The following is a 55661-nucleotide window of genomic DNA, read 5'->3' on the forward strand; positions in this document are numbered from 1 at the left end:
TGTCGGCGATCTTGTTGGACGAGCTGTCGATCGCTTCCATGGTGCGTATCACGTCGTCCATGACTGCTCCGCCCCGCTGCGCCTTGTCCGAGGCGCTGACGGCCATTTGCTTGGCCTGGCGGGCGTTGTCCGCGTTTTGCCGCACGGTGGCCGTCAGTTCTTCCATGGCCGAGGCGGTTTCTTCCAGCGAGCCGGCCTGCTGCTCCGTGCGCGCCGACAGGTCCAGGTTGCCGGCCGCGATCTGGCCCGATGCCGTGCTGATGCTGTCCGTGCCGGAACGCACTTCGGCCACGATGCGTACCAGGCTCGCGCTCATGTCCGCCATGGCCTTCATCAGCTGGCCCACCTCGTCGTTTGACGCGGTGTTCACTTGCACGCTGAGGTCGCCGCCCGCGATGGTGCGGGCCACGTCGATGGCGCCGGCCAGCGAAGCGGCGATGCGCCGCGCCAGCAGCAGACCCATGCCGGCCACCAGCGCCGTCACGGCCAGGGCCAGGCCGATGGAAATCCAGCGCGCGTTGGCGGCGGCGGCGGCGCCATCGGCCGCGCCCTTGGCGGACACGTTTTCGTTGTAGCGGTGGTGGGCGGCGAGGGCGTCGACCAGTTCCTTGATGATGGGCTGGTTTTCCATCAGCAAGTCGCGTGCCGCGTCCACTTCGCCCGCCTTCGACAGCGCCAGCACCTTGTCGCGCACCGTGTCGTAGCGCGCCAGCACGGCACGGTCGGCGGCCAGCAGCGCGCGGTCCTGCTCGTCGGTGACATCGTCTTTTTCATACTGGTCGAGCGCCTTGCCCACCGCCGCGCGCGCTTCCCTGATGCCCGCTTCGAGCTTGTCGCGCCCGGCCGCATCCTTGCTGGCCATGTGCTGCCAGACGGCCGTGCGCATCTGTGCGAACGGCACGAAAGCCTGGTTCAAGGTCAGCAGGCTGGGCACCGTGTTGACGGTGGCATAGCTGGCCGCCGTGTACACGCGGTCCATCTGGTAGATGCCAAAACCCGCCAGGGCGGCCAGTCCGAGGACGACGGAAAGAATCAATGCGTACAGCCGTTTAGCGATGGTCATGATGGGCGCCGCTCCAGTGAAGTGAAATGCAAGAAAAGTGGTTGGTTTCAGTGTTTTTTTCATTCTACGATAAAAATTCGTTTTATTCGAGAAATTTGTTGTTAATTTATTTTATTCAATGATTTTCATCAAAATCGTACTGCTGTGGCTGGCTCGACGGTCAGCTCGTGTATAAAAAGCCACACGGCACGCGGCGCCCGTTCTCGCGTGTGGCACGCTTTGCCGATTGGTGAAAAAATGCAATTTGCTTGATTGCAATCAAATACGGTGCGCAGGCGCGTGCCGCCGACTGACTCTTGTAAAGGAGCATCATGACTGCCTCTGCCCGGCCTGGACCCTTGCTTGTCATCACCGCAGTCATCTTCATCTTGCTGGGCCTGGCGCTTGCCGGCGGCGGCGCCTGGCTCGTCAGCCTCGGCGGTTCCTTGTATTACGTGGTGGCCGGCATCGGCATGCTGATCTCGGGCGCGCTCGTGTGGAAGGGGCGGCGCAGCGCCCAGCTGTTTCTCGCGCTGCTGCTGTTCGCCACCCTGATCTGGTCCGTCGTCGAAGTGAAGTTCGACTGGTGGCAATTGTTGCCGCGTCTCGATATCTGGTTCGCCGCCGCCGTCTGGCTGCTGCTGCCGTTCGTCGACCGCCGCCTCGATCCGCCCTTGACGGCCGGGGCCAAACCGCGCGATGCGGGCAAGAGCGCCCTGACGGCGGCCGTGGTGCTGACGGCCGCCGTGGGTATCTTTTCCCTGTTCCAGGACTATTACACTTTGTATGGCGAAGTGCCGGCCGAGAACATGGCGGCCGCGCCGCAAGGCGATTTCGCGCCGGGCGTGGCGCCCAACGACTGGGCCGCGTATGGCCGTTCCGGCTATGGCGACCGCTATGCGCCGGCCGCGCAGATCACGCCGGCCAACGCTGCTCAGCTGAAACAGGCGTGGGTGTACCACACGGGCGACTTCAAGGGGCCGAACGACCCGGGCGAGATCGCCAACGAAGTCACGCCCCTGAAAGTGAATGGCATGCTATACCTGTGCACGCCGCATAACATCGTCATCGCGCTCGATCCGGACACGGGCAAGGAACTGTGGCGCCACGATCCGAAGATCAACCGCGACGCGTCGAGCTACCAGCACATGATCTGCCGCGGCGTGGCGTATTGGGACGTCAACGCGGGCCGCGCCAAGGGCGACCCTGCACCCGAGGCGGCCGGCATGGAGTGCCCGCGCCGCATCTTCGCGCCCACCATGGATGCGACCCTGATCGCCGTCAATGCCGATACGGGCGCAGCGTGCAAAAGCTTTGGCGAAAACGGCGTGATCGGCCTGTATCACGGCATGGGTATGAAGAAGCGGGGCTTTTTGATGCCGACCTCGCCGCCGGCCGTGGCGCAAAACGTGGTGGTGATGGCCGCCAGCGTGACCGACAATTTTTCCACGGAAGAGCCGTCGGGCGTGATTCGCGGCTACGACCCCGTCACCGGCAAGCTGATGTGGAACTGGGATGCCTCGAACCCCGACGACACGGCGCCGATTGCCGATGGCAAGACCTACACCAACAATTCACCGAATTCCTGGGGCGTCTCCAGCGTCGATGAAAAGCTGGGCATGGTGTATATCCCGATGGGCAATGAAACGCCCGACACGTGGGGCGGCAACCGCAATCCGAACGGCGAGAAATACAATAGCGCCATCGTCGCGCTGGACCTGGCGACAGGCAAGGTGCGCTGGGTCTACCAGACCGTACACCACGATATCTGGGACATGGATATCGGCGGCCAGCCCACCCTGGTCGACATCGATACGCCGAAAGGCAAGGTGCCGTCCGTGGTCGCCACGACGAAGCGGGGCGACATCTATGTGATCGACCGGCGCGACGGCAGCCTGGTCGTGCCGGCGCCGGAAAAACCCGTGCCGACCGCCAACGCGGCCCCTGGCGACAAGCTGTCGCCCACGCAGCCGTTCTCGGCGCTCACGTTCCTGCCCGAGAAGCACATCAGCGAAACGGACATGTGGGGCACGACGCCGTTCGACCAGCTGGCGTGCCGCATCATCTTCCGCCAGCACCGCTACGAAGGGCCGTTCACGCCGCAGACGGTGGCCGAAGGCAAGATCAAGGGTGCCATCATTTCGCCCGGCCCGTTGGGCATCTTCGAGTGGGGCGGGGCGGCCGTCGATCCCGTGCGCCAGTTGCTGCTGGTAAACCCTGACTACATGGGCTTTTTGGAGCGCCTGGTGCCGCGCGCACAAGCCAATGCGCCGGGCGGCACGGGCACGGAAATGGGCTTGCAGCCGCAGACGGGCGTGCCGTTTGCCGTGGAAATCAAGCCCTTCCTGTCGCCGCTGGGCTTCCCATGCCAGGCGCCGCCGTGGGGCTATATCGCCGCCGTCGACCTGCGCACCATGAAAAAAGTGTGGATGCACAAAAACGGCACCACGCGCGACAGCGCCCCCGTGCCCATCGCCTTGCCGCTGGGCGTGCCCAGCCTGGGCGGCATCAGCACGACGGGCGGCGGCGTGGCTTTCCTCAGCAGCACGCTCGACTATTACATCCGCGGCTACGACGTGCGCAACGGCAAAACCGTATGGAAAGCCCGCTTGCCGGCCGGCGGCCAGGCCACGCCGATGAGTTATGTCTCCGACAAGACGGGCAAGCAATATGTGGTGGTGATGGCCGGCGGCCACGGTTCGCTGGGCACGAAGATGGGCGACAGCCTGGTGGCGTTTGCCTTGCCGGATGAGGCGGTGAAGGAGGCGGGGAAAGCAAAATAGCGCATGGGCGCTGCGGCGCCATCCTGTGGATGGTGCCGCATGGGATTGCGCATGGCGGCACGCGGCCACCTATGTTGGTTTTATTGGAAAGGCACCCATGAGTACAGCCAGGACGGGATTGATCGGAGCGCTCAGTGCCGTCCTGAGCTTTCTTGCGGTATTTCTCGTCTACACGAGCTTTGAGAATTTCCCGGGCATCGTGCATGTATTGGCCATCGCTGCATGCGGATTAGTCATCGGCGTATGCCAGGGTTTTTTTATCCAGCGTCCACAACATCGCACCATCGGCATGGCGACCTTCGCCGGCCTGTTGATCTTATGGCTCCCGGTGGTGTTGGTTACTTACGGCTTTGCCTTGCTGGCACTGCCCCTGCTGGCTGCGTTTGGGCTGCTGGTGTTCTTCGGTGCCAGACTGGGCAGCCATCTACGCGCGTCGGCTTGCCGGCCCGCATAGCGAGCCGCCGGCACTGCTGACGCTTGTACGGCGTTGCCGCAAACTTGTTGCGGCAACGTCCATCGATTACTGCGCCGCCAATCCCAGCTTCAAGCCCACCAGCTTGCCCGGCGCCGCCTCCGTTTTTTCCGGCGCGCCCGCGCTGACCCTGGCCGCCGGCGTGCCGTCCTGCTGCAGGGCGGCCACAATCGCCGCGCTGCGCTGGGCACCCAGTTTATTCAAGGCATCGGCAGGCAGGGGCTGCTTGGCTTCCAGCTGTTCGCGCAAGCCGTTGTAGAACGCGCCCGTGTCGGCCACTTGCGGCTCGCCCTCGATCAGCTTGCCCAGGCGTTGGAAGACGGGGATCTTGGCCGCCGCCGGCGCGGAAGCGCTGGCGGAGGCCGCCGCTGGGGCAGGTGCGGCAGACTCCGCCGCCTTTTTCTGCCTGTCCAGCTCGGCCTTGCCGAAACGTTCGCCATACAGGTCGCGCAGGGCGCCCCGTACCTTGCGTTCGCCCAGGTTCAACGGCCCCGGTTCTTCGCCCGCTTCCAGCTTGATGCCGGCCTTGGCGGCGACGGCGCGGCGCACGGCCTGGGCGCGCAGGGCGGCCCCGTCCGTGTCGCTGTACTGGCCCGGCACGGCCAGCTTCAGCTGTTCGCGCTTGGCGAGGATCTGCGCCACCTGCTTGAGTTTTTCCCGCTCGGGCGGCAGCAGCACGGCGCTGCCCGCATCGAAGTCGATGGCTTCCAGCTTGTCGGCGCTGATGCCCAGTAAGTTGCCCAGCGCGCGGAACGGCGCCGTGACGATCTTGGTCAGCACATTGCCCACGGCTTTCCAGATCAGCGCGCCATAGCTGAATTGCGGGTCGTTCATGTCGCCCGACACGGGCAGGCCCAGGTCGATGCGCCCGTCGCTATCCTTGAGGATGGCCAACGCCAATTCCAGCGGCAGCTTCAGGGCGTCCGGGCTGTCGATGCGCTCGCCCAGGGTCAGCTTGTCGAGCACGACCTGGTTGGTGCCGTCGAGCTGGCGGTTGCGCACCTTGTATTGCAAGTCCAGCGAAATCTTGCCTTCCGCCACTTTATAGCCGGCGAATTTCATCGTGTACGGCGAGGCGGATACCATGTCGACGTTCTTGAAGACCACGTTCAAGTCCGTGTTGTCGGTCGGGGCGAAGGGATTTAATTGTCCGCGCACGCGCGCCAGGCCGAATTCGTCGATGCGGCCGTCCAGCTCGATCTGGCTGCGCGCATCGCGCTTGGTCGACAGGCCCGTGACGACGCCGTTGAGCTCATAGATCTTGGCGGCGAACTGCGGGCGCAGGCTCAGGTCGGCAAAGTCCAGCTTGGCATTCTGCAGGCGCACGCGGCGTACGCGTACGGGGAAGGCGGCGTCGGCGGGCGCGCTGGCGGTAGCAGGAGCGGGTGCCGTGGCCGGCTCGGGCGCCTTCACCAGCAGGCGCTGGGCATTGAGGCTGCGGTCGTTTTCGATGATCAGCTGCGCATTCGGTTCGACCACGCGCAGCTCGGGTATGTCGACAAAATCGGGACCCACGCTGGCAGTCAGCTTGTCGGCACGCACGCTTTTCCATGACGCAAAACGCTTGCCATCCGTTTCATTGAGCACGAGGCCGGCGATATCCACGCCGCCCTCATAGCGTACTTTCGGCGCTTTCGGCGCGCCGCCGCCCGTCGTCAGGCGGCCGCTGCCGGAGAGGGTGCCGCCCGCCAGCTTCAGCTTTACATGCTGCGCCAGCAGCGGTTGCACGGGCGCCAGGGTCAGCTGTTTCAAATTCAGTTGCGCATCGACGGCGCCCGTGCCCGGCACGAACTTGCCGTTGGCCGTGAGCAAGCCGCCTTCGCGCAGGCCCACGCCCAGCTCGAACGGCAGCGCCTGCTTCATGTCGTTGCTGACCTTGTGCAGCGACAGGCTGGCATCCTGCAGCGTGCCCTTGATGCCCGTGCCCGCGTCTTCGAAACGGGCGCCGAATTTGCTCAGTTCCACCTTGTCTACCGTCGTGGACCACGGCGCGGAAGGGATTTCCTTGCCTGCGTCGGCCTTGCCGGAGGAAAACACGGGCAGTTTTTGCGCAATCGCAAACTCTCCCTGGCGGTTGCGCGCCAGGTCAATCTGCGCACCGCTGGCCGTCACGGCGCCCAGGTGCACGCTATGCGCCGCCAGGTCGGTCTTGCCTTCCGTAAAGCCCAGCTGGGCCAGCTTGAACGGGGTTTGCGTGCCCCGTTGCATGGCCAGGTCGGCCAGGCTGAAATTGGCGCCGTCGATCACGGTGGCCATGCCCGCTGGCCCTTGTTGCAAGCCCAGCTTCAGTTGCAGTTGCAACTGTCTGGCGCTCAATTGCAGGGCTGGCGAGACGGTTTCATCGATGGTGGAGACGTCCACATTGGCCAGCGCCAGCTGTTTTAAATCCACCTTCCACTTGCCAGGTTTGGCTGGCGCGGCGGCCGGTGCTGCAGGTGCGGGATTGCCCGGCAGCATCAGGTTCGCCACGTCGATCTCGCCCTTGCTGTCGCGGCGCACGGCCACCTTGCCGCCGTACAAGTTGATTTTATCCACCGTGACGTTCTGGCGCGCCAGATCCACGTTCACGCCGGCGATGCCCAGGGTGTCCAGCGATGTAAATGGCGCGCCCTTGCCATCTTGCACCAGCGCCAGGTCGCGCAAGGCCAGGCCCGCGCCCTTGACCGTCGCTTGCAGCGTGCCGTCGGCATAGGAAAAGGCGTAGGGCAGGCGGGCCGACAGCTTGCCGCTGGTGACCGTCGCCCGCGTGTACGCCTTCAAATACGCGGCCAGGCCGGGCAGGGAAGCGTCGTTCAGTATCAACTCGCCTTCGCCGCGAATCGGGCTGAGCGAGGCCGTGCCGCGCCAGTGCAGCTTGCCGCCGCGCGCCGCGTCGGCGCTGAGGCTGTAGCTGCCGTTGGCATCGGGCAGGGTGGAGATATTGTCGAGTGTAAAGTTGATCGGCGTGAAGTTATCCGCATAACCCGCCTTCTGGTCTTGCCAGTCCACTTTGCCTTGTTCCAGCGCAAAGCGGGCGATGACGAGGCGCGGCATGCCGCCGTCGCTCTTTTCCGGATGATTGCGTTGCCAGGTGGCCAGCACTTCGGCCAGGTTGAACTTGCCGTCCGGCGTGACCGTCAGCTGCGCCTGTGGCGCCGTGATGCGGATTTCCGCCAGGCTCCAGGCGCGGCGCACGATGGATTTCCATTCGAGCTGCACGGCCAGGGCGTCGATGGACAGCAGCGGCGCGCCGCTCTGGCCATCCGCGCCGGCCGCTTCCTTGAAGGCGATCTGCTCCGCTTCCAGGCGCAAGGTGAACGGGTTGAAGCGTACGGAGCTTATGCTGGCCTGGCGCGCGAGTTCTTTCTCGGCAAACTTGGGCAACTGATTCTTGATGACGTAGGGCACCAGCCAGAAGCCGGCCGCGCTGTAGGCGGCCAGGACGCAGCCTGTGCCGACGGCCCAGCGCTGCCAGCGTTTCCAGCGAAATGTTTTCGTCTGCACGCTTTTGTTGTCGATTGTGTTCACGAACTTACCTTTTGATCTTGTTGGGCGGCACATCCTGCGCGCCGTGACTGTCAGTATGCCTCTTTGCGGCCTCGTCTGCAAAATCCAAACGTGTTCAAGTGATAACAGGCGCCACGGTGGCCTTGTTTCTTGTGTAAAACTCACACAAACTCACTCTTACTTGATAATGATTCTCATTATCGGTATCATGCCCGCTAACCGTAAGTTTCCATCCGTACATATTTTCTCATTGAAAGCCCGATGTCATGCCTGTCGTCTCTCCCCGCACCCGCTTACTTCCTGTCGCCGCCGCCCTGTCGCTGGCCTTCGCTTCCCACGCAGCCTTCGCCGCGAATGGGGCTGGCGGCCAGGACGACCTGACGGCTGGCGATGAGAAAGTCATGCAAGCCGTGCAGGTGACGGGCACCCGCGCGCAAGGCCTGGTGCCTGTCACGACGGAGGCGGGCAGCTTTCGTGGCGCCAACATCATGGACGTGCCGTCGACAGTCAACGTGATCACGCGCGCATTGCTGGAGCAGCAAGCCGTGTCCGGCCTGTACGACGCCGTGCGCAATACGGCGGGCGTGACGCGCCAGCAAAATGGCGGCGAAACCTGGGATCAGCTGGTGATACGCGGCATCGCCGTGGAAAACCGCACGAATTACCGCCTCAACGGTTCCATGCCCATCATGAACTTCTCGCAAGTGCCCATGGAAAACAAGGAACGGGTGGAAGTGCTGAAGGGCGCCTCGGCCCTGTACTACGGTTTTACGTCGCCGGCCGGCGTCGTCAACTTCGTTACCAAGCGGGCTGGCAGCCAGCCCGTCACCAGCATGGGCCTGAGCCTCGATGACCGGGGCAGTGCCGTGGCGAATGTCGACGTGGGCCGCCGTTTCGGCGCGCAGCAGGAATTCGGCGTGCGCATCAATGCGGCCGGCGGCACCCTGGGTTCCTATCTGGACAAGGTCGGCAATGGCAACCGCAGCTTTCTCTCCACCGCGCTGGACTGGCGGGTGACTAATAAACTGCTGCTCAAGGCGGACCTGGAATACGACCGCCGCAAGGTGACGGAGCAGGCGGGCGTGGCCTTGCCCACCGCCGTGAAGGGCGTGATCAGCTTGCCGCGCGCCGTCGATCCGCGCAACTTGATCGGCCCCGACTGGTCGAATTTCGAGGCGCAGACGAAAAACGCGCAATTGCGCGCCGACTACGCCATTACGGACGGCTGGGCCTTGACGGTGGAGGCGGGCCACTCGGAAACGGCGCGCGACCGCCGCCTGGCCATCTTCCGCCTGAATAACGCGGCGGCCCTGGCCACGGGCGCGGGCCGCATCACGGGCAATATCCAGCACAGCGTGACGGCGTCGGACTTGCTGCGCGCGGAACTGGCCGGCAACTTTAATACGGGTTTGATTGCCCACGAACTGACCCTGGGCGCCTCGCGCACGGACAAGTCGCAAGATGCTATCTACCAGAGCAACTACACGATCGCGTCGCAAAACCTGTACCAGCCCGTGCCCGTGACGAATGTCGTGTTCGGTCCCAAGCCGACGGCGCCCACGACGGCTGCGCTCGAGACGCGCGACACGGGCTTGTACGCGCTCGACCGCATGGTCTTCAGCCCGCAGTGGCAAAGCGTCATCGGCGTGCGCCGCAGCAGTTATCAGAGCGACCAGGGCGCCAGCCACTACGACGTCAGCAAGACGACGCCGATGGCCTCATTGATCTACAAGGCCACGCCCGAACTGTCGTTTTACGCGTCTACGGCGCGGGGTCTGGAAGAGGGTGAAACGGGCCCGACGGGCACAGCCAATCAGGGCGTCAAGATGGCGCCTGGCGTCAGCAAGCAGAAAGAGCTCGGTGCGCGCTGGCTGACGCCGGGCGGCACCTTGCTGTCCGCCGCGCTGTTCGACATCACGCGGCCCGGCTATTACACGAATAGCAGCAACGTCTTCACGTCGGATGGCGAACAGCGCTACCGCGGCCTGGAAATCTCGACGCAAGGCAAGCTGACGCGTCAGCTGTCGTGGCAAACGTCGGCCCAGCTGCTCGACCCAAGCTTTGCCAACATCAACGCCGATTACAACGGCAAGGCGCCGGAAAACGCGTCGAAACGCACGGCCAGCGCCTTCCTCGCTTACGCGTTTGACGCCGTGCCCGGCTTGTCCGTCAACGGCGGCGCGTATTACTACAGCGCCCGTCCCGTCAACGACCTGAACCAGGCCTTCCTCGGCGGCGTGAGCCTGTTCAGCGCGGGCGCCCGCTATGCGAGCCGCGTGATGGACAAGGCCGTCGTGTGGCAGCTGAACGTGGAAAATCTTGCCGACAAGCGCTACTGGGCCGGCGCGGGCACGCGGCTGGCGTCGGGCGCGCCGCGTGCCATCAAGCTGTCGATGAAGGTGGATTTGTAAGAACGCCTATCAAAACCTACTGCGCGTCGTGATCTGCGGCCTGCGATGCTCACTGTGCTCAAGCACAGTTCCGCTTCTCAGCCACAGCTCCCTTCCGCTCGCTACGGTTTTGTTAGGCGTTGTAAGCAAGGTTTGACTTGCACCCTGTGCGCAGGGGCCTTGCCCTGATACACTGTTGCCATGTTCATCAGCAAAGGCAAGGCCGGCATCGTCCTGTGGATCGCGTGTATCGCCATCTTCCTGGCCACGCTCGCCCCTACGGTGTCGCGCGCGCTGACGGTCGCCAGCGGCCTGGCCGTGCCCAGCCTGGAAATCTGCTCGGTGGCGGGCGGCATGAACATGTTGCCCGCAACATTGTCCACTGAGGCGCCTGATACTTCCAAGGGCAGCATGCGCATGGGCGACTGCCCCTGCTGCAGCATGCATGCGGACACCTTGTCGATACCGCCCACCACCCTCGTGCTCGCTTCCGGCGAGCTCCTCACGGGCTTGCTGCCCGAGCTGTTCTACCAGTCCGCCACGCCATTGTTCGCCTGGACGCCCGTCCAGCCCCGTGGGCCTCCCGCCGCTTTCTGATCTGTCCCTTTCCCTGAACTGCCTTGCGCCGCGCGTGCCGTGCGCTTGCGCCTGTTCATCTTACCTATACAGAATCTGAAAGCAGCACCATGAAACATTTACCGTTCTTGATTTCCCTCGCCATCGCCATGCCCGCCGTGGCGCAAACCCACAATGAAGCAGGCACCACCGTTTTGCCGGAAATGAAAGTCATCGTCACGGCCATAGGCGACGGCTACCGTCCTGCCGCCGACTCGGCGCTCATGCTCTCCAGCACGCCCGGCTACAGCGTGGCGGCCGGCGGCGGCGTGTCCGGCTTGCCTGTCGTCAATGGTTTTGCCGATGACCGCCTCAAGATTCGCATCGACGGCATGGAACTGACGTCGGCCTGTGGCAATCACATGAATGCGCCGTTGTCGTACATTGATCCGCAACAAGTGCAGCGCATCCGCCTGATCGCGGGTGTGACCCCCGTCAGCGCGGGCGGCGACAGCATCGGCGGCACCATCGAGGTGCAATCGAACGCGCCCGTTTTCGCCCGGCCGGGCACGGGCCTGCTCACGCAAGGCAGCTTTGCCGTGTCCGGGCGCAGCGTCAACAACAGCGTGGCGACCAGCGTGCACGCCACGGCCGCCAGCGACGTGCTCAGCGTCGGCTACAGCGGCGCATACACGCGCGGCCACAGCTATGAAGACGGCCACGGCAATACCGTGCTGGCCAGCATGTTTGAAAGCATCAACCAGGCCATCGTGCTGGCGGCGAAGGGCGATGGTCAGCAGCTGACCTTGCGCGCCGGCGTGCAGCACATCCCGTACCAGGGTTTCCCGAACCAGTACATGGACATGACGGACAACCATGGCCAGTTCGCCAATCTCGCTTACCAGGGCACATTTGCCTGGGGCGTGCTGGACGCGCGCGCCTACTGGCAGCAGACGGACCACGAGATGGGCTTTTTCTCGCCCGAGCGCAAGGGTTCGATGCCGATGATTACGCATGGCCGCAACACCGGTTATGCGCTGATGGCCAGCCTGCCGATGGCGGCGGGCGAGTTGCGCCTGGGTCAGGAGTGGCACGGCTTCCGCCTCGACGACTACTGGCCGGCCGTGCCCGGTTCCATGATGATGGGACCGCGCACCTACCTGAACATCAATGACGGCAAGCGCGACCGCGCCGTGCTGTTCGGCGAGCTGGAAACGCGCCACGATGCGCGCTGGACGAGCGTGCTGGGCGTGCGCGGCGAATCCGTGCGCATGGAGTCGGGCGACGTGCAATCGTACGGCACCAATATGATGAACATGCCGGACCTGATGGCCGCCAAGGCCTTCAATGCGCGCAGCCGCAGCCAGCGCGACACGAATATCGATGCCTCCGCGCAAGCGACATTCACGCCCGATGCGGCCAGCAGCTATGCATTCGCGCTGGCGCGCAAGGTGCGCTCGCCCAACCTGTACGAGCGCTACTCGTGGGGCCGCGGCTCGATGGCCATGACCATGACCAACTGGTTTGGCGACGGCAACGGCTATGTGGGCGATATCGACCTGAAACCCGAGACGGCGTACACGGCGGCGTTCACGGCCGACTGGCATGGCGGCGGCGAGGAGGGCTGGTTCCTGCGCGTCAATCCCTATTACAGCAAGGTCGACAATTACATCGACGTCGACGTGCTGGCGTCTTTCCACCCGTATATGAAAATGGGCGCGAACGGTAACTTGCTGCGCTTTGCCAACCACGACGCCAAATTGTACGGCGCGAATGTGGCCTGGCAGCTGCCGCTGGCCAGCAGCGCCCGCTGGGGCCGCTTCATGGCGACGGGCAATGCGGCTTACACGCGGGGCAAGCGCAGCGATGGCGGCGACCTGTACCGCATGATGCCGTTCAACGCCTTGCTGGCCGTCGAGCACAAGCTGGGCGCCTGGAGCAACCGCATCGAAACGAAGATCGTGGCCCGCAAGGACAGGGTCGATGCCCGGCGCTTCGAACCGGAAACGGGCGGCTATGCGCTCGTCAACCTGCGCAGCAGCGTGGCATTGAACAAGATGGCCAGCCTGAGCGCCGGCGTGAGCAACCTGTTCAACCGCGCGTATGCGGACCCGCTCGGCGGCGTGTATCTGTCTGGGCTGAAAGCGAACGGCGGGGCGCTGCAAGCCTTGCCGGCCGAGGGAAGATCGATTGACCTGGGGCTGCAGCTGAAGTTCTAAGCCTGCTATCAGCGTGCGTCTTCCTGCCGCCGATGCGGGGGGGAAGGCGCACGCTGGCAACGCCGCATCGGCGAGCGCCATGTGGTCGTGACAATGTGCGCATGTTTCTCGACGGTAATTTGTTATGCTCTCTGGCGCCTGCTTCAGGCGTTTGGCGCACATGGGTGCGATAGCGGAGGCTGAAGGCTTTATCTGCTGAAATGAAGCTGACTTAATATAAAGGTGTCCATGATCGCATTTAAAGATTTTCGTTCGACCACTGCGGGCAGTCCGCTTTCCGATGGCATGGACCGGTCGCTGGTATTGGCCAATGAATGGCTGTTAAAAACCGGCGTTCGTCCGGTCAACATCGAAACCATCACGGAAACGCGAGGCTGGACGGCGTTAGCCAAGGTTGAGCGAGGGATACGGGTTTGGTATGAAGTGGCGCCTCCTCCCTTGAAGTCCTGAGCTGTTCAGGCAGACCATTCCCCGCTCACCGGCCGCAGAGCCATCAACTTCCGCCTCCGCTCTTTTTTCGCCGTGAGCCCGTCAGCACGCGCAGCGCGGTGGCGATCGGCACCTTGTTCTTGGCCAGGTAGGCGGCGGCCGTGGCGGTATCGAGCATTTCCTGGAAAATAATGCCGACCTCGACCTTTTGGGCCGTCAAATCGTCCTGCCTTGCGCAGTCGAGGATATCCATATTCGTAGCAGTAACTTTGTCATTCTTGGAGCGCATTTTTGCCTCGGTAGAAAAGAGAAAAAATGTCTCCTTTATTTGCCTTTAAGATAACTTATTTTTGTGACTTTGTGGAAATTTTTCTTTAATCGATAGTGCCTTCAAGAATTAAATTTAGCTATGGGCCAAGGTTAGTGCCTGGGGATGAATGCGGGATAGATGACATTCCCTCATGCATTGCCTGATCAACCATCGTTTGCCAGCGGCGCCCGGATGCGCTCTAATCATGGCTTGTTCCTACACGAGGTTGCCATGCTGCCCACTCCCGCCATCGCCGCGCTGCGCGAAAAATTTCCCCTGATTACAGAACTGATGGCCTTGCAGCCCTTGAGCTGGTTCAATCCCCGCATCGCCCCGGCGGCCGAGGGTTTGAAGGACGTGGGCTTGACGGCGGACGACGTGGCCGATGCCAGCGCGCGCCTGGCGCGCTTCGCGCCGTACCTGGCCAAGGCGTTTCCGGAAACGCAGGCCAGCGGCGGCGTCATCGAGTCGCCCGTCGTGCCGCTGCCCGCCATGCAGGCGGCCTTAGACATGACGAGCGGTCAGCTGTGGCTCAAGCAGGACAGTCATTTGCCCATTTCCGGCTCGATCAAGGCGCGTGGCGGCATCTATGAAGTGTTGAAACATGCGGAAATGCTGGCGCTGGACGCGGGCTTGCTGAAGGAGGGCGATGACTACAGCCTGCTGGCCAGCGACGCCGTGCGCGCCTTCTTTGGCCAGTATGCGATCGCCGTCGGCTCCACGGGCAACCTGGGTTTGTCGATCGGCATCATGAGCGCGCGTCTGGGCTTTCGCGCCACCGTGCACATGTCAGCCGATGCGCGGCAATGGAAGAAGGATAAATTGCGCAGCCACGGCGTCACCGTCGTCGAGTACGCGACCGACTACAGCGTGGCCGTGGAAGCGGGGCGCCAGCAGGCGGAGAACGACCCCACCTGCCACTTCGTCGACGATGAAAATTCGCACGATCTGTTCCTCGGCTATGCGGTGGCGGGCCAGCGCCTGCAAGCCCAGTTCCAAGCGGCCGGCGTCGTGGTCGATGCGCATCACCCGCTGTTCGTCTACCTGCCGTGCGGCGTGGGCGGCGGTCCCGGCGGCGTGGCCTTCGGCTTGAAGCTGGCCTTTGGCGATTTTGTTCACTGCGTCTTCGTCGAGCCGACCCACTCGCCGTGCATGCTGCTGGGCGTGCACACGGGCTTGCACGAGGGAATCAGTGTGCAGGAGATCGGCATCGACAACCTGACGGCCGCCGATGGACTGGCCGTGGGACGCCCGTCCGGCTTCGTCGGGCGCGCCATGCAGCGGCTGATCGACGGCTACGCCACCGTCACCGACGAAGAACTGTACCGCTTGCTGGCGACGCTGGAACAAACGCAAGGCTTGCGCCTGGAGCCGTCCGCCGTGGCCGGTTTCGCGGGCATCAATCCCGTGCTGGCGGCGCCGCAATACCGGCAGCACCTGGACAAGGCCACGCACCTCGTATGGGGCACGGGCGGCAGCATGGTGCCGGAGCAGGAAATGGCGGCTTACGTGGCACGTGGCCGCGCGCTGCTGGCGGCCGGAGCCGCTTGATGCCGCCCGGCATGCCGCGCATGTCCACGCTGACGGCCAGCCAGTTCGCCAACCTGCACACCTTTCTCGTGGCGGCGCGCCATGCCAGCTTCGCGCTGGCCGCGCAGGAACTGGCGCTCACGCCCAGCGCCGTCAGCCACCGCATCGCGCGGCTGGAAAGCAGCCTCGGCTTGCGGCTGTTCCAGCGCCTGACGCGGCAAGTCAAACTGACGGCCGACGGCGAGCGCATCTTTGCCGCCCTGCAAATCGGCTGGGACGGCTTGCAGGCGGCGCTGGCCGGCGGCGATGCGCTGGCGGGCAGCATCACCGTGCATGCGCGCCCGTCCATCGCCCAGTGCTGGCTGGTGCCGCGCCTGGCAGGCTTCGCTGCGCAGTATCCGGACGTGTCGGTCGACTTGCGCGTGGGCAATGAAAGCGTGGACTTTCGCGCCGGCCAGGTCGACGTGGCCTTGCACTATGGCGACGGCCACTTTCCCGGCCTGGCATCGCGCAAGCTGATGGAGGAATGGCTGGCGCCCGCGTGCAGCCCGCACTATGCGCGCGAACACGGCTTGTTTGACGCGCCGCATCAGCTGTCCAGTGCGACGCTGCTGCACGACACCCTGGCGTGGCCCGCCTGCGCGCCCGACGCCGAGTGGCGGTTGTGGCTGGACGGGCAGGCGCCGGAGGTGACCTTGCCGGCGCGCAGCCTGCGCTTCGACCGCGCCGACCTGTGCGCGCAGGCGGCCATCCACCATGCGGGCCTGGCCATGGGCCGGCGCCAGCTGGTGCAGCCGTGGCTGGCCAGCGGCCAGCTGGTTTTGCCGTTCGGCCCTTTTAACTTGCCCAGCCCGCAGGCGTATTACCTCGTGCACAGCGCACACGCCGCGCTGCCGGCGCGCGTGCAGGCCTTGTTCGATTGGCTGCTGGGGCAGGCAATTTGATACACTGCGCCCCTTGTTGAAGCACACGCCAGAAAGAACACCCATGCAGCCCTCCCCATCGCCCCCCACCGCGCCGGCGCAATTGCGCGAGTTACGCAGCACTGCGCTGGCCTGCCTGCTGGAACCGGACCCGGCGACCAAGGTGGCGATGGTGGCGGCCATGGCCGAGGCGCCGCTGGCACTCGACGCGCAGGCGGACTTGGCGCCCACGGGCGCCGTGCCGGGCCGGCCCGAGCGTCCGGAACTGGTGCCGCCGCGCCTGGTGGGGCGGCGTTCGATGATCACGCCGGAAGGGCGCGCCATGCTGGTGCACGCGCTCGCGCATATCGAATTCAACGCGATGAATTTGGCGCTCGATGCCCTGTGGCGCTTCCCGGACCTGCCGGCTGAATACTACACGGACTGGCTGCGCGTGGCGAAGGAGGAAGCGACGCACTTTGCCATGCTGCAGGCGCACCTGCAGGTCTTGGGCCACACGTATGGCGACTTCCCCGGCCACGACAGCCTGTGGGAAATGGTCGACAAGACGCGCGGCGACGTGCTGGCGCGCATGGCGCTGGTGCCGCGCACCCTGGAAGCGCGGGGCCTCGATGCGATTCCGCCGCTGCGCGCCAAGCTGGCGCAGGCGGGAGATCTGGCCGCCGCCGCCATCCTCGACATCATCCTGCGCGACGAGGTGGGGCACGTCGAGATCGGCAACCGCTGGTACGGCTATCTGTGCGAGCAAAGGGGCCTGGAATTGCGCGCCACCTATGCCGAGCTGGCGCTGCGCTACGAGGCGCCCACCTTGCGCGGCCCGTTCAATCTGGAAGCGCGGCGGCGGGCGGGGTTTTCGGAGCTGGAATTGTCCGATCTGCCCGCCTGACCTTGCCTACGGATGGGCCGTGAGGCTGATGTGCCAGTGGCTCAGGTGTCCCGTCTCGATGTGCACTTTTGCCGGCTTGGTCCAGGCGCCCGCGCCGGGGATCTTGTCGGCCGGCGCGGCGGAAAAGCGCCCGTCGACGAGGGCCAGCTTGATGAAGCTGGGGCCGATGTAGATGATGCGCGTGCTGGCCGGCGCCGCTTCCTGGGCCAGCATGGCCCGGTTCGCCGCGATCCACGCCTGCAGCGCCGCCAGTTTCGGCTTTTGCGCGGGGTTGGCCACCACTTCCGCTTTTGCGTCGTTGATCAGCTGGTGAATGGCGGCGCCGTCGTTCTGGCCGCCCAGCGCGTCCGTATAGCCGCCGGCGCCGTCCGCGTAGCGCAGGTCGATCTGCTGGCCGTCGCTGTGGCCGCTGTGGCCGAGGATGGACCGGCCCGTTGCCGTCTGCGTCACGTGCTGGCCGCTGATGTCGTCGAAACGGTAAGCCTTGCCCGCCAGCCAGGCGATGGCCAGGCGCGTGGCCCACGAATCGCCGCCAGGATCGCGCGTGCCGTAGCGCCGCGCCGCCAGCGCCGCCTCGTCGTTGGCCAGGTACAGGGGGATATAGGCCGTGTCGCCCTTGAACGCCACTTGTCCCCCTTCGGCCGGGTCGGAGCTGGCATCGGTATTGTCGATGCGGCCCTTCAGGCGCACCGTGACGACGGCCTTCTTGTCGAGCTTGGCGCCGGCAAAGGCGGGCAGCACCAGGCTGGGAAATTTCACGGTGCCGGCAGTCTTGGTATTGGTCTGGGACAATAAATTCTGCGTGCTGAAGGCGGGGTCGCCGCCGCCGGACGCAATGCCGATGTTCACTTCCGTAATCGTCGCCGCCGCCGGCGTGTAGTGCAATTCCAGCGGCAAGGTGTGCGTGGCCGTGGCGTTTCCTTGCGACACGGATACATACGGTCCCGCCAGATTGCCCGTCAACTTGATCGGCTGCAACACGGGGTGGGCATCCTTGTTGGGCGAAAGGAATTTTGCCAGCGTCACCTTCAAGCCCTTGCACGCGAGGCTCAGTTCCACCGTCGTCACGGTGGCCAGAGCGCTGTCGCCGATATTCGTGGCGCTGACATTGCCGCCCAGGGTCAATGCCCCATCCTTGGTTTGCTTGCTGACATCGACGCACTCGGTCCTGACGATGGTGCCCTGCGTAAAGTGGCTCTGGTTGACGGCGCCCGCGGCGGCCAGGTTGACCCCGGGCAGCCCCGTCACGGAATAGGACCAGGTATCGTTGTACTGGCTTTGCGCCGTCGTGTAGACGGGATACTCGGCCGTGCTGACGGTGATTTTCACGCCCACGTTTTTCGTGTCCTTGGGCACCGTGAAGGCGATGGGCGAGCTGATGGTCTGGTTTTGCGCGGCCGCCGTGGCCGTGAAGGTCTTGCTGTCCGCGTCATCCTGCGGCGTGACGTCGCCCGCGGCGCGATGGCTGGCGGGCACCTCGCGCGCGGGCGGCGCGGCGCCATCCTGCGTGACGCTGCCGGCGGTATAGGTCTTCGCCTCGGCGCGCAAGGCCGGGCTCGCCGCATACGGGTAGACGATGTCGACATTGACGTTGCTGCTGCTGTTGAAGACGACGGCGCTGACGCTGACCACGTTTGGATGGACGAGGTCGTTCAAGGTCAGCTGGTAGGTGTCGGGCAGCACGCCATCGAAGTGGAAGGCGCCCGTGGCGTCGACCACGGCCACCTGGCGCTGGCGGTTGTTGTAGCCGGCCAATAACATCTTCTTGCCGGCCAGTCCCGTGGCATTGCCGCCTGCGGGCGTGCGCAGCTGTCCTTGCAGCACGATGCCGGACTTGATGACGATCAAGGCATAGCTGGCCGTGAACTCGCCATCCTGCGAGACGAAATTGAGGTTCAGGTCGTAGCTGCCGTTGGGCAAGGATGCCAGCAGCTGCTGCATGGCCGTGGCGCCGATGCTGAAGGTGCCGCTGGCCGCATCGAACGTCCAGTAGCTCTTGAGGCTGATGGCCGCGCCGTCCGGCATCGACAGCAGGCCGTCGCTGTCGTCCTGCAGGGCCAGCGGCGGCGCGCCCACGAGGCGGAACGCCATGCCGCCCGGCTGCAGGCGGTTGTTCGGCCCCAGCCCAGTGATGGCCAGCACGGGCGCCGCAGCGGGCACGCTGCCGTCGTCGTTCGGCTCCACATAGGTTTCCACGGCCGTCGGCAGTTCGGTCTGGATCAGCAGGTCCAGGATGGTGACCTTGCCGCCCTTGCTGAGGGAAAACTGCGCGTGCTGGTCGACGCCCGTGTCGCCCGGCGTGGAAAAGCGCAGGCTGCCTTCCTGCAGCAGCACGTCCGTGACGGCGCCGCTGGCCTTGACGCTGTCGGCGCCGTCGGGAAAGCCCAGCCCGGACAGCGGCAGCACGACCACTTGCGCGGGCCGCACGGGGTCGAGGGCGATGCCGGTGCTGGCGCTGAAAGTCCAGGTCAGGCCGGCGCTCTGGAAGGCGATGCTGCGCTCGATGCGCAGGGTGATGGTGTCAGCGGGCGTGACGGTGGCGCCCGCGCCGATGCTGCCGGCCTGCACGTCGCCATCGATGATGGTGCTGCCTTCTGGCGCGCTGGCCAGCACGGCTTGCACATTGCCGGCCGCCTCGCTGCCATTGTTGCGGATGTGCACGCGGTAAGTGTAGTCCCAGACCGTGCGGCTGACGCGCTGTTCAGCCACTTTATCGAGCATCGTCACTTCAAAGTCGCCGGCGGCCTGGACGGTGGCTGCCGCTGCCGCCAGCATGACCTTCGGCGCGGGCGACTGCGTGGGATCGTTGGGGCCGCCGCAGGCGCACAGGCCGAGCGCCAGGCCTGTGGCCAGCGCGGCGCCGGCCAGCTGCCGGCGCCGCAGGCACGCCAAGCCCAGCACGCCGGCCAGCAGCAGCCATGGTGTAGAGGGCAGGGGCACGGCGGCCGGCTGCGTGATGCCCGTGTCGAGTTCGATGAAGGAGACGGGGTCGAGGATGCTAAACGGCTGGGCGCCGGGGCTGCCCGCGCCCAGGTAATCGAAGGTGACGGAAAAGCCCGTGGCCGTGGCGCCGGGGACGATGCCGCCGGCCAGCGCCAGCGCGTCGAGGTAGCCGCTGGCGGGAATGGCGGGATCGGGCTGCACCAGCAGCACGTCCCAGCCCGGCGCCGTGGAGACGCTCTGCAGGTTGGCGTAGGTGCCCACGCTGAAGAACAAGGTGAATTCCTCGATGGGCACGGCCAAGGTGGTATTGCTGACCGTGTAGTCGTAGCGCCACTGCGTGCCGCCCAGCGACGTTGCCGTGTAGCCGATGCTGGTGGCGTGCGCGGCCGACATTGCGCATAGCAGCAGCGCCAGCAGCACTTGTTTGATAAAGCTCATGATCGTTCCCCCGTTGACTGGCGCCAAGCGTGCCCAGGCGAGAGGTCAAGCAGGAAACGTTCCTGTCTGGATTATGCTGCAAAAACAAGGGCTAGTCTGGGACGGGCCGGAGCAGGTGTCAAATCTGCCGACATCGGCATTTATGGCTGAGTCTGTCAGCGCTGTCCTACCCATCTTGTCGAAACCGTCTGATTGTATGCCTTGTGGAAACACGCGATGATCGTGTCCATGCTGCAACAGCCAACCAGTCCGACGGAGTATGCGATGCAAAAGCCAGGCCAGTCCCTTCACGTGAACAAGCCATTCCTGCTGATCTGCCTGTTCACCTTTTCGACCCTGGCGGCCACCTGGATGAATGCGGGCGAGGCGCAGAACGGCGATGCCGCGCCGGCCCCCGTGGCGCGCGAAGCGGGGCATGGCACCTTGCCCGTGTGCCGCAGCGATGCCCTCACGCTGTCGGCCCAGTGCCAGCGCCAGCCCGCGCGCCAGGCTTGACCGCACTCTGCAGGCGCTGCTGCAGCAAGGCCAGCACGGCCGCTTCCTCCGGCGCCAGCGCCGGCAGTTCTTCCCGTAATTGCTCCTGCGCCCGCGCGCGCATGCCTTCCAATAAACTGCCCTCCAGATACGATTCCAGCACGGCCGGATGTACATAGCATTTGCGGCAGATCGTCGGCGTATTGCCCAGTTTTTTCGCCACGGACTCGATCGCCTGCACGATGTTTTTCTTCGCTTGCGCATCGGAATCGACCTGCTCGAACGCCTGCAGGGCCAGCGCGGCCAGCAGGGTGCCGGACCAGGTGCGGAAATCCTTGGCCGTGTAGTCTTCGCCCGTCACCTCGCGCAGATAATCGTTGACGTCGCCCGAATCGACGCCGTGGCGAGCGCCATCGTCATCGATGTATTGAAACAGTTCCTGGCCCGGCAACTCGCGCATGCGCCGCAGCACCGTGGCCAGCTTGCGGTCGCTCAGGCGGATATCGTGGCGCACGCCGCTCTTGCCCTTGAAGTGAAAGGCCACGGCGCTGCCGTCGACCTGCACGTGGCGCGTGCGCAGGGTGGTCAGGCCGAACGATTTGTTCGCGCGCGCATATTCTTCGTTGCCGATGCGCATCATCGTCAATTCCAGCAGGTGCACGATGGTGGCCAGCACTTTTTCACGTGGCAAGCCCGGCAGCTGCATGCCGCGCGCGACGGCCACGCGGATGGCGGGCAGGGCGCGGCCAAAGCTGAGCATGCGCTAATATTTCACTTCATCTCGCACCTGGCGCCAGCGCGCATGGTAGCGGTACTGCTTGCGGCCCCGCGCGTCGCGGCCCGTCGCCTGCAGGTGGCCATTCGCGTGCGGGCAGATCCACACGTCCGTCCAGGCGGGCGGAATGGCCAGCGCCTTGATGCGCGTCAAGGCGGCGCTATCGCGCACGATCTGGCCGTCCTCGTCGCGGTAGCGGAACTTGCCGGGCTTGCCCGATCGGGCGATGCCGTTCTGATGGTCGCCCGTGTAGCGCAGGCCGGCGGTGCGGGCCGTGGTGGTGGCAGATATTTCCATGACGATAGCTTACCTTGCAGGCCGCCCACCCGGCGCGCCATTATGCTAAGGTGCGCATTCGTAACGCCGTGCGCGGCAGACAGGAGCAGCAGATGTTTGGCAGAAAAAAGAATCTGGAAGAAGACCACGCCCCCCAGGCCGACAAGCAGTATGAAAAGAAATACACGGATGACAGCTTCTGGGACAAGGTCGTCAAGTTCGCCAAGACGGCGGGGCGCGAAGTCATCGAAAAAGCCCTGTGGCTGTACTACGCGGCCCAGCAGCCGAACACCCCGCTGTGGGCCAAGACGGCCATTTACGGCGCGCTCGGCTATTTCATTTCACCCATCGATGCGATTCCCGACATCACGCCCGTGGTCGGCTATGCGGATGACCTGGCCGTGCTGGCGGCGGCCGTCGCCACCGTCGCCACCTACATCACGGCCGAGGTCAAGGAACGGGCCGCCGAGAAACTGCGCGGCTGGTTCGGCGCCTAACCGCCGGCAGCGGGCAGCCCCGGCTGGCCTTTGACGGCGTTGCGGTACCTGGCCCTGGCTTCAGCCTTCTTCACCGCCTCGGCGGCGATGTTCTGCGCCTTGATGCGGGCTTTTTCACTCTTGCTGCGCTGCTGCGCCACGTCCTTGTTGCCGATGCGGTTCGTCATGCTGGTCTCCTCGTTGATGGTCAAGTTTGACCAGCACAGCATACGTTCTTGCCCAGGCGCTACTGTGCGCCCGTTCACACAAGCGCCATACCTACCTCGCTGGCGCGCCGCCGGCCCCGTGCGCCAGCAGGCGCAGCACGACTTCTTTCTGGAATGAACGAAACTCCTTGTCGGCGCTGACGTTCGCGAAGGCCAGCACGGCCGTCTTGCTGGCCCGGTCGACGCAGACGACGGACGCGGCCCCCGGGTCGCCGCCGCTGTGCGTGGCCAGCGCCCGGCCGTCGACGTCGCGCAGCAGCCACACCAGCGCTTGCTGCACGGATGAATCGGCGGGCACGACGGGGGCCGCTTGCGGGGCGAAAAACAGTTGCAGCGTCGCGTCTTGCAGGTAGCGGTGGCCATCGACCCGGCCGCCATTGCTGAAAATGGCCAGGAAACGGGCAAAGTCCTGCGCCGAGCTGCGCAGCAGGCCGGCCGGCCAGTCCGGATAGCCGACGGGCAGCAGCGCTTGCAGGCCCGGCTCCTTGTGCGCGTACGGCTGGGCGACGACGGCGCGCCGCGGCAAGCCGGCCAGGTTCCAGGCCGTGCTGTCCATGCCCAGCGGTTCGAACAGGTGCTCGCGCGTGTAGGCGTCGAGGCCATCGGGGTTCAAACGGCCGACCAGATAGCCGAGCAGGGCGATGCCGACATTGCTGTAGCGCCATTCCGTACCGGGCCGGGCGGCAAACGACACATCCGCGTCATACCAGGCGCCGCCGCGCGACAGATAGCCCTTGACGAAGTCGCGCAGGGGCAAGCGCGGGTCGCCCTGGACGGCAAACGCCGTCGTCTTGTCGTACACGGCGTCGGAAATGCCCGAGGTGTGGCTGAGCAAATGACGAAAGGTGATGGGCACGTCGGGAAACTTCGGATGCATGAGCGGAAAGTCCAGGTAGGCCGCCACCTTGTCGTCGAGCTGGAAGGCGCCCTGTTCCAGCAGCATCATGACGGCCGTGGCCGTGACGAGTTTGCTGACGGAGGCGACATGGAACACCGTGTTCGCATCGGCCTTCTTGCCGGCCTGGATGTCGGCCCAGCCATAGCCGCGCGCGAAGACGGTTTGTTCGCCGCGCACCACGGCCACGCTCATGCCCGGCGTTTCCGTGCGTGCCAGGCCATCGCGCATGAAGCCGTCAAATTCCGTTTCCCACGCCAGCCTGGCCGGATCGGTGGCGCAGCCCGTTTGCAGCAGGGCCAGTGAGACGCCCAGTCCCAGCATGCTTCGTCGTTTCATTGATTCTCTCTTTTGCCATTTTTAATTATCTTAACAATATTTCCGCCCGCCATAGGGGCAATTGACAAATCATTGCTTTGCAGCAATGACAAAGGAAGCGGCGGATGCTTGTTTGGCCAGTCATTTGCGCCAGTAGCGTTCCAGCAAAGGCTTGACCGTCAGACCGTGCACGACGATGGAGACGATGACGACGACGACGGTGATGTCGGCCAGTTCGCGCGCCAGGCCGCGCGGCAAGCCATGCGCGATGGCATAGCTGAGGTAGTACAGCGAGCCGATGCCGCGCACGCCGAACCAGGCGGCCAGCCCCCGCAGCCGTACGCTGGTGCCGGAAGCCAGCAAGCCGAGCATCACGCTGGCCGGACGCGCCACCAGCAGCAGGAACAGCGCCACGCTCCACGCCCGCCAGCTCCAGGCGGCGGCCGTGACGGCACCGCCCAGCAACAGCACCAGGGTCAGTTCGGACAGGCGTTCCAGATGTTCCTTGAAGACGAGGGCTTCGCCGCTGACGGTCAGCGTCACTTCGCTGTCGTGCGGTTTGGCGGCGGACACGGTATGGGTTTCTTGCGCCTGCAGCAAGCCTTGCCGGTCTTTCGGCGCGCCGGCCAGCCGTAGTTCCGTCTGGCGCAAGGCCACGCCGGCAAAGAAGACGGCCAGAAAGCCCCACGCGTGCAGCCAGGTGGAGACGCCATAGACGAGGGCGATCAGGCCCAGGGCTGCCAGGTCGTCCAGCATCGCGTGTTTCGGCTCCTTGGCGCGCACTTGCCAGCCCAGCCAGGCCAGCAGCGCGCCGCCGGCCACGCCCAGGACGATGGCGCCCGCGCTGGCCCAGCATAAATCGCGCCACAGCCAGGTGGCGCCATGCGGCCCCAGTTCATGCAAGCCCAGCAAGCCCAGGCCCAGCATGACGAAAGGAAAACCGCTGCCATCGTTCATGCCCGCCTCGCTGGTCAATATGAAGCGCAATTGCTCGCTGTCGCCCGCATGGCGCAGCTGCACGTCGGTGGCCAGCACGGGGTCGGTGGGCGCGAGGATGGCGCCCAGCAGGATGCCCGCGCCCAAGGGCAGGCCCAGCACCAGGCAGGCAAAGGCCGCCACCAGCGCCACGGAAATGGCCATCGACAGCCACGCGAGGCGCAGCGAAGGCAGCCAGCGCGCCAGACTGAAGGGCACGGGCATCTTGACGCCGGCGGAAAACAGGGAGATGAGGACGGCGATTTCCGTCAGGGTTTCCAGCAGGGGCGCCTGTTGCACCAGGTCGAACGAGAACAGGCCGAGGAACATGGGGCCCAGCAGCAGGCCCACGCCCAAATAAGCGATGGCCGAGGTCAATGGCAGGCGCGCGATGCCGTCGGCGCCCAGGCCACGCGCCAGCATCAGACAACCGATCAGGATAAACCAGGCGGTGGTGCTCATGCTCCTATTCTAGCGGCGCGCGGGCCGGGGCAGCGCGCCGCAGGTTTTGTTACGCCTTGTACAACTGTACCGTATCGTTCTGCGCCTGCATGGCGTGCAGCTCGATGGGGTCGAGCGTGGAGCGCAGGCGCGGCAGGCCGTGCGGATAATTGGTGGTGATAAAGGCGAGCATCTGCTCGCGCACGAGGCAGCGCAATTCAAACGCCGTGCCTGAATCCACCGCGCTGATCAGGAAACGCACGCGCACGGCCCGCTCGTTCGAATCCGTCGCCTGCACGGTGCAGACGCGGCCGTCCCATTGCTTGGCGGATGCGCAGATGCGCGTCAGTTCCGCCCGCAGGGGCTCGATCGGGATGCTGAAATCGAGCCACAGGAACACCGTGCCGAGGATGTCGGAGGAGGTATGCGTCCAGTTCTCGAACGGATTTTCGATGAACCATTGCAGCGGCACGATCAGCCGGCGTTCATCCCACACGCGCACGACCACGTAGGTCCCCTTGATTTCCTCCACCGTGCCCCATTCGCCATTGACGATCAGCACATCGTCGATGCGGATGGGTTGAGAGAACGCAATTTGCAGCCCTGCAATGAAATTACCGAGTACGGGCCGGGCGGCGATACCGGCTACCAGGCCCGCCACGCCGGCCGAGGCCAGCAGGCTGGCGCCGATCTGCCTTGCGCCGGGCAAGGTCAGCAGCACGAAGGACACGCCCAGGAGGACGACGATGGCATGCGCGCTGCGCGTGAGCACGCGGGCCTGGGTGATCCGGCGCCGCGCGCGCAGGTTGTCGGCCGCGTCGACGGGATTGATCTGGGAAATCGTGATGCTGAGCGACTCGATGCATTGCATGGCCAGCCAGGTCAGCGCGATGATCAGCGCCACGCTGGCCAGGTGCGACATGGCGACGAGGCCCGGCGTGTCGTCGGGCGCGCTGGCCAGCACCATACGCAGGCCGAAGACGATCAGGCACAGCTGACTGGCGCGGAAGGCCACGCGCGCCACGTTGCTGGCCAGCGCGTGGCCATGGGCCAGTCTTTTCAGCAAGCCGATGCCGGCCCGGTGCACGCCGATGGCGACGAGGGTGACGAGCAGGGCGGAAACGAGCACGGTCAGCGCCGAGCGCAGCGGGCCTCCCATCAGCGAGTGAAACGTGCTGAGATCCATAGGCGAAAACTCCTTATTGATAAGTGAAATGGATGTCGGAAGCGGCTATTTTACGGGCAGATGACGTCGCGGGGGCGTGCGTTGCCGTACGGATAAGACTTCGGTCAAGGCGGATACTGGAAGAAATTGCTGCGCTGCGCCATGCCTCGTTGACGTTTCAATACGGAAAGCAAGCGGGCGTCGCTGCATTGGAAACATAGTCATACTTGCCATGCTTTTTGTTTTTGCAAAGGAAACCGATGATAGTACGATCACTCCGCATGTCCTTGCGCTTCATCCTGCCGCTTGCCCTCGTGCTGGGACTGTTTGCTTATATCGTGGTACCCCTGCTCGATAACATTACCCTGCGCTGGTATGTGCGCGACCTCGACAGCCGGGCTGAATTGCTCGCTGGAACCCTCCGCCCCTCGCTCACCGAATACCTGCCCGCGCAGGATGCCACCCGCATCAGCGAACTGTTCCAAGGCGCCACGCGCGACGAACGCCTGATCGCCATCGGCTTTTGCGACAACGGGGGCCACTTGCTGTACCAGTCCGCGCAATACCCAACTTCCATCGGCTGCTGGAGCACGCCCTCTACGGGCGGCCTGTACAAATCCCTGGCGCAATTGCCGCAAGGGCAAGTCCACCTGAGCGAAACCCCCGTCATGCAGGACGCTTCCCAGCTGGGCCGCCTGGTACTGGTGCAGGACATGAGCTTTGTCGAACGCCGCAATACCGATACCAAGCGTTTTATTTTTGCCTTCCTGGCCGTGCTGGCCGTGCTCATTTCCCTGATGACCGTGTTCGTCGCCCACCTGAGCTGGCGCGGCTGGCTGTCGGCCGTGAAGGATATCTTGCGGGGCGAGTTGCTGCCGAAAAGCAATGGCGCAGTGGCCGCCGCCACGGCGCCCGCCGCCGCACCCGCGCCGCCGCCGGAAATGCAGCCGCTGATCGGCGACTTGCGCGAATTGCTGCAGGAATACCACCTGGAACGCCAGGGCGATAACGGCTGGTCGTCCGACTGGACGCCGGACAAGCTGCGCGCCTTGCTGGAAGCGGACTTGCAGGGCGACCAGGTGCTCGTCGTGTCGAACCGCGAACCGTATATCCACACGAAAGCCGATGACGGCAGCGGTGATATCCGCGTGCAGCGTCCGGCCAGCGGCCTGGTGACGGCCGTGGAAGCCGTGATGCGCGCGTGCTCCGGCACGTGGATCGCGCATGGCGCCGGTTCCGCCGACCGCGAGACGGTCGACAAGCTCGACCACGTGCCCGTGCCGCCCGACAATCCCAGCTATACCTTGCGCCGCGTGTGGCTGACGGAAGAGGAAGAGCAGGGCTATTATTATGGTTTTGCCAATGAGGGCATGTGGCCGCTGTGCCATATCGCCCACGTGCGTCCCGTGTTCCGCTCGTCCGACTGGGAGCAGTATGTGAAGGTCAACCGCCGCTTCGCCGATGCCGTGATCGCCGAGGCGAAGACGGACAATCCCGTCGTGCTGGTGCAGGACTATCACTTTGCCTTGCTGCCGCGCATGGTGCGCGAAGCCTTGCCGAAGGCGACGATTATTACGTTCTGGCATATCCCCTGGCCGAACTCGGAATCGTTCGGCATTTGCCCATGGCGCGAGGAAATCCTCGACGGCTTGCTGGGCAGCACGATCCTGGGCTTCCACACGCCGTTCCACCGCAAGAATTTCCTCGAAACGGTGGACCGCTACCTGGAAACCCGCATCGAGCCGGAAGCATCGACCATTTCGTATGGCGGCGAGATGACGCAGGTCGAGGATTACCCGATCTCGATCGCCTGGCCCGAGGATGACCCGGCGCAGCCCGATGTGGCCGCGTGCCGCGCGCAAATCCGTGCCGAACTGGGCGTGGCGCCTGACCACTTGCTGGGCATCGGCGTGGACCGCCTTGACTATACGAAAGGCATCGTCGAGCGCTTCCAGGCCGTCGAGCGCATGCTGGAGCAGCAGCCCGGCATGGTCGGCAATTTCACGTTCGTGCAGATCGCCGCCCCCAGCCGCGCTTCGCTTGACGAATATCAAAGTTTTGACGCCAGGGTGCGCAAGATGGTCGAGCGCATCAACCGCCGCTTCGGCAGCGGCGATTACGTGCCCATCCTGCTCAAGGCCGAACACCACGGTCAGGACGATTTGCAGCGCTATTTCCGCGCCTCGGAAGTGTGCATGGTGACAAGCTTGCATGACGGCATGAATCTGGTGGCCAAGGAATTCATCGCCGCGCGCGACGATGAGCTGGGCGTGCTGGTGCTGTCGCAATTCACGGGCGCCGCGCGCGAACTGCATGAAGCGCTGATCATCAACCCGTACCACATCGAGCAGGGCGCCGATGCGCTGTACCGCGCCCTCGTGATGCCGCCCGTGGAACAGCGCGAGCGCATGAAGAGCATGCGGGCAAGAGTCAAACATTTCAACGTCTACCGCTGGGCCGGGCGCATGCTGCTGGACGCTGCCCGCTTGCGCCAGCGCGACAAGGTCATGACCAAGATCGACGCCCACAGCCGCATCAAGCGGCGCAAGGGGATGTGATGGCCGATCTCCCTGACGATAGCGCGGCCCTGTTGCAGCTGCTGAGTGCGCCCGGCAGCGCCGTCTTCCTCGACTTCGACGGCACCCTGGTCGACCTGGCGCCCACGCCCGATGGCGTGCGCGTGGCGCCCGGCGTCATCGAAGCGCTGGCGCTGCTGGCCGAGCGCCATGGCGGCGCGCTGGCCCTCATTTCCGGCCGTCCCGTGGCGCAGATCGACGCCATGCTGGCGCCCCTGGTCTTGCCTGTTGCCGGCGTGCACGGCGTGGAGCGGCGCGGTGCCGATGGCGCGCTGCACGTGGCGGCCACGCCCGACGTGGCGCCCGTGCTGGCGCGCGCGCAGGCGCTGGCGGCGATTCACCCCGGTTTGCTGGTGGAGCAGAAGCGGGGCGCCGTGGCCCTGCATTACCGCCTGGCACCACACCTCGAGCAATTGTGCCTGAAGGAAATGACGGCCGCCGTGCAAGCGTGCCCGGGGATATTGCTGTTGCATGGCAAAATGGTCCTGGAAGCCAAGCCGGCCGCCACCGACAAGGGCGGCGCCATCGCCGCCTTCATGCAGGAAAGCCCCTTCGCCGGCCGCCGGCCCGTGTTCGCGGGCGACGACACCACCGACGAGGCAGGCTTTGCCTTTGTACAACAAGCAGGCGGGCAGGGCGTCAAAGTGGGCAGCGGCCCCAGCGCCGCCACCCTGCGCCTGGCCAGCCCCGGCGCCTTGCGCACGGCGCTGCTGGCCGCTGCCGTATCCCCGACATCGAAGGAGTAGCCCATGACGACATCCCATGACACCCGCGCCAGCCAACCGTCCGCGCCAGCATCGCTGAATTGCGGCGTGGTAGGCAATTGCGCCTTCAACGCCCTGATCGACCAGGCGGGGCAGGTCGTCTGGTCTTGCCTGCCCCGTTTCGACGGCGATCCCGTCTTCAACCGCTTGCTGGACGACACGGAAAACGGCAGCGTGTGGGCCATCGACATCGAGGACTTTGCGCGCAGCGAGCAATTCTACGAGCCAAACACGGCCGTGCTGCGCACGCGGCTGTACGACACGCAGGGGCGCGGCGTGGAAATCACGGATTTCGCGCCTCGTTTCCTCAGCCGCGACCGCATGTTCCGCCCGCTGATGCTGATCCGCCGCGTCCGCCCGCTCGACCACGCCGTGCGCATCCGCGTACGACTGCGCCCCCGCTACGACTGGGGCCGGCTGGCGCCGCAGATCACGCAGGGCAGCCACCACATCCGCTACGTGGGACCGGAACAGACCTTGCGCCTGAACACCGATGTGTCGCTCAACTATGTACTGAGCGAAACGTATTTCGTGCTGGGCGGCACCGCCAACTTCCTGCTGGGCCCCGATGAAACCCTGGCCGGCGGCATCGACGAGACGGCGCGCATCTTCGAAAAGGAAACGATCAACTATTGGCGCACCTACACGCGCCGCCTGGCCGTGCCGCTGGAATGGCAGGACGTGGTCATCCGCGCCGCCATCACCTTGAAACTGTCTTTATATGAGGACACGGGCGCCATCATCGCCGCCATGACCACCAGCATCCCGGAAGCGCCGGGCAGCAGCCGCAACTGGGATTACCGTTACTGCTGGCTGCGCGATGCCTTCTTCGTCGTGCGGGCATTGAACAGCCTGTCGGAAGTGGGTACGATGGAAGAATATTTGCGCTGGCTGACGAATATCGTCGCCCGCTCGAAAGGCGGCCACATCCAGCCCCTGTACGGCATCGGCCTGGAAGAGCAGTTGCCCGAATCGATACTCGACCACTTGCCCGGCTACCGGGGCAACGGCCCCGTGCGCGTGGGCAACCAGGCGCAGGAACACTTCCAGCACGACGTCTACGGCAACATTGTATTAGGGGCGGCGCAGGCCTTCCTCGACCACCGATTGTTCCACCGCGCCGGCAAGGCCGAGTTTGCCGCGCTGGAAGCCGTGGGCGACCAGGCCTTCCGATTGCATGCGGAACCGGACGCCGGCATGTGGGAGCTGCGCACGCGGGCCCGCGTCCACACCTCGTCCATGCTGATGAGCTGGGCCGCCTGCGACCGCCTGGCCAAGGTCGCCCATAAACTGGGCTTGGCGGACCGCGCCGACCACTGGAACAGCCGCGCCGTGCTGATCCGCGAGAGATTACTGCGCGAAGCGTGGAGCGAGGAGCGCCAGGCGTTTGCCGAAAGCCTGGGTGGGCGCGACCTCGACGCCTCCGTCCTGCTGATGGCGGAAGTCAACTTCATCGACCCCATGGACCCGCGTTTCATCGCTACAGTCGACGCGCTCGAAGCATCGCTGTGCGACGGCCCCTACATGCGCCGCTACGAAGCGCCCGACGACTTCGGCAAACCGGAAACGGCCTTCAACATCTGCACCTTCTGGCGCATCGACGCCCTGGCGCGCATCGGCAGGAAAGACGAGGCGCGCAAGATCTTCGAAACCATGCTGCTGGCGCGCAACCACCTGGGCCTGCTGTCGGAAGACACGCACCCGGTGACAGGCGAAATGTGGGGCAATTTCCCGCAGACGTATTCGATGGTGGGCTTGATTAACTGTGCCGTGCGGTTGTCGGCGCCTTGGGATAGTGCTATTTAAGTGCGGGCCTGGATCGCGGGCCTGAGAGTTGCCCATGGCTGCGTTGCTTGGGCTTGCCGTACATTCGTACTGTCTGCGCCCGCGCGCCTTGCCCTGGCCATTTTTCAGGCCCGCTGGGCCCGAGGTACCCGGGCTGGAGACCCGGGCCTTGGTTTGTTTTGCCATTGTTTAAATGTTAAGTCAGGGTTTTGGTAAAGCTGGCTCCCTGCGCCCATACAACCTGCACTCCGCCGCCAGCGCCAGCAAATTGGGGTCACGCTCGCGGCTGCTCTGCATCAGCAGGGTGATTTGCTGGTGCGAGCCGTAGCGCGCGTCGAGGGGCAGCAGTTCGATGCGCGAACTGAAGGCGCGCACTCTGCCGGGCAGCAGGCTGTAGCCGATACCGCCGCTCACTAAGTTGATCAGCGAGAAGATGTCGCCCACCCTCATGGCCGTGTCGGGCACGAAGCCCGCCAGCTCAAACGCGTGGTTGAAGCTTTGCGAGGTGACGAAACCTTCGCTGAGGGTGACGAATTTGTCGTTGCGCAACTGTTGCAAGTCCACCGAGGCCGTTCCCGCATAGGGCGAGGCGAGCGGCGCGGCCAGGAAGATGTCGTCCTGGAACAGGGGCACGGCCACCAGGCCCGCATGCTGTTCGTCCTCCTGCACGCCGATGATGATGGCGTCGAGGCGGCCGTCGGCCAGGCTTTGCAGCAGGTCGCGGTTCGAACCCAGGGTCAGGTCGATGTCCAGGCCCGGCCGGCGCAGTTTCAGCGCGATCACCAGCTGCGGGATGCAGTGCAGGGTCAATGAATACAGCGAACCGATCTTCAGGCGCACGGGGTTGATGCCCGACATTTCGCGCACCTTGCGCACGCCTTCCTCGCATTCGGCCAGCGCGCGCCGCGCCGACTCGGCAAAGGTGTAGGCCGTATGCAGCGGGATCAGGCTGCGGCCCTCGCGCTTGAACAGGGGGCAGCGCAAGCCGTCTTCCAGCGAGTGCAGGGCGCGGTGCACGCTGACCGTGCTCTGGCCCAGCGCATCGGCCACCCGCGCCAGGTTGTTCAATTCCATGAAGCTGAGAAAAACTTCCAGCTTTTTCAGGGTAATTTCTTCGTTGATGGCCATGACTAGCCTCTTTCAAGGGAGTTCATTAACTTCAGAGTAATGAACATGCTAGCAGGTTGATTGTCGCGCTGGCGCTTTCGTTCTATCGTCTGGATTCGATAGCTCATTCCGGAGGCATGATGTCAACCGCCACAGCAGCGCCAGCGCAGCGGCAAAAACAATGGGACACGCGGCGCACCGAGAAGCGCCGCCGCCTCGACGCCGTGCGCCCTTACGCGAACGGTCCCGTGCTGCAACCGGGCGACATGGTCGCCGTGCTCGAAGCCTTGCTCGCGCCGGGCGACCGCGTCGTCCTCGAAGGCAATAACCAGAAGCAGGCCGACTTCCTCGCCCGCATGTTGACCCAGGTCAACCCCGACAAGATCCACCATCTGCACTTGATCATGCCCAGCGTCAGCCTGCCCGAGCACCTGGACCTGTTCGAACGCGGTATCGCCCGCAAGCTCGATTTTTCCTTTGCCGGCACGCAAAGCCTGCGCATCGCGCAGTTCCTGCAGGATGGCTTGCTCGAAGTGGGCGCCATCCACACGTATATCGAGCTGTATGCGCGCCTGTTCGTCGACCTCACGCCCAACGTCGTCATGGTGGCCGGCTACATGGCCGACCGCCAGGGCAATCTGTACACGGGCCCCAGCACGGAGGACACGCCGACCCTGGTGGAATCGGCCGCCTTCCGCGACGGCATCGTCATCGCCCAGGTGAACCAGATCGTCGACGATGTCAGCGACCTGCCCCGGGTCGACGTCCCCGGCTCGTGGATCGATTTCGTGGTGCAGTCCGACAAACCGTTCTTCATCGAGCCCTTGTTTACCCGCGATCCGCGCGTGATCAAGCCCGTGCACGTGCTGATGGCCATGATGGCGATCCGCGGCGTGTATGAAAAACACCAGGTGCAGTCGCTCAATCACGGCATCGGCTTCAACACGGCCGCCATCGAACTGATTCTGCCCACGTATGGCGAGCAACTGGGCTTGAAGGGCAAGATTTGCCGCAACTGGGTGCTCAATCCCCATCCCACCCTGATCCCCGCCATCGAAACGGGCTGGGTCGAGAGCGTGCACTGCTTCGGCGCGGAGCTGGGCATGGAAGGCTATGCGGCCGCGCGCCCCGACGTGTTCTTCACGGGCCGCGACGGTTCCATGCGCTCGAACCGCGCCCTGTGCCAGCTGGCGGGCCAGTACGCGGTCGACCTGTTCATCGGTGCCACCCTGCAGATGGATGGCCTGGGCAATTCCTCGACCGTCACCAACGGCCGCCTGGCCGGCTTCGGCGGTGCGCCCAATATGGGCCACGACCCGCACGGCAGGCGTCATCCGACGCCGGCCTGGCTGGACCTGATCGAGACGGACGACCCGCTGGCGCGCGGCAAGAAGCTGGTGGTGCAGATGGTCGAAACGTTCCAGGACGGCGGCCAGCCGACGATCGTCGAATCGCTCGACGCCGTGGCCGTGGGCCAGGCCAGCGGCATGCCGCTGGCGCCCGTGATGATCTATGGCGACGACGTCACCCACGTGCTGACGGAAGAGGGTATCGCCTACCTGTACAAGGCCCGTTCGCTAGACGAGCGCAAGGCCATGCTGGCGGCTGTCGCGGGCGTGACGCCCATCGGCCTGCGCCACGACCCGAAGACGACGGCCAAATTGCGCGCCGGCGGCCTGATCGCGCTGCCCGAGGATATCGGCGTGCAGCGCGGCGCGGCGAACCGCTCGCTGCTGGCGGCGAAAAGCATCGCCGACCTGGTCGAATGGTCGGACGGCCTGTATCAACCCCCCGCCAAATTCAGGAGCTGGTAATGACCGCAATGATGACGACGATGACAATGACGCCGGTGCGGGAACGCGCCGCCGCGCTGGGGCGGCAGGTGCTGCAGGCGCTGCTCGACGAAGTGACTCTGACGCCGAAACCGGGCCTGGTCGATTTGCGCAGCCGGGGCGCGCACGCGGACTTGAACTGGGCCCTGATGTGCCATTCGGCCTGCGTGCTGCAGCCCGTGTTTGCCGCCATGGCCGATGCTGGCGCGCAGAGTGAAGACGACGACCTGCTGCGCCAGCGCATCGGCGCCATCGGCCGCGATGGCGAGGCGCTGATGCTGGCAGCCACGGGCGGCGTGAACACGCACCGGGGCGCCATCTGGGCCCTGGGCCTGCTGGTGACGGCGGCGGCGCAGCAGGGCGTGCGCGGCGCATCGCTGGCGCCGCAAGCCGTGGCGGCGCGGGCCGGCGCGCTGGCCCGTTTGCACGATCGTGGCGCGCCTGTCGCCACCGGCAACAAGGGCGAGCTGGCGTGCCGCCAGTACCAGGTGGACGGGGCGCGCGGCCAGGCCCGCGCCGGCTTTCCCCTCGTGACGGGCGCCGGACTGGCGCAGCTGCACGCCTCGCGGGCGCGCGGCGACAACGAGACGACGGCGCGCTTGAACGCCCTGCTGGCCATCATTGCGCGGCTGGACGACACCTGCGTGCTGTCGCGCGGCGGCAAGGCGGCCTTGCTGGATCTGCAGGCGGGAGCGGCGCGGGTGCTGGCGGCCGGCGGCGCGGCTACCAATGCCGGAACGCAGGCGCTGCTGGCGCTGGAAGCGGCGGCGCTGGCGCGCGGCGTGTCGCCGGGCGGCGCGGCCGATCTGCTGGCGGCGACCCTGTTCCTGGACAGATTACAAGAAGGAGAAGCGCATGGAGACGCGTGACTATACATTCCCCGCCGGGCAGCCGGCATCGGGGCGCGCGCTGGCCGGCGTCGTCGGTTCGGGCGACCTGGAAGTGCTGCTGCAGCCCGCCGACGATGGCGTGACCCGCATCGTCGTCAACACGTCCGTCGACGGCAAGGGCGCCGTCTGGGATGCGCTCTTGCTGCGCGTGTTCGGCGGCGAGCTGCTGCCGGCGGCGACCATCGTCATCAACGATTGCGGCGCCACGCCGGGCGTCGTGCGCATGCGCATCGAGCAGGCCTACGAAGAATTGCAAGCGGGGAGGGCGGCATGAGTACATTACAACAACTGCTTGAGCGCGACAGCTTCATCGAACGGGGGGCGCGCAGCCGTGCCAAAGCCCTGCTGGATGCGGGCAGCATGCGCGAACTGCTCGACCCGTTCTGCGGCATCGCGTCGCCGTGGCTGCCGCAGCAGGGCGTGACGGCCCAGGCGGACGACGGCGTGGTGGTGGCCAAGGGCCTGTTCGACGGCCAGCCGGCCGTGGTGCTGGCCATCGAAGGCGCCTACCAGGGCGGCAGCATGGGCGAGGTGGGCGGCGCGAAGATTGCCGGCGCGCTGGAACTGGCGGCGCGCGACAACCGCCAGGGCGTACCGACGCGCGCCGTGATCCTGTTCGAGACGGGCGGCGTGCGCCTGCAGGAAGCCAACCTGGGCCTGGCGGCGATTGCCGACATCCATGCCGCCATCGTCGACCTGCGCCGCTACCAGCCCGTCATCGGCATCACGGCCGGCACGGTGGGCTGCTACGGCGGCATGTCGATCGCGGCGGGCTTGTGCAGCTATTTAGTAGTGACGCGTGAAGCGCGACTGGGCCTCAATGGCCCCGCCGTGATCGAGCAGGAGGCGGGCGTGGACGAATTCGACTCGCGCAACAAGCCATTTATATGGAGCCTGACGGGCGGCGAACAGCGTTTTAAGAGCGGCCTGGCCGACGCCTATGTGGAAGACGATACGGCGCAGATGCGCGCCATGGTGGCCGAACTGTTCGCGCGCGGCGTGCCGGATCGGCACCGCAGCGACCAGGCGGAAAGCTACCTGGCGCGCCTGGCCGATGTCGACGCGGCCGTGCAAGCCACGCCGGAAGCCGTGCGTTTGATCTACAGCAAAGGAGCCGCAGCATGAACGCCATCACCGATACGAGCCGCGGCGCCGTCTGGCTGGCGGCACTCACGAATAACACTGCGCCGCTGGACGGCTATCCGCCTTCCGTGCGCGTGGTCGACGCGCCGCTGGCGGGCGAGCCGGCGCGCTACCTGGCCGTGCTGCCCGACCCGGAGAACCGTTTTACGCGCGCCCGCACGGGTGAAATCGGCCTGGTCGAGGCGTGGCAGCTGGCGCGCGCCGTGCAGCAGGTGGTTGTTGAAGACCGCGACCTGGCCGTCAAGCGGCCATTTGTTGCCGTCATCGACGTGGCCAGCCAGGCGTATGGCCGGCGCGAAGAGGCGTACGGCATCCACCAGGCGCTGGCCGGCGCGGCGGGGGCTTACGCCGAGGCGCGCCTGGCCGGCCATCCCGTCATCGGCCTGATCGTCGGCAAGGCCATGTCGGGCGCGTTCCTGGCGCACGGCTACCAGTCCAACCGCCTGATCGCGCTCGACGATCCGCAAGTGATGGTGCATGCGATGGGCAAGGCCTCGGCCGCGCGCATCACCTTGCGCACGGTGGCAGCGCTCGAAGCGCTGGCCGCGACGATTCCACCGATGGCTTATGACGTCAAGAATTACGCGACCCTGGGCCTGCTGTGGCAAACCTTGCAGGTGGCGCAGCCCGACCATCCTTCGGCGCAGGACACGGCTGCCGTCGACGCCTGCCTGCAGGCGGCGCTGGCCGACATCCGCGCCGATCCGGAAAGGGACCTTTCCAGCCGCCTGGGCGCGCCGCATCGCCAGGCGTCGGCAAAAGTCAGGGAGGTGCTGGGGCAGCAGTGGTAAGTGAAATAACAGAGAAGACACCAAGTCATTCCTATTCCAATAACGGAGACAATCATGATCATTTACGGAACCGCACTGCTGGCCCTGTGCCATTTGCTCGGCATCTTCCTGGGCGACCTGCTCGGGCAGCTGATGGGCGTCAAGACCAACGTGGGCGGCGTGGGCATCGCCATGCTGCTGCTGATCTGCGCCCGGCTCTACATGCAGCGCCGATCCTGGCTGCCGCAGATGACGGAGCGGGGCGTCGAATACTGGGGCGCCATGTATATTCCCGTGGTGGTGGCGATGGCGGCCCAGCAGGATGTGGTGGCGGCCCTGCGCGGCGGCCCAGTGGCCGTCCTCGCCGCCATCGGTTCCGTGCTCGTTTGCGGCGCCGTGATCTCGCTGATGAACCGGATGGAAACCGCGCGCATGGAAAACCCGGCCGCCGCCGAAGCGGAGTCGATGTTGGTCAAGGAGCACCGTCATGCTTGAACTCTTTGAAAAAGCGGCCATCCACAATGGCCTGGTGACGGCCTTCGCCTTTGTCGGCCTGATCATGCTGGTATCGATGGCGCTGTCGAAATACCTGACCTTCGGCCGCGTGCATGGCTCGGCCATTGCGATCGTGATCGGCCTGGGGCTCGCTTACTGGGGCGGCGTGCATAGCGGCGGCCACAAGGGCCTGGCCGATTTGTCGCTGTTCGGCGGCATCGGCCTGATGGGCGGCGCCATGCTGCGCGACTTCGCCATCGTCGCCACGGCCTTCGAGGTGCAGGTGACCGAGGCGCGCAAGGCGGGCCTGATCGGCCTCGTGGCCCTGCTGCTGGGCGTGGTGCTGCCGTTTCTCGTCGGCGCCGGCGTCGCTTATGCGTTTGGCTATTCGGATGCCGTCAGCATGACCACCATCGGCGTCGGCGCCGTCACGTACATCGTCGGCCCCGTTACGGGCGCGGCCATCGGCGCCAGCTCGGACGTCATGGCCCTGAGTATCGCGGCAGGCCTCATCAAGGCCATCCTCGTGATGGTGGGCACGCCCGTCGCGGCGCGCTTCCTGCGTCTGAAAACGCCCCGTTCGGCGATGGTCTTCGGCGGCCTGGCCGGCACCGTCAGCGGCGTGTCGGCGGGCCTGGCCGCCACCGACCGCAAACTAGTGCCGTATGGCGCGCTGGTGGCCACCTTCCATACGGGCCTGGGCTGTCTGCTGGGACCTTCGCTGCTGTTCTTCGCCGTCAAGGCGGTGGTGGCCTGATGGAAGCCTGGCGCGCGCATGATTTATTGTGGGTGTCCGGTTTGCCGGACGGTGCATCCTTGCCCGCCTGGCTTGATGCCGCGTGGCTGGCCGCCGCGCCGCTGGTGGTGCGGCGCGCCAGCTGCGCGCCCGGGCGCATTCCCGTGGGCGTGCGCGGCCTGCTGCGCAGCGAGCGCCACGCGTGCGAAGTGGAGGCCGCCGCCGTCGTGCGCCGCGTGACGCCGGAGATGGTGGCGAGGATGCCGCTGCCTGATTTTTTCTCTGCCGCGCTGGACGCGCTGCGGCAGGTCGCACCCCTGCTCGACGCCACGGGCTGGGCCTGGGGCCCGACGGGCGGCGTGGGTTTCGCCCTGGCCAGCGGCTTGCCCGTGCTGCGGGCCGACAGCGATCTCGATCTCGTGCTGCGCATGGCCGCGCCGCCGGACGCCGCCCAGGCCGAGGCCCTGCGCGCCATCGCGGAGACTGTCACGGCATGCCGGCTGGACCTGCAGATCGACACGGGCCATGGCGGCTTTGCGTATGCCGAGTGGGCGGCGGGGCGGGGCCGGGTCTTGCTGAAGACGGATCGCGGTCCCGTGCTGACGGCCACGCCATGGGAGCCGGCATGAGCGTGCTATTCACCTTTCCCGGCCAGGGCGCCCAGACTCCGGGCATGCTGCACGTGCTGCCCGGCGACGCGGCGGTGGCCGATACCCTGGCCGAGGCGGCTGAAGTGCTGGGCTGCGATCCCTTGACGCTGGACACGGCTTGCGCGCTGGCGTCGACGCGGGCCGTGCAACTGTGCTTGCTGATCGCGGGCGTGGGCATGGCGCGCTCCTTGCGCGCGCGCGGGGCGCTGCCCGACATGGTGGCCGGCTTTTCCATTGGCGAGTATGCGGCGGCCGTCGTCGCCGGCGCGCTCGATTACGGCGATGCCGTGCGCCTGGTGGCGCGGCGCGGACAGTTGATGGAGCAGGCGTATCCCACCGGTTACGGCATGGCGGCCATCGTCGGCCTTGATCTGGCGCAACTCGAACCCTTGCTGGCCCGGGTGCACGGCGCCGCCACGCCCGTGTATATCGCCAACCTGAATGCGCCGCGCCAGATCGCCATTGCCGGCAGCGAACCTGCCTTGGAGGCCGTGATGGCGCTGGCCCTCGCGCATGGCGCCGGCAAGGCCAAGCGCCTGGCCGTCAGCGTGCCGTCGCACTGCCCGCTGCTGGAAGGCGCCGCGCTGGACTTGCGCGCGGCTTTCGACGGCGTGGCCATGCGCCGGCCGTCGCTCGTCTACCTGAGCAGCAGTGCGGCGCGCGCGCTGTTCGACCCGGCCCGCATCCGCGACAGCCTGGCCGCCAACATGGCCCAGCGCGTGCAATGGGCCGCCACGGCGCGCCTGGCGTGGGAACGGGGCGCCCGGCTGGCACTGGAAATGCCCCCGGGCAGCGTGCTGACGCGCCTGACGTCCCCTGACTTCACGGACGGCGTGGCCGTCTGCTGCGACGGCAACCGGGGCGACAGCCTGCTGGCGCTGGTGCGGCGGGAGCGCAACGGCAGCGTGCCTTAAAGCCTGGCGCTCAGGCCAACTTGGAAGCCACGGCCCGGCAAGGGCGCGATGTATTTCAGTGGAGAGTTGTGCGGCCTGGCATCGACATCGAGCAGGTTGCTGCCGCTGATGAACACCTCGACGCTGGCAAACGGCGAATCCGGCACCTGCAGTGCGCGGCTTACCTGGAAGTTCACCATGGTGTAGCCGTCGAGCGGCACTTCCTCGCTGACGCTCTTGCCCAGGTACTTTTGCTTGTCGTAGCGGGTGCCTGACAACCGCGTCTTCCAGCCCTGGTTTTCCCACTGCAGATTGGCGCCGTAGCGGCTGGTGGGCATGTTGGGCAGGTAGGCGCCGTCATTGTGCGCGCGCAGCTTGTCGGGATAGTCCGCCTTGTTCTTGACCAGGTCGGCAAATGCGGAGAGGTTCAGCTTGCCGTAGGCGCCGAGTTGAACGGTCTGTGAGGCATCGATCTCGAATCCCTTGACCGTCGTATCGGTCTGCTTCCAGTATTTTAATGGCAGGCGATTGGCCATCTGGGCGCCCGAATGGCCAAGGTAGAGATAGTTCTCGTATTTCATGACGTAGCCCGTCGCGGACAGCTGGAAGCCGCGATTGGCAAACAAACCGGTCAGTTCCGTATTCCTCGCGCGCTCGGCCTTCAAGTTCTGGTTGCCTTCTTCCTGGGTCATGATCGAATAGTGGCGGTTGCTCGCATACAACTCATTGACGTCGGGCGCTCTTTCCGACGCCGAGTAGCGCAGCTTTGCGCCGAACAGCTGGCCAAGCCTGGTTGAAGCGCCCAGGCTATAGCTGTTCAGGCTGAACGACTTGTCGTCGAGTGTGGAGTTGCTTGCATTCCTCGACGTCTTGAATCCGCTCTTGCGGATGTCGTGCGCCACGTTTTCATGGCGAAAGCCCGCATCGAAGGTGGCCCAGTCGAATTCCAGGTTTTGCTTGACGAACAGGGCGCGGCTGAGCGTGCTTGCGTCGGGCAGGTACAGCTGCGTCCCGCTGCCGGCGATATCCCTGGCCTTGTAGCTGAGGCCAAGCAAGCCGCTCAAGGGACCGGCGCGCCGCTGCGCCAGCAGGAGCTCGGCTTGATTCGTGTCAAACCGGTAGTCATTCGCCTTGGCGGCACCGAGGCGCTCTCCCGACGCATTGTTCAAGCGGGACACGCGCAGTTGTGCGCTTTCAATGTAAGCGACGGGGTCGCGCAGATGCGCTTCCAGCGCATATTTATCCTGCTTGATGATCACGCCGACGGGCAGCCCCTCGTCATAGTTCGCTCCGAACGACTTGTTTTCCATGGAAAAGCCCGGCACGCCATATTCGCTTTCCTTGGAATCGAGGCTGACGGCCACGTAGCCGCGATCGAAAAAGTAGGTGCTGCCGACGCCAAAGTGGCTGTTACTGGCGTCGCTGTTGCCCAGGGTGCCGTGGTAATCGGGCGTCACGTCCTTGTTGATCTTGTTCTGGGTCATCGACGGCGTGCCCGGCACGTAAGCGGGGTTGGCCGGATTGACGTAGGTCTTGCGCTGCCAGACGGAGGTCGGCTGATTGGTATAGAAGGAAAAATCGCCGTCCGCCCAGTCCGGATTTTCCTTCATGAACTGGTCGATAAACGGCTGCGACGCCTTGTTATAGACTTGCTGTATCCGCGCTTCTTTCTGGCAACTGTCGGCCAGAAACGTATTCACGCCGCCCTTCGCGGGGAATAGCTGGCTGTTGCACACGCCGGCCTTGCTGTTGCCGGGAATATCGTAATGGCCGATGTTCTGGAATGACAGCTGCAGATTCGTCGAAAAGCGCTGCCCGTCGTTGAAGTTTGCGCGTAAGCCTTGCGAGTTCGCATCATTGAAGCCCTTGCGCAGCACCAGTTCCACATCCTTCCGCGTGCTCTCCATCTTGCGGGAAACGAGGCCGGAATCGACGTCGACGCTGCCGCCGATCGCATTGCCGCCGAAACGCACGCTATCGGACGATTTGTTGACGGTGACGCTGCGCGCAAACAGGGGATCGAACGGGATGTTGATGTCGCCGCTGAGCGCATTCATGCCGAGGATGGACTGGCCGTCTTCGAGGATCTGCACGCGGCTGCCGCTCAGGCTGCGGATCACCGGTGCGCCCGCATTCGGCCCGAAGGCGCTGCTTTGCACGCCCGAGACATGCTCGAGCATGCCGCCCAGCGTCCTGTTCTGGGCTTGCGTATTCTCGACCAGAACGACGCTGTCGATGTTTGAAGGCTTGTCTGCCCGGACCTTGATGGTTTGCAGGGTGACGTCGTCCGCCGCATAAGCGAGCGGGGCAGTGGACAGCATGGCAGCTGCGAATACGTGATGGCGCATGGGACTCTCTAAAAAGGCGGAATGGGGGCTGGCGCGGGATGCAGGAGCAGCGCGATGGTATAGATGCAATAGAGTTGCAATAATAGCCGGTACGCCATGCTAATGCAAGTAAACTGCATTTGAGGTTTGCGATGGCTGTCGCACGGCTAGCGCGCAGCGCAGACGGCCGGCATGTGCCGGCGACTGTGGTGCAAAGTGCGGAGGTGCGAGGGGCGTTGCGCGTTGCACATGATCGTGCCGGTGGCAATGCGTGCGGCGCAGGCTGAGTCACTCCGCCTGCGCCCTATGGGGCGCTACTTGAGGTGAGTGTCAGCGGCTTTTCGCCTGCAGCCGGCGCGCGCGGCGCTTTCTTTCCCAGATGACGATGCCCGTCACGGACAGCATGGCGACCATCAGCCCCATGCAGGACATCAAAATACGCCCCGGCAAGCCGAGGATGCGGCCCGAGTGGAGGGGGAATTGCAGTTGCACGAAGACGTCGGCGGCCGTGCCTTCCCATGGCTTGTGCTGGCCGATGATGCTGCCGTCCATGCCGTCGACGTACAGGTTCGACAAGCCCATGCCGGCCGTGCCGAATTCATCGGCCGGGTCGAAGAATGAGACGTTGTAGAACGAATAATTGCCGCCATAATAAATGCCGCCGATGGGCGCCGTGATGCCGCGCTGCACGGCTTGCTTTTTCGCAATGTCCACCGCCTGCTCGAAGCCGATGGCGGGCGTGATGTAACTGCCGTACGGCGCCGGCGTCTGCGTTTCATACGGTCCCGGCGTGGTGGTGGAGACCAGCGACATGACGGGGTAAAACACTTCGCGGTACAGGTTCAGCGAGAACGACGTGAACGCGACGACGATGATGACGGCCCACACCCACAGGCCGCCCGCGCGGTGCAGATCGAAATTGAGCTTGTAGCCGCCGGCCGCCCAGCGCACCACCCACGACGGTTTCCAGCGTTGCCACCAGCTGGCGGCGTCGCGGTGGCGCGGCGCCTCGTCCGGGGCGCGCTGGCGCAAACGGCGCGGCGTGGTCAGATACAACGCCACCATGCTGTCGAGCAGCCAGATGAGGGCCACGCTCCCCATCAGCCAGTAGCCCCAGCGGTCCGTGCCCCAGAACGCGGGCACGTGCAGGCTGTAATGCAGGTGGCGCAAGAACGGCATCAGGCTGCGGCGCGACAGGGAAATGGCCGTCGAATCGCGCGTGCCCGTGATCTGCGCCGTGACGGGGTCGATGTAAACGGTGTTGTAGCCGAGCACGAACGGTTTACCCGTGGCCGTATCGGTCAGCGGGCGCACCATGAAGGCGGCCGCATGGCCTTCTTCCAGGCCCAGGGTCATGTAATTGACTTCCACGCGCGGATCGGCGGCCGCCACCTTGTGCGCCAGCGCGAACGGCGCCTGCAGGGGGCCGCGGCCTGGCGTGTCCATGATGTCGGCATTGAGCCATTCATCGAGTTCATGGTCCCACGAGGTGACGGCGCCCGTGAGTCCCGCAACGATGAGGAAGAGGGCGATGGTGAGACCGGCCCAGCGGTGTATGACAGTCCAGAAAGCGCGCATGCGGTACAAACCTTCAACATGAAACCGGCTTGTTGCCGCCAGCAGGCGCCAGAACGGCGCACAGGAAAACGCCAGGCACACGCCCGGTAGTTTGATAATGGGAATCGTTCTCATTATCCGCCGTGACGTGGCGTTTGTCCAGCGCCAATGGTGTTGCCCAAGGTCAAATCGCGCATGTTAAGATGCTAGCAATAAATTAATTTACATTCCACATGGAAATATTGAAGGCTGAAGCGGCATGCGTATAGAAGATCGGAACAATGTCCGCGTAAGCGAACGCAGCGGTGCGCCGCAGGCGGGCGTGGCAGCCACCATGGTATTCATGCACGGTTTTGGCTGCGACCAGACCATGTGGCGCTACCTGGAGCCGCTGTTTCGCCCCCGCTACCGCACGGTGCTGTTCGACCTGGTCGGCAGCGGCGCTTCGGACCTGGGCGCCTATGATTTCGATCGCTATGCGCGGCTCGACGCGCATGGCGCCGATTTGCGCCAGATCATCCATGCCGTCGGCGGCGGCCCCGTCATTTGCGTGGGCCATTCCGTCAGCGCCATGAGCGCCTTGCTGGCCAGTATCGCCGAGCCGGAGCTGTTCGCCGCGCAAGTCATGCTGGCGCCGTCGCCGTGCTATGTCGACGATGCGGCGGCCGGCTACCGGGGCGGCTTCAGCCGTGCCGATATCGACGACTTGCTCGATGCCATGGACAGCAATTACCTGGGCTGGTCCGCCGGCATGGCGCCGGCCATCATGGGCGCGCCCGGCCAGCCGGCGCTGGGCGAGGACCTGGCAAGCAGCTTTTGCCGCACCGATCCCGCCATCGCCCGGCATTTCGCGCAAGCGACGTTTTTGTCCGATCACCGCGCCATCTTGCCGCACAACCGCACGCCGGCCCTGATCGTGCAATGCAGCGACGACTTCATCGCGCCGCCGCCCGTGGGCGAGTACTTGCGCGAGATGCTGCCGCACAGCAGCCTGCACGTGGTCGAGAATATAGGCCATTGCCCGCACATGAGCGTGCCCGATGCCAGCTACCGCGCCATCCGCCACTTTCTCGATGGCCTGCACCTGTAATGCGGGACGCGATGCCTTCCTTGCCTGATACCAGTACCTTGTTCCAGCACGCGGCCTGCGGCTTGTTGCTGTGCACGGCCGACGGCACCATCGTGCAGGCGAACGCCACTTTTTGCGGCTGGCTCGGCTATGGCGCCGGGGAATTGCTCGGTAGAAAGAAACTGCAGGACTTGCTGACCATCGGCGGGCGCGTGTTCCACCAGACGCACTGGCTGCCGCTGATGCAGGTGCAGGGCAGCGTGTCGGAAATCCTGCTCGACATGCGCCAGCGCCATGGGCAATCCATCCCCATGCTATTCAATGCCGTGCGGCGCGTGCACGAGGGCGTGCGTTATGACGAGATCGCCGTCTTTGTCGCCAGCGACCGGCGCAAATACGAGCAGCAGCTGCAGCTGGCGCGCAAGGAAGCAGGCGAGCTCAACGACCAGTTGGCGGCCGCCGACCGGCGCAAGGACGAGTTCCTGGCGACCCTGGCGCACGAGTTGCGCAATCCGCTGGCGCCGATCCGCAACGTGCTGGAAGTGCTGCGCCTGGCGCAGCTGGACGATCCGCAGCTGCGTTGGGCCCGCGACGTGCTGGGGCGGCAAGTGGGGCACATGACGCACCTGGTCGACGATCTGATGGAAGTGTCGCGCATCACGCGGGGGCGCCTGGAATTGCGCCGCGCCAGCGTGGAGCTGGCGCCCGTGGTGGAAGCGGCCCTGCACAGCGTGGCGGAGCTGGTGGCGCAGTCGGGCCACAAGGTGCACGTGGAGCAATGGCCGCAGCCGATCTGGCTCGACGCCGACGCCACGCGCCTGGGGCAGATGATCGCCAACCTGCTGACCAACGCCGTCAAGTACACGCCCGCCAACGGCGCCATCGGGCTGGAAGTGGCTTGCACGGAAAGCGACGTGCACATTACCGTGCGCGATTCGGGCATCGGCATTGCGCCCGAGCACCTGGACACCGTCTTCGACATGTTTTCGCAGCTGGAGCCGGCCCTGTCGCGCGCGCAGGGCGGCCTGGGCATCGGCCTGTCGCTTGTGCGGGGCCTGGCCGAATTGCATGGCGGCAGCATCAGTGCGCGCAGCGACGGCGTGGGGCAGGGCAGCACGTTCGAGCTGCGCCTGCCGCTGCCCGCCGTGCCCCTGCAGGCGCCGCCCGAGCCCAACCGACGCTTGCTGGCCGGCACGCGCGAGGGCAAGGTGCTGGTCATCGACGACAGCGCCGACGCGGCCGAAAGCCTGGCGCTGGCGCTCGACATCCTCGGTTATGAGGTGCGCACGGCCTACGATGGCGCGGCCGGCATGGCGGCCGCGCAAGCTTGTATGCCGCGCGTGATCCTGCTCGACATCGGCTTGCCGCACATGAATGGCTACGACGTGGCGCGGCTGCTGCGCAGCGAGCCCTGCGGTCAGAACGCCATCCTCGTGGCCGTCACGGGCTGGGGCCAGGACAAGGATCGCCAGATGGCGTCCGACGCGGGCTTCGATCTGCACCTGACCAAGCCTGTGGATTTTTATGAGCTTGATGCGGTGCTGCAAAAGATGCTGCAGGCGCAGTGAGGGACATATGCTGTGTCAACAATCATCGCGCAGCGTGATCCAGGAAGAATGGCATCTGCCTGACTTGCTGGATGGCGCCCGCGCGCTGCACGATGCCTTGCTCGATTATGCAGGCGATGGCGTGTATGCCGACCTGCTCCTTCCCTGGTTGCGCGACAATCCGCAGGTACTGGGCTGGCTGCGTTCATTTGCGCAAAGGCAAGGAAATCCTGTTCCGCCGGCAAGCAAAGAGGAATTGTGGGTATTGCACGCGTTCAGCCGCATAGGCCAGCTGCTGATCTTGCCCTTGCAGCAGGGGCGCGGCAATGGGGAAGGCTGGGCCGGACCGCCGCTGTCGCTCGCCGAGTATGAGGCTTTCGTCGAGACGCTGGGCATGACGGTGCTGCGGCCGGCACAATTTTCGCCTTTTTATCACGAGATAGTCGAGCTGCAGCCCGCTGGGTCTGCGCATGCGCGCGCCGCGATCTTGGCGTGGCGATGGCCGTGCGTGATGCTCGGCAACATGCTGTTTTCGCGTGGCGGCGTCGATGTCTGCGCTGGCAAGACAATTTTCAAGCCCGGCATCGCCGACGCATCGACGCTGTACTGGGCTGACCGCCGTAAGGGACGCCCTGTCAACGACCTGTCGCATGGATGGGGCAGCAATTCGCAATGGCGCACGTCTTTCCGCCGCGACTATGTCGTCGGCGATACGCGACTTTACAATGTGGATGGCAAGTATGATCTGGCCACGAAAGGGACCGATACGGCAGATGACGGCCGGTTTCCGGTGCTGACCCTGGCGGAAAGAATTGAGCTGCTGACGCAGCGATGCCTGGTCAGCAGCACGAAGGCCCATGATGAGCTGTGGCCCTATGACGACTGCTGGCGCGATTCGGCAGACAACGGCGGCGTGCGGGAGCGATGGCCGCGCTGGCTGTCAGCCTTGCTCGGCAGCGGCAGGCGGGGAACAAATGCGTGAAACCGCGATACGGGATGCAAGCGAAGCGCCCCCGGTGTCGGCATGGCAATCACCGGTATTGAATGGAAAAACATGGAACAACTGACAGAATTGGAAATCGCCTTTTTTCAACTGCGCATGGGTTTTGGCCCGGCGGACCGCTGTGTCGACTGGGCCGTGGAGCGTTTGCGCCTGGACCAGGAAGGCGACGATCTGGACGTCGTGCTGCTGGCCAGCGCCCGGGGCCGCGATGAGGTGCTGCCCCTGGGCGAGGCCATCATCGAGCGCTACCGGGGTGTGCAGCGTCTCAGTGACCAGTTTCTGGCGGGAAAATTCATCGTCGAATTGCGCGCCGCTTATCTGGCGGGCAGGGAAAGCGTGTCGTCGCTCGACGCCATCCTGACACGCCTGTACCCGGCGCTTCGCTATCCCGACTGGCTGGTCATGCTGAGCCGCAATTGCGAGTATGCGACGGACGTGGCCGATTTCGAGCAGCCGTTCGAGGATGAATTTCACTATATCTCCAGCCTGTGGGCGCAGTCGGAGAGCCTGGCCGCGTTCGAGGGCGAATACAGCCGCGCGACGTCGGACCGGCATGATGTGGGCTGTGCTTGAGAAGGGGCATCTGACTGTACTATGAAAAAAATCGATATTTTTGTCTGTTCCGAAGCCGAGATGCGCGCATGTGCCAGCTGGCAGGATGCTTTCGATTCTTTCCCGTCACCGGCATCACCTTGCCCGGCGAACTGGATTTTGTGTCGCTGGGGCAATTGCTGACGTTCTCGACGGTGCCTGCCATCCGGCATGTGCCTTTTCCGGGCCGCGAGCTGTACATGTTCAGCGCTGCGATTGCGCAGGCGTTCGAGCGGATGGCGGCCGACGATCTGGCCGATATCGCGGTGGCATGGGCGCAGACCGCGCCATGGGCCGGGCTGGAGGTCAATCCCGTCGATCTGGCAGGATTCCTGATGGAGCTGAAAGCGAACTGGCATCGATCCGCCACACCGGATAAAGCCTTGTTCCTGTGGCTGGACGCCTGATGGGCAGAACATGGCTGGCGATGGCCGCCGTATAATTTTCGCAATCATTTTGCGGGGAATAAGGTACATGCAAAACAAGACGATAGGACTCATCGGCGGCATCGGCTGGGCTTCCACCCTGGAATATTATCGCTTGCTTAATGAAATGCTGGTGGCGCGCCTCGGCCCCGCGCATAGCGCGCGCATCATGCTGGTCAGCATCGACCAGGCCGATTTCGTCGCGCACGCGGCGCAGCCCGATTCCCGCGCCATCGAGCAATTCCTCGTCGCGGAAGGGCGTCGCCTGCAAGGCATGGGCGCGGATTTCTTCCTGCTGTGCGCAAACGGCGCCCACCGTTTCGCCCCGGCCGTCGTGCCGCGCATCGGCTTGCCTTTTATCAGCATCGTCGAGGAAACGGCGAAGCGGGTGCGGCAGTCGGGTGTGCGCAAGGTTGGCTTGCTGGGCGTCAAGCAAACGATGGCGGGCCGCTTTTATCACGATGCGCTGGAGCAGCAGGGCATCGCGACGGCGACGCCCGATGCGGCCGACCAGGAAATCCTGCACGATATTATCTACACGGAACTGGTGCAGAATATCTTTACCGATGCGAGCCGGAACATTTTCCTGGAGATCATCGAGAAACTGCGGCGGCAAGGCGCGCAGGGCGTGATTTTGGGCTGCACGGAGATTCCGCTGCTGATCCAGCCCGGCGATATCGACTTGCCGCTATTTAATACCACAGCCATTCATTGCGAGGCGGCGGTGGCGTTTGCCGTCGAAGACTAGCCGCTTGCATGTGCGCGGCGCCCGCAGGGGGCTGCCGCTCATTTCACACCATCAAGCCGGCTGCACACCGCCCACGTTGCGGCTGCGGTTTTCCACCAGCACGGAAATGCCGAGCACGACGATGCCGCCGCAGGCCAGCATGGCGCCCACCCAGCCCGTCGAGCGCAAGCCCATGCCCATGGCGATGGCGATGCCGCCGGCCCAGGCGCCCAGGGCGTTGGCGATGTTGAAGGCGGAATGGTTGAGCGCGGCGGCCACGGTTTGCGCGTCGCCGGCCACGTCCATCAAGCGCGTCTGCACGGCCGGGGCGACGGCGATGCCGGCGCCGATGGCGAACAGGTTGATCGCCGTCAACCAAACATTGCTGCTGGTATAGGTAAAGGCGGCCAGGGCGGCCACGTTCCACAGCAGCACGCCGAAGATGGTCCACAGGCGCGAGCGGTCGGCCAGCCAGCCGCCGATCAGATTACCCACCGTCATGCCCACGCCGATGATGGCCAGCAGGATCGAGATGACGAGGGGCGACACTTTCGTGATTTCCAGCAAGGTTGGCGTAATAAACGTGTAGACGGCGAACATGCCGCCGAAGCCGATCGCCACCATCAACAGGGTCAGCCACACTTGAAGGCGGCGGAACACGCCCAGTTCGCGGCGCGGGCTGGAATCGCCGGCGGCGACCATCGGCACGAAGATGCGCACCATCAGCATGGTCAGCAAACCCAGCGCGGCGACCAGCAAAAAGGCCGAGCGCCAGCCCAGGGTCTGGCCGATGTAGGTGGCCAGCGGCACGCCGAAGATATTTGCGACCGTGAGGCCCATCAGCACGCGGGCGACGGCCTGGCCGCGCCGGTCCGGTTCTGCCAGGGCGGCCGCCACCAGCGCTGCCACGCCGAAATACGCGCCATGCGGGATGCCGGCGACGAAGCGGGCGACGACCAGCAAACCGTAGTTGGGCGCGATGGCGCTGAGCAGGTTGCCGCCAGCGAACATCAGCATCAAACAGATCAGCATCAGCCGGCGCGGCATGCGCGCCAGGAAGATCGTGATCAGGGGCGCGCCGATGACCACGCCCAGCGCGTAGGCGCTGATCATGTGGCTCATCTGGGGCAATGTCGTGCCCAGGTCGTCGGCCACGACGGGCAGGATGCTCATGGAGGCGAATTCGCCCGTGCCGATGGCGAGGCCGCCGATGGCCAGGGCCAGGTCGGCATAGCCAGCGCCAAAAGGCGCGGTGACGCGCGGAATCAATGGGTCTACGGAGGCGTGCATGTTCTTGTTGTTTGGGTAAAGAATGACAGGGTGGAGAGGCGCGCAGTGGCCCGGCCGGAAGTGGCAACGCGCCACCAGAGTCGACGGCTGGCCGGTATTTTCGGGCTATAAGTACTGCCCAAAGACAACATTGTAAAAGATTCGGGCAAGCTCTGCTGGGCGGCGGCTAAAATCTGCTGCACTGCACACAACAGCGATGGTGCTTGTTGTTAACGATAACACGGAATGGGCGCGATCCCGCCACAGGGCCGGCGAAGAAAACCCGGTTGTGGCGGAAATGGTCTTCCCGGCTTGTTACTTCGCCAAGGATTGCTGCAGCGCTTCCAGTCCCGCCACGTAGATCCCGTGGAACAAGTCGGTTACTTCCTGCTCGCTCGCGCCCACGGGCGTGAAGCGGCCGGACCAGGTGACGCGGGCGCCAGCGCCGCCCGCCAGAGGTTCGACTTGCAGGGTCGACAGGTAATCCGTGGCGGGAAACGGCGCTTGCAGAATCGAATAGCTGTAGCTGCGCGCCGTGTTGTCATACGTTTCCAGCTGCTCGACGATGACGTCGCCTGCCGGGGTGGCCAGGTGGCGGATGCGGCCCCCGTCGCTCAAGGTGCTGCTGGGAATATAGGGCAGCCAGTCGGGCAGCGAGTCGAAGCCGCCGATCAGCTGCCACACTTGCGCCGGCGTGGCGGCGATGTCGATCGAGGTGGTGGTATGAGCCATGGTGGATTCCTTGTATCTATTAGTTGGAGCCGGTTGGCAGCGGAGCATGGGCGGCTACCAGCTGTTCGGCGCGCATGTCGTGCCAGAAAGCGGCGGGGATGACGCTGTGCAATGCTTGCTGATCTTCGGCCAGGCGCTCGGGACGGCTGGCGCCGGGGATCACGGCGGCCACGGCCGGATTGGCCAAGGAAAACTGCAGGGCGGCTGCTTTGACGCTGACGCCATGGCGCGCGGCAATCGCCTTGATGCGTTCGACCTTGGCGATGATGGCGGGCGAGGCCTTCTGGTATTCGAAGTGCGCGCCGCCGGCCAGGATGCCCGAGCTGTAGGGGCCGCCCACGACGATGTCGACGTTCTGGCTTGCCGCGGCCGGCATCAGGCGCTGCAGCGCCCGTTCATGGTCGAGCAGGGTGTAGCGCCCGGCCAGCAGGAAGGCATCGGGCTGCGCTTCGCTTAAATCGAGGGTCAGTTCCAGCGGCTCCACCTTGTTCACGCCCACGCCCCAGGCCTTGATGACGCCTTCTTCGCGCAAGCGGGTCAGCACGCGGAAGGCGCCCGTGCGGGCAATCTCGAATTGCGCCAGCCAGTTGTCGCCATGGAAGTCTTGCGCAATGTCATGCACCCAGACAATGTCGAGGCGGTCCGTGTCCAGGCGCTTGAGGCTGTCTTCGATCGAGCGCAGGGTGGCGTCGGCTGAATAGTCGTCGACGATTTTGTTCTTGCGGCCGAATTCGAACAAGCCACCTTTTTCGCCCAGTTCGCGGGCAGCCGGGTCTTCCAGCTCGTCGAGGATGAGGCGGCCGACCTTGGTGCTGAGCACGTAATCGTCGCGGCGGCGCTGCTTCAGGGCGGCGCCCAGGCGCAGCTCGGCCAGGCCGGCGCCGTAGAACGGGGCCGTATCGAAATAGCGGATGCCCGATTCCCAGGCGGCGTCAACGGTGGCCACCGCCTCTGCTTCGGGAATGTTGCGGAACATATTGCCCAGCGGCGCCGTGCCGAAACCCAGTTTGCCTGTCAGTAAGTGTTTGATCGTCATGGTGTTTTACCTTCAATCAGTGAGTGAATGGAGACAGAATAGCTGGACAAGTTAAGCCTGTCCAAGACATAATTGGCGCAACTTGAGTCCTAAAAGGTCTGACATGTTGGACATACGCCAATTGCAATATTTCATCGCCGTCGCCGAGGAAGAACATGTGGGACGGGCCGCCGAGCGCCTGCATATTTCCCAATCGCCGCTGAGCCGGCAAATCGCCCAGCTCGAAGAGAAGCTGGGCCTGACCTTGTTCGAGCGCAGCGCCCAGCGCATCCGCCTGACGCGCGACGGCCATACTTTCCTGGCCGAAGCGCGCGCTTTTATTACCCACGGGAACCGGCTGGAAGCGCTGGCCAAGCGCCTGGGGCGCGGGGATGAAGGGGGCTTGTGCATCGGCTACATCGAAAACGCCATGCATGCGGGCGTCTTGCCGGACGGCTTGCGCACCTTGCGCGCCACGCGGCCGCAAGTGCACGTCGCCCTGTATAACCTGCATTCGGCCGAGCAGATCGAGGGCTTGCGCCAGCGCAGCCTCGACATCGCCTTGCTGTGCGAACCGCCGTTGCCGAACGACCCGGACCTCGATTGCGCGCAGGTGCTGAGCGACCCCATGCTGCTGGCCTTGCCGGAGACGCATCCGCTGGCGCACAAGGCGGATCTGACGCCCGAGGACCTGGCGGGCCAGGAGTGGATTGCCGTGCTGCACAAAGAAAGCGTGCTGAAACACGATAACTTCATCGCCGCCTGCGCGCGCGCCGGCTTTACGCCCGATATCCGCATGGAAGCAACGGAGCCGCTGACGGCGCTGGGTCTGGTGGCGGCGGGCCTGGGCATGGCCATGATCCAGCACAGCCTGCGCCAGCACGCGCCGGCCGGCGTCGTCGTGCGCGAGCTGCCGTGGTTCAGCTACCGCACGCCATTGTGGCTGGCCTGGCACAAGGTGAATTTGCGCCCGCTGGTGGGGATCTTCCGTGCAACCTTGCTGGAACAAGCCAGCGGTGTGGCCATGGTGGGGCAAAAAGACGTATAAATAAGGCAATCATCTGTCGGGAGGATTGCCATGTTCGATCTGGAGGTGCCGGTGTGGGAACTGGTGGTGCGCGCCGTCATCGTCTACCTTGCCTTGCTGCTGATGGTGCGCATGACGGGCAAGCGGACGGTGGGGCAATTCACGCCGTTCGACTTGCTGGTGGTCATGTTGCTGAGCGAAGCCGTATCGAATGCCTTGTCCGGTGGCGACGATTCCGTTCCCGCCGGCCTGGTGCTGGCCTTGACCCTGATCTGCCTCAACATGCTGATTGCGTGGATCACCTCGCGCAGCCGCAAGCTCGCCGAGCTGGTCGATGGCACGCCCGTGCTGCTGGGCCGCGATGGCGTGATTTTCGATGATGTCGTCAAGAAATGCAGGGTGGCGGGCGGCGATGTCGAGCAAGCGCTGCGCGAGGCCGATTGTCCCTTGCCGGACATGAAATGCGCGTTCCTGGAAGCGGACGGCAAGATCACCATTCTGCAAAAATAGCCGCGGCGGCCAGCCACGCCTATACGCCTATATTTTCTTGCTGCGTTTCAAGTGCAAGGGCAGCAGCCACCACAGGCAGACGATCAGCGTGCCCATCAGGACGCTGGCGACGATGCCGGGCACGTGGCCAAAGACTTCCGACATCACCAGATTGGTGCCCAGGATAAACGCCAGCGCGAGCGAAAAGGCGCCGCACATCATGATGCGGTCGGCCACGCGCTTGAAGCGTTCGCGGTCTTGTAGGGGGCGCATGACGCGGTGCTGGATGGCTGGCGCGCTGAGCAGCACCAGACTGGTCATGGAGAGGAAAAACGTCAGCAGGAAGACGACCTTTTCCGTCTGCACGATCTTCGCGAAGCCGCCGTTGAAGGGCAGGATGATGAGGAAGGCCGTCAGCATCTGCGCGCCCGGCAAGAGGATGCGCAATTCGCTGAGCAGGTCGGACAGGTCGCCGTCGTCGCTTGGCTGGTCATCGTCTTGCTGCTGTCGCGCGTGTGGCATGGGGTGGTCCTTGAGGTAGTGATGGGACCAGTCTACGCGCAGGCGCCCGCGCTGACTGTGGGCGCGCGCACCTTCAGGAGCATTGCGCGATGTGTTGGCGCAAGCGCCACAGCGGTGTCGAGACGATGGCCGTGGCGCTGTGCGAGGCGTCATGGCCGCAATGGCCGCAGCTGTGGCGGCGGTGCGGTGCCAGCGCGAAGCTGCCCAGGTCCAGGTGCGGATGGCCGCAGCGGGCGCAGTCGCTGCAGTCCAGCGGCGTGCCTGCCTGCAAGGCGGCGGCGTAGGCTTGCGCGGCGGGCGGCGTGAGGTTCAGCTGGACGATGTCGGGCGGGAACAGGCCGGGCAGGGCGCGGCAATCGATGGCCAGCGCGGCCGCGTCGCGCGCCAGCAGGCTGCCGCCATCATTGGCCAGGGCGCGCAGTTGCAGCAAGCCATCGGGGGACAGGCGCAAGGTGGTGGCGTGAAAGCGGCCGGGGTCGAACAGTTCCGGATACAGCACATAGCCCATGGGGCTGGCGTGCTGGCGGCAGCGCATCTGCCGCGTCGCCTGCCAGTCGGCCAGGTCGGCCTTGGCGCCCCAGTAGCACTGGTGCGTGCGGCACCAGTGGCGCGCCGCGCCGTTGCGAAATTTTCCAGCCGGCAGCAGGTCGCACAGCACGATGGCATCGCAGCCCGCGCCGGCGCGAAAGTGCCCGGTGATATGCTGCGTGGTGACGGCGAGATGGCCCGTGCTCGCTTGCAGGGGCCAGCAGATGCCGGGCAGGGTCAGCGGCGTGGGCAAGCGCGCCTCCGCGCGGCGACCGGCTTGCCAGCCGCCATGGCGTAAAAAAGCCCGCCGGCTGGGGCGGGCCGTGCTGACGGGAATGCCTGCGGCATGGCCCGGTTTATTCTTCCGTATCGGCCAGGGTGACGATGGCGCGCGCCCACTTCGAGTATTTCAAGTTCGCCAGATCGCGCACGGTCTTGATATTGAACGCCTGCTTGAGCAGTTCCGCATCCTTCTCGCTCACGCCTTGCAGCGCATCGACGGGGGCATCGGCAATTTCCTTGAACGTCTTTTTTTCGTAGGCTTTGTCTACCGCTTTATTGATGTTCATGTGTTGATACTCCTCAGTAAGTAGGAAAATTAATTCTACACGGTTTTGTAACTCGTCAATTTACGCTTGCATGTTGTGCCGAACTAAATATGATGGAGGTGGGTGAGGCTGCGGCCGAGCCTGGTTTTGTTCCGCCTGTTAAATTGTAATTATGGCATTTAAATTATGTATAGTATAATTGTTGCGTGTGTCGGC

The 55661-nt window shown here is 64.9% G+C and carries 50 protein-coding genes (1 of these 50 running past the window's edge); 31 read left to right on the top strand and 19 right to left on the bottom strand.

The genetic code is table 11. The features are described from left to right. Nucleotides 1–1063, bottom strand: partial view of a methyl-accepting chemotaxis protein gene (locus AC3RCG_RS13950; protein ID WP_492401607.1) — the 5' portion only. The gene continues 617 nt to the left of window position 1, outside the view; only the first 1063 of its 1680 coding nucleotides appear in the window; it begins with the start codon at nucleotides 1061–1063; its stop codon lies off the left edge, out of view. Nucleotides 1064–1374: 311 nt separating this feature from the next. Between AC3RCG_RS13950 and AC3RCG_RS13955 the strand changes: the two genes are divergently transcribed. Next, nucleotides 1375–3825, top strand: coding sequence for a membrane-bound PQQ-dependent dehydrogenase, glucose/quinate/shikimate family (locus tag AC3RCG_RS13955; RefSeq protein WP_070313642.1), 2451 nt, complete (start codon nucleotides 1375–1377; stop codon nucleotides 3823–3825). Between the two features lie 97 nt (nucleotides 3826–3922). Beyond that, nucleotides 3923–4279, top strand: coding sequence for a hypothetical protein (locus AC3RCG_RS13960; protein ID WP_070313643.1), 357 nt, complete (start codon nucleotides 3923–3925; stop codon nucleotides 4277–4279). Nucleotides 4280–4345: 66 nt separating this feature from the next. Here the strand turns inward: AC3RCG_RS13960 and AC3RCG_RS13965 are convergent, their stop codons facing one another. Beyond that, on the bottom strand, nucleotides 4346–7804 hold the full coding sequence (locus AC3RCG_RS13965; protein ID WP_492401604.1) for a DUF748 domain-containing protein: 3459 nt from the start codon (nucleotides 7802–7804) through the stop codon (nucleotides 4346–4348). A 245-nt stretch (nucleotides 7805–8049) separates the two neighbouring features. On the opposite strand from AC3RCG_RS13965, the gene AC3RCG_RS13970 reads away from it, so the two are divergent. From AC3RCG_RS13970 to AC3RCG_RS13985, 4 genes are all read left to right on the top strand, one after another. After that, nucleotides 8050–10194: a TonB-dependent siderophore receptor gene (locus tag AC3RCG_RS13970; protein ID WP_492401603.1), complete on the top strand. Its 2145-nt coding sequence runs from the start codon at nucleotides 8050–8052 to the stop codon at nucleotides 10192–10194. A 180-nt stretch (nucleotides 10195–10374) separates the two neighbouring features. Next, the gene (locus tag AC3RCG_RS13975) at nucleotides 10375–10770 is read left to right on the top strand and encodes a DUF2946 domain-containing protein (RefSeq protein ID WP_492401602.1); all 396 of its coding nucleotides are present in this window, start codon (nucleotides 10375–10377) and stop codon (nucleotides 10768–10770) included. 89 nt (nucleotides 10771–10859) lie between these two features. Further along, nucleotides 10860–12947 carry a TonB-dependent receptor gene (locus AC3RCG_RS13980; RefSeq protein ID WP_492401601.1) on the top strand — a complete coding sequence of 696 codons (2088 nt, stop codon included), beginning with the start codon at nucleotides 10860–10862 and terminating at the stop codon, nucleotides 12945–12947. Between the two features lie 228 nt (nucleotides 12948–13175). Then, complete coding sequence (locus AC3RCG_RS13985) at nucleotides 13176–13397, top strand: hypothetical protein (protein ID WP_139142896.1); 222 nt, start codon at nucleotides 13176–13178, stop codon at nucleotides 13395–13397. Nucleotides 13398–13440: 43 nt separating this feature from the next. Here AC3RCG_RS13985 and AC3RCG_RS13990 read toward each other — a convergent pair whose 3' ends face one another. Beyond that, nucleotides 13441–13629: a hypothetical protein gene (locus tag AC3RCG_RS13990; protein ID WP_139142897.1), complete on the bottom strand. Its 189-nt coding sequence runs from the start codon at nucleotides 13627–13629 to the stop codon at nucleotides 13441–13443. Between the two features lie 288 nt (nucleotides 13630–13917). On the opposite strand from AC3RCG_RS13990, the gene dsdA reads away from it, so the two are divergent. The 3 genes from dsdA to AC3RCG_RS14005 are packed head-to-tail and all read left to right on the top strand — an operon-like array spanning nucleotide 13918 to nucleotide 17025. Next, nucleotides 13918–15237, top strand: a complete 1320-nt coding sequence (gene dsdA, locus AC3RCG_RS13995) for a D-serine ammonia-lyase (RefSeq protein ID WP_492401600.1) — start codon at nucleotides 13918–13920, stop codon at nucleotides 15235–15237. Nucleotides 15238–15257: 20 nt separating this feature from the next. Continuing rightward, nucleotides 15258–16160: a DNA-binding transcriptional regulator DsdC gene (gene dsdC / locus AC3RCG_RS14000; RefSeq protein WP_492401599.1), complete on the top strand. Its 903-nt coding sequence runs from the start codon at nucleotides 15258–15260 to the stop codon at nucleotides 16158–16160. Between the two features lie 43 nt (nucleotides 16161–16203). Further along, on the top strand, nucleotides 16204–17025 hold the full coding sequence (locus tag AC3RCG_RS14005; RefSeq protein WP_492401598.1) for a ferritin-like domain-containing protein: 822 nt from the start codon (nucleotides 16204–16206) through the stop codon (nucleotides 17023–17025). 6 nt (nucleotides 17026–17031) lie between these two features. Here AC3RCG_RS14005 and AC3RCG_RS14010 read toward each other — a convergent pair whose 3' ends face one another. Next, complete coding sequence (locus tag AC3RCG_RS14010) at nucleotides 17032–20406, bottom strand: hypothetical protein (RefSeq protein ID WP_492401597.1); 3375 nt, start codon at nucleotides 20404–20406, stop codon at nucleotides 17032–17034. Between the two features lie 264 nt (nucleotides 20407–20670). Here AC3RCG_RS14010 and AC3RCG_RS14015 point away from each other — a divergent pair, with 264 nt between their 5' ends. Then, a complete protein-coding gene (locus AC3RCG_RS14015) occupies nucleotides 20671–20901 on the top strand; it encodes a hypothetical protein (RefSeq protein ID WP_162995634.1) in 231 nt (76 codons plus the stop codon). Here AC3RCG_RS14015 and AC3RCG_RS14020 read toward each other — a convergent pair. Continuing rightward, a complete protein-coding gene (locus AC3RCG_RS14020; RefSeq protein ID WP_492401595.1) occupies nucleotides 20855–21640 on the bottom strand; it encodes a DNA topoisomerase IB in 786 nt (261 codons plus the stop codon). The genes AC3RCG_RS14015 and AC3RCG_RS14020 overlap by 47 nt on opposite strands. Before the next feature lie 3 nt (nucleotides 21641–21643). Continuing rightward, nucleotides 21644–21952, bottom strand: a complete 309-nt coding sequence (locus tag AC3RCG_RS14025) for a hypothetical protein (protein WP_492401594.1) — start codon at nucleotides 21950–21952, stop codon at nucleotides 21644–21646. A 92-nt stretch (nucleotides 21953–22044) separates the two neighbouring features. Between AC3RCG_RS14025 and AC3RCG_RS14030 the strand changes: the two genes are divergently transcribed. After that, a complete protein-coding gene (locus AC3RCG_RS14030; protein WP_046685558.1) occupies nucleotides 22045–22428 on the top strand; it encodes a YkvA family protein in 384 nt (127 codons plus the stop codon). Here AC3RCG_RS14030 and AC3RCG_RS14035 read toward each other — a convergent pair. The 4 genes from AC3RCG_RS14035 to AC3RCG_RS14050 form a co-directional block, all read right to left on the bottom strand. Then, entirely contained in the window at nucleotides 22425–22595 is a 171-nt protein-coding gene (locus AC3RCG_RS14035) for a hypothetical protein (RefSeq protein ID WP_162995635.1), read from the bottom strand. The genes AC3RCG_RS14030 and AC3RCG_RS14035 overlap by 4 nt on opposite strands. Before the next feature lie 91 nt (nucleotides 22596–22686). Further along, a complete protein-coding gene (locus AC3RCG_RS14040) occupies nucleotides 22687–23868 on the bottom strand; it encodes a serine hydrolase domain-containing protein (RefSeq protein WP_492401593.1) in 1182 nt (393 codons plus the stop codon). Nucleotides 23869–23988: 120 nt separating this feature from the next. Continuing rightward, nucleotides 23989–25284 (bottom strand): cation:proton antiporter, encoded by a 1296-nt coding sequence (locus AC3RCG_RS14045; RefSeq protein ID WP_492401592.1) that lies wholly within the window; start codon nucleotides 25282–25284, stop codon nucleotides 23989–23991. Between the two features lie 49 nt (nucleotides 25285–25333). Continuing rightward, on the bottom strand, nucleotides 25334–26449 hold the full coding sequence (locus tag AC3RCG_RS14050; RefSeq protein ID WP_492401591.1) for a mechanosensitive ion channel family protein: 1116 nt from the start codon (nucleotides 26447–26449) through the stop codon (nucleotides 25334–25336). Nucleotides 26450–26709: 260 nt separating this feature from the next. Here AC3RCG_RS14050 and AC3RCG_RS14055 point away from each other — a divergent pair, with 260 nt between their 5' ends. The 3 genes from AC3RCG_RS14055 to AC3RCG_RS14065 are packed head-to-tail and all read left to right on the top strand — an operon-like array spanning nucleotide 26710 to nucleotide 31574. Then, nucleotides 26710–28986, top strand: coding sequence for an alpha,alpha-trehalose-phosphate synthase (UDP-forming) (locus AC3RCG_RS14055; RefSeq protein WP_139143619.1), 2277 nt, complete (start codon nucleotides 26710–26712; stop codon nucleotides 28984–28986). Next, nucleotides 28986–29750 carry a trehalose-phosphatase gene (gene otsB, locus AC3RCG_RS14060; RefSeq protein WP_492401590.1) on the top strand — a complete coding sequence of 255 codons (765 nt, stop codon included), beginning with the start codon at nucleotides 28986–28988 and terminating at the stop codon, nucleotides 29748–29750. The genes AC3RCG_RS14055 and otsB overlap by 1 nt, the downstream gene beginning before the upstream one ends. Before the next feature lie 3 nt (nucleotides 29751–29753). Then, nucleotides 29754–31574, top strand: coding sequence for a glycoside hydrolase family 15 protein (locus AC3RCG_RS14065; protein WP_492401589.1), 1821 nt, complete (start codon nucleotides 29754–29756; stop codon nucleotides 31572–31574). Between the two features lie 180 nt (nucleotides 31575–31754). Here the strand turns inward: AC3RCG_RS14065 and AC3RCG_RS14070 are convergent, their stop codons facing one another. Then, on the bottom strand, nucleotides 31755–32681 hold the full coding sequence (locus tag AC3RCG_RS14070; protein ID WP_492401588.1) for a LysR family transcriptional regulator: 927 nt from the start codon (nucleotides 32679–32681) through the stop codon (nucleotides 31755–31757). 116 nt (nucleotides 32682–32797) lie between these two features. Here AC3RCG_RS14070 and mdcA point away from each other — a divergent pair, with 116 nt between their 5' ends. Genes mdcA through mdcH form a run of 9 tightly spaced genes read left to right on the top strand, consistent with a single transcriptional unit; the run spans nucleotide 32798 to nucleotide 40090 of the window. After that, complete coding sequence (mdcA, locus tag AC3RCG_RS14075; protein WP_492401587.1) at nucleotides 32798–34474, top strand: malonate decarboxylase subunit alpha; 1677 nt, start codon at nucleotides 32798–32800, stop codon at nucleotides 34472–34474. Further along, complete coding sequence (locus tag AC3RCG_RS14080) at nucleotides 34474–35361, top strand: triphosphoribosyl-dephospho-CoA synthase (RefSeq protein ID WP_492401586.1); 888 nt, start codon at nucleotides 34474–34476, stop codon at nucleotides 35359–35361. The genes mdcA and AC3RCG_RS14080 overlap by 1 nt, the downstream gene beginning before the upstream one ends. Next, nucleotides 35348–35656, top strand: a complete 309-nt coding sequence (locus tag AC3RCG_RS14085; protein WP_070288193.1) for a malonate decarboxylase subunit delta — start codon at nucleotides 35348–35350, stop codon at nucleotides 35654–35656. The genes AC3RCG_RS14080 and AC3RCG_RS14085 overlap by 14 nt, the downstream gene beginning before the upstream one ends. Next, nucleotides 35653–36507 carry a biotin-independent malonate decarboxylase subunit beta gene (locus tag AC3RCG_RS14090; protein WP_492401585.1) on the top strand — a complete coding sequence of 285 codons (855 nt, stop codon included), beginning with the start codon at nucleotides 35653–35655 and terminating at the stop codon, nucleotides 36505–36507. Before AC3RCG_RS14085 ends, AC3RCG_RS14090 begins: the two co-directional genes overlap by 4 nt. After that, nucleotides 36504–37316, top strand: a complete 813-nt coding sequence (mdcE, locus tag AC3RCG_RS14095; protein ID WP_492401584.1) for a biotin-independent malonate decarboxylase subunit gamma — start codon at nucleotides 36504–36506, stop codon at nucleotides 37314–37316. The genes AC3RCG_RS14090 and mdcE overlap by 4 nt, the downstream gene beginning before the upstream one ends. A 54-nt stretch (nucleotides 37317–37370) precedes the next feature. Continuing rightward, nucleotides 37371–37790 (top strand): malonate transporter subunit MadL, encoded by a 420-nt coding sequence (gene madL, locus AC3RCG_RS14100; RefSeq protein ID WP_070218631.1) that lies wholly within the window; start codon nucleotides 37371–37373, stop codon nucleotides 37788–37790. After that, nucleotides 37783–38547 carry a malonate transporter subunit MadM gene (madM, locus tag AC3RCG_RS14105; protein WP_492401583.1) on the top strand — a complete coding sequence of 255 codons (765 nt, stop codon included), beginning with the start codon at nucleotides 37783–37785 and terminating at the stop codon, nucleotides 38545–38547. Before madL ends, madM begins: the two co-directional genes overlap by 8 nt. Further along, entirely contained in the window at nucleotides 38547–39155 is a 609-nt protein-coding gene (locus AC3RCG_RS14110) for a malonate decarboxylase holo-ACP synthase (protein WP_492401581.1), read from the top strand. Before madM ends, AC3RCG_RS14110 begins: the two co-directional genes overlap by 1 nt. Further along, the gene (gene mdcH / locus AC3RCG_RS14115; RefSeq protein WP_492401579.1) at nucleotides 39152–40090 is read left to right on the top strand and encodes a malonate decarboxylase subunit epsilon; all 939 of its coding nucleotides are present in this window, start codon (nucleotides 39152–39154) and stop codon (nucleotides 40088–40090) included. Before AC3RCG_RS14110 ends, mdcH begins: the two co-directional genes overlap by 4 nt. Here mdcH and AC3RCG_RS14120 read toward each other — a convergent pair. Together AC3RCG_RS14120 and AC3RCG_RS14125 are read right to left on the bottom strand one after the other, a co-directional pair. Continuing rightward, a complete protein-coding gene (locus tag AC3RCG_RS14120) occupies nucleotides 40087–42390 on the bottom strand; it encodes a TonB-dependent receptor (RefSeq protein ID WP_492401578.1) in 2304 nt (767 codons plus the stop codon). The genes mdcH and AC3RCG_RS14120 overlap by 4 nt on opposite strands. A gap of 336 nt (nucleotides 42391–42726) precedes the next feature. Further along, nucleotides 42727–43974, bottom strand: coding sequence for a PepSY-associated TM helix domain-containing protein (locus AC3RCG_RS14125; RefSeq protein WP_070218850.1), 1248 nt, complete (start codon nucleotides 43972–43974; stop codon nucleotides 42727–42729). A 238-nt stretch (nucleotides 43975–44212) separates the two neighbouring features. On the opposite strand from AC3RCG_RS14125, the gene AC3RCG_RS14130 reads away from it, so the two are divergent. From AC3RCG_RS14130 to AC3RCG_RS14155, 6 genes are all read left to right on the top strand, one after another. Then, the gene (locus AC3RCG_RS14130) at nucleotides 44213–45043 is read left to right on the top strand and encodes an alpha/beta fold hydrolase (protein WP_492401576.1); all 831 of its coding nucleotides are present in this window, start codon (nucleotides 44213–44215) and stop codon (nucleotides 45041–45043) included. 11 nt (nucleotides 45044–45054) lie between these two features. Continuing rightward, entirely contained in the window at nucleotides 45055–46590 is a 1536-nt protein-coding gene (locus AC3RCG_RS14135) for an ATP-binding protein (RefSeq protein ID WP_492401574.1), read from the top strand. A 7-nt stretch (nucleotides 46591–46597) separates the two neighbouring features. Next, entirely contained in the window at nucleotides 46598–47551 is a 954-nt protein-coding gene (locus AC3RCG_RS14140; RefSeq protein WP_492401573.1) for a hypothetical protein, read from the top strand. Between the two features lie 72 nt (nucleotides 47552–47623). Then, nucleotides 47624–48145, top strand: a complete 522-nt coding sequence (locus AC3RCG_RS14145; protein ID WP_492401572.1) for a hypothetical protein — start codon at nucleotides 47624–47626, stop codon at nucleotides 48143–48145. Nucleotides 48146–48213: 68 nt separating this feature from the next. Beyond that, nucleotides 48214–48570, top strand: a complete 357-nt coding sequence (locus AC3RCG_RS14150) for a hypothetical protein (RefSeq protein ID WP_492401571.1) — start codon at nucleotides 48214–48216, stop codon at nucleotides 48568–48570. A gap of 67 nt (nucleotides 48571–48637) precedes the next feature. Continuing rightward, entirely contained in the window at nucleotides 48638–49336 is a 699-nt protein-coding gene (locus AC3RCG_RS14155; RefSeq protein WP_492401570.1) for an aspartate/glutamate racemase family protein, read from the top strand. A gap of 51 nt (nucleotides 49337–49387) precedes the next feature. Here AC3RCG_RS14155 and AC3RCG_RS14160 read toward each other — a convergent pair whose 3' ends face one another. The 3 genes from AC3RCG_RS14160 to AC3RCG_RS14170 all read right to left on the bottom strand — a co-directional run bounded on the left by AC3RCG_RS14160 (nucleotide 49388) and on the right by AC3RCG_RS14170 (nucleotide 52352). Then, nucleotides 49388–50605: an MFS transporter gene (locus tag AC3RCG_RS14160; protein WP_083287090.1), complete on the bottom strand. Its 1218-nt coding sequence runs from the start codon at nucleotides 50603–50605 to the stop codon at nucleotides 49388–49390. 294 nt (nucleotides 50606–50899) lie between these two features. Then, nucleotides 50900–51316 (bottom strand): SRPBCC family protein, encoded by a 417-nt coding sequence (locus tag AC3RCG_RS14165; RefSeq protein ID WP_492401568.1) that lies wholly within the window; start codon nucleotides 51314–51316, stop codon nucleotides 50900–50902. Nucleotides 51317–51335: 19 nt separating this feature from the next. After that, nucleotides 51336–52352: an aldo/keto reductase gene (locus AC3RCG_RS14170; protein WP_492401567.1), complete on the bottom strand. Its 1017-nt coding sequence runs from the start codon at nucleotides 52350–52352 to the stop codon at nucleotides 51336–51338. Nucleotides 52353–52455: 103 nt separating this feature from the next. On the opposite strand from AC3RCG_RS14170, the gene AC3RCG_RS14175 reads away from it, so the two are divergent. Both AC3RCG_RS14175 and AC3RCG_RS14180 read left to right on the top strand, forming a co-directional pair. Beyond that, entirely contained in the window at nucleotides 52456–53379 is a 924-nt protein-coding gene (locus AC3RCG_RS14175) for a LysR family transcriptional regulator (RefSeq protein ID WP_492401566.1), read from the top strand. Between the two features lie 30 nt (nucleotides 53380–53409). Then, a complete protein-coding gene (locus AC3RCG_RS14180) occupies nucleotides 53410–53868 on the top strand; it encodes a DUF421 domain-containing protein (protein ID WP_070218644.1) in 459 nt (152 codons plus the stop codon). A 27-nt stretch (nucleotides 53869–53895) separates the two neighbouring features. Here AC3RCG_RS14180 and AC3RCG_RS14185 read toward each other — a convergent pair whose 3' ends face one another. The 3 genes from AC3RCG_RS14185 to AC3RCG_RS14195 all read right to left on the bottom strand — a co-directional run bounded on the left by AC3RCG_RS14185 (nucleotide 53896) and on the right by AC3RCG_RS14195 (nucleotide 55466). Further along, nucleotides 53896–54369 (bottom strand): DUF6328 family protein, encoded by a 474-nt coding sequence (locus AC3RCG_RS14185; RefSeq protein WP_230505996.1) that lies wholly within the window; start codon nucleotides 54367–54369, stop codon nucleotides 53896–53898. 73 nt (nucleotides 54370–54442) lie between these two features. Beyond that, a complete protein-coding gene (locus AC3RCG_RS14190; RefSeq protein ID WP_070218646.1) occupies nucleotides 54443–55150 on the bottom strand; it encodes a hypothetical protein in 708 nt (235 codons plus the stop codon). A 103-nt stretch (nucleotides 55151–55253) separates the two neighbouring features. Beyond that, nucleotides 55254–55466, bottom strand: a complete 213-nt coding sequence (locus AC3RCG_RS14195) for a hypothetical protein (protein WP_034751103.1) — start codon at nucleotides 55464–55466, stop codon at nucleotides 55254–55256. Between the last annotated feature and the right edge of the window lie 195 nt (nucleotides 55467–55661).

This window comes from Janthinobacterium sp. GW823-FHT01H08, from assembly GCF_058797855.1.

What these genes read in the sequence shown, in the direction of transcription:
- AC3RCG_RS14175 (WP_492401566.1), top strand. Translation starts at nt 52,456, where the DNA reads ATGTTGGACATACGCCAATTGCAATATTTCATCGCCGTCGCCGAGGAA.
- AC3RCG_RS14055 (WP_139143619.1), top strand. Translation starts at nt 26,710, where the DNA reads ATGTCCTTGCGCTTCATCCTGCCGCTTGCCCTCGTGCTGGGACTGTTT.
- AC3RCG_RS13980 (WP_492401601.1), top strand. Translation starts at nt 10,860, where the DNA reads ATGAAACATTTACCGTTCTTGATTTCCCTCGCCATCGCCATGCCCGCC.
- AC3RCG_RS14040 (WP_492401593.1), bottom strand. Translation starts at nt 23,868, where the DNA reads ATGAAACGACGAAGCATGCTGGGACTGGGCGTCTCACTGGCCCTGCTG.
- AC3RCG_RS14125 (WP_070218850.1), bottom strand. Translation starts at nt 43,974, where the DNA reads ATGCGCGCTTTCTGGACTGTCATACACCGCTGGGCCGGTCTCACCATC.
- dsdA (WP_492401600.1), top strand. Translation starts at nt 13,918, where the DNA reads ATGCTGCCCACTCCCGCCATCGCCGCGCTGCGCGAAAAATTTCCCCTG.
- AC3RCG_RS14030 (WP_046685558.1), top strand. Translation starts at nt 22,045, where the DNA reads ATGTTTGGCAGAAAAAAGAATCTGGAAGAAGACCACGCCCCCCAGGCC.
- AC3RCG_RS14140 (WP_492401573.1), top strand. Translation starts at nt 46,598, where the DNA reads ATGCTGTGTCAACAATCATCGCGCAGCGTGATCCAGGAAGAATGGCAT.
- AC3RCG_RS13990 (WP_139142897.1), bottom strand. Translation starts at nt 13,629, where the DNA reads ATGGATATCCTCGACTGCGCAAGGCAGGACGATTTGACGGCCCAAAAG.
- AC3RCG_RS14005 (WP_492401598.1), top strand. Translation starts at nt 16,204, where the DNA reads ATGCAGCCCTCCCCATCGCCCCCCACCGCGCCGGCGCAATTGCGCGAG.
- AC3RCG_RS14025 (WP_492401594.1), bottom strand. Translation starts at nt 21,952, where the DNA reads ATGGAAATATCTGCCACCACCACGGCCCGCACCGCCGGCCTGCGCTAC.
- AC3RCG_RS14180 (WP_070218644.1), top strand. Translation starts at nt 53,410, where the DNA reads ATGTTCGATCTGGAGGTGCCGGTGTGGGAACTGGTGGTGCGCGCCGTC.
- AC3RCG_RS14090 (WP_492401585.1), top strand. Translation starts at nt 35,653, where the DNA reads ATGAGTACATTACAACAACTGCTTGAGCGCGACAGCTTCATCGAACGG.
- AC3RCG_RS13975 (WP_492401602.1), top strand. Translation starts at nt 10,375, where the DNA reads ATGTTCATCAGCAAAGGCAAGGCCGGCATCGTCCTGTGGATCGCGTGT.
- otsB (WP_492401590.1), top strand. Translation starts at nt 28,986, where the DNA reads ATGGCCGATCTCCCTGACGATAGCGCGGCCCTGTTGCAGCTGCTGAGT.
- AC3RCG_RS14050 (WP_492401591.1), bottom strand. Translation starts at nt 26,449, where the DNA reads ATGGATCTCAGCACGTTTCACTCGCTGATGGGAGGCCCGCTGCGCTCG.
- AC3RCG_RS14120 (WP_492401578.1), bottom strand. Translation starts at nt 42,390, where the DNA reads ATGCTGTCCACTGCCCCGCTCGCTTATGCGGCGGACGACGTCACCCTG.
- AC3RCG_RS14160 (WP_083287090.1), bottom strand. Translation starts at nt 50,605, where the DNA reads ATGCACGCCTCCGTAGACCCATTGATTCCGCGCGTCACCGCGCCTTTT.
- AC3RCG_RS14070 (WP_492401588.1), bottom strand. Translation starts at nt 32,681, where the DNA reads ATGGCCATCAACGAAGAAATTACCCTGAAAAAGCTGGAAGTTTTTCTC.
- AC3RCG_RS14015 (WP_162995634.1), top strand. Translation starts at nt 20,671, where the DNA reads ATGCAAAAGCCAGGCCAGTCCCTTCACGTGAACAAGCCATTCCTGCTG.
- AC3RCG_RS14085 (WP_070288193.1), top strand. Translation starts at nt 35,348, where the DNA reads ATGGAGACGCGTGACTATACATTCCCCGCCGGGCAGCCGGCATCGGGG.
- AC3RCG_RS14195 (WP_034751103.1), bottom strand. Translation starts at nt 55,466, where the DNA reads ATGAACATCAATAAAGCGGTAGACAAAGCCTACGAAAAAAAGACGTTC.
- AC3RCG_RS13955 (WP_070313642.1), top strand. Translation starts at nt 1,375, where the DNA reads ATGACTGCCTCTGCCCGGCCTGGACCCTTGCTTGTCATCACCGCAGTC.
- madM (WP_492401583.1), top strand. Translation starts at nt 37,783, where the DNA reads ATGCTTGAACTCTTTGAAAAAGCGGCCATCCACAATGGCCTGGTGACG.
- AC3RCG_RS13960 (WP_070313643.1), top strand. Translation starts at nt 3,923, where the DNA reads ATGAGTACAGCCAGGACGGGATTGATCGGAGCGCTCAGTGCCGTCCTG.
- AC3RCG_RS14010 (WP_492401597.1), bottom strand. Translation starts at nt 20,406, where the DNA reads ATGAGCTTTATCAAACAAGTGCTGCTGGCGCTGCTGCTATGCGCAATG.
- AC3RCG_RS14080 (WP_492401586.1), top strand. Translation starts at nt 34,474, where the DNA reads ATGACCGCAATGATGACGACGATGACAATGACGCCGGTGCGGGAACGC.
- AC3RCG_RS14170 (WP_492401567.1), bottom strand. Translation starts at nt 52,352, where the DNA reads ATGACGATCAAACACTTACTGACAGGCAAACTGGGTTTCGGCACGGCG.
- AC3RCG_RS13970 (WP_492401603.1), top strand. Translation starts at nt 8,050, where the DNA reads ATGCCTGTCGTCTCTCCCCGCACCCGCTTACTTCCTGTCGCCGCCGCC.
- AC3RCG_RS14145 (WP_492401572.1), top strand. Translation starts at nt 47,624, where the DNA reads ATGGAACAACTGACAGAATTGGAAATCGCCTTTTTTCAACTGCGCATG.
- AC3RCG_RS13985 (WP_139142896.1), top strand. Translation starts at nt 13,176, where the DNA reads ATGATCGCATTTAAAGATTTTCGTTCGACCACTGCGGGCAGTCCGCTT.
- AC3RCG_RS14110 (WP_492401581.1), top strand. Translation starts at nt 38,547, where the DNA reads ATGGAAGCCTGGCGCGCGCATGATTTATTGTGGGTGTCCGGTTTGCCG.
- mdcH (WP_492401579.1), top strand. Translation starts at nt 39,152, where the DNA reads ATGAGCGTGCTATTCACCTTTCCCGGCCAGGGCGCCCAGACTCCGGGC.
- mdcA (WP_492401587.1), top strand. Translation starts at nt 32,798, where the DNA reads ATGATGTCAACCGCCACAGCAGCGCCAGCGCAGCGGCAAAAACAATGG.
- AC3RCG_RS14165 (WP_492401568.1), bottom strand. Translation starts at nt 51,316, where the DNA reads ATGGCTCATACCACCACCTCGATCGACATCGCCGCCACGCCGGCGCAA.
- AC3RCG_RS14130 (WP_492401576.1), top strand. Translation starts at nt 44,213, where the DNA reads ATGCGTATAGAAGATCGGAACAATGTCCGCGTAAGCGAACGCAGCGGT.
- AC3RCG_RS14135 (WP_492401574.1), top strand. Translation starts at nt 45,055, where the DNA reads ATGCCTTCCTTGCCTGATACCAGTACCTTGTTCCAGCACGCGGCCTGC.
- AC3RCG_RS14185 (WP_230505996.1), bottom strand. Translation starts at nt 54,369, where the DNA reads ATGCCACACGCGCGACAGCAGCAAGACGATGACCAGCCAAGCGACGAC.
- AC3RCG_RS14045 (WP_492401592.1), bottom strand. Translation starts at nt 25,284, where the DNA reads ATGAGCACCACCGCCTGGTTTATCCTGATCGGTTGTCTGATGCTGGCG.
- AC3RCG_RS14155 (WP_492401570.1), top strand. Translation starts at nt 48,638, where the DNA reads ATGCAAAACAAGACGATAGGACTCATCGGCGGCATCGGCTGGGCTTCC.
- AC3RCG_RS14020 (WP_492401595.1), bottom strand. Translation starts at nt 21,640, where the DNA reads ATGCTCAGCTTTGGCCGCGCCCTGCCCGCCATCCGCGTGGCCGTCGCG.
- AC3RCG_RS14035 (WP_162995635.1), bottom strand. Translation starts at nt 22,595, where the DNA reads ATGACGAACCGCATCGGCAACAAGGACGTGGCGCAGCAGCGCAGCAAG.
- dsdC (WP_492401599.1), top strand. Translation starts at nt 15,258, where the DNA reads ATGTCCACGCTGACGGCCAGCCAGTTCGCCAACCTGCACACCTTTCTC.
- madL (WP_070218631.1), top strand. Translation starts at nt 37,371, where the DNA reads ATGATCATTTACGGAACCGCACTGCTGGCCCTGTGCCATTTGCTCGGC.
- AC3RCG_RS14065 (WP_492401589.1), top strand. Translation starts at nt 29,754, where the DNA reads ATGACGACATCCCATGACACCCGCGCCAGCCAACCGTCCGCGCCAGCA.
- mdcE (WP_492401584.1), top strand. Translation starts at nt 36,504, where the DNA reads ATGAACGCCATCACCGATACGAGCCGCGGCGCCGTCTGGCTGGCGGCA.
- AC3RCG_RS14150 (WP_492401571.1), top strand. Translation starts at nt 48,214, where the DNA reads ATGTGCCAGCTGGCAGGATGCTTTCGATTCTTTCCCGTCACCGGCATC.